The organism is Oceanospirillum sp. (assembly GCF_982874595.1).
On the sequence record NZ_CEYNZH010000027.1, the window covers coordinates 1 to 40,704 of the forward strand.

The 40,704-nt window shown below is 52.3% G+C and carries 25 protein-coding genes; 9 read left to right on the plus strand and 16 right to left on the minus strand.

All coding sequences use genetic code 11. From position 1 onward, the window contains the following. Positions 1–628 (plus strand): DMT family transporter (locus AC4GL5_RS11960; protein ID WP_490383016.1); only part of this gene is annotated, 628 nt, incomplete at its 5' end. A 76-nt stretch (positions 629–704) separates the two neighbouring features. Here AC4GL5_RS11960 and pdxR read toward each other — a convergent pair. Further along, positions 705–2,255 (minus strand): MocR-like pyridoxine biosynthesis transcription factor PdxR, encoded by a 1,551-nt coding sequence (gene pdxR / locus AC4GL5_RS11965; RefSeq protein ID WP_490383017.1) that lies wholly within the window; start codon positions 2,253–2,255, stop codon positions 705–707. 125 nt (positions 2,256–2,380) lie between these two features. Here pdxR and AC4GL5_RS11970 point away from each other — a divergent pair, with 125 nt between their 5' ends. Beyond that, complete coding sequence (locus AC4GL5_RS11970; RefSeq protein WP_490383018.1) at positions 2,381–3,085, plus strand: pyridoxamine 5'-phosphate oxidase family protein; 705 nt, start codon at positions 2,381–2,383, stop codon at positions 3,083–3,085. 39 nt (positions 3,086–3,124) lie between these two features. Here AC4GL5_RS11970 and AC4GL5_RS11975 read toward each other — a convergent pair whose 3' ends face one another. Further along, a complete protein-coding gene (locus AC4GL5_RS11975) occupies positions 3,125–4,045 on the minus strand; it encodes a hypothetical protein (RefSeq protein WP_490383019.1) in 921 nt (306 codons plus the stop codon). Positions 4,046–4,307: 262 nt separating this feature from the next. On the opposite strand from AC4GL5_RS11975, the gene AC4GL5_RS11980 reads away from it, so the two are divergent. Further along, positions 4,308–6,125, plus strand: coding sequence for a VRR-NUC domain-containing protein (locus AC4GL5_RS11980; protein WP_490383020.1), 1,818 nt, complete (start codon positions 4,308–4,310; stop codon positions 6,123–6,125). Here AC4GL5_RS11980 and AC4GL5_RS11985 read toward each other — a convergent pair. The 5 genes from AC4GL5_RS11985 to AC4GL5_RS12005 form a co-directional block, all read right to left on the minus strand. Beyond that, on the minus strand, positions 6,101–6,949 hold the full coding sequence (locus AC4GL5_RS11985) for a CLCA_X family protein (protein ID WP_490383021.1): 849 nt from the start codon (positions 6,947–6,949) through the stop codon (positions 6,101–6,103). The two genes, AC4GL5_RS11980 and AC4GL5_RS11985, sit on opposite strands and share 25 nt — an antisense overlap. 154 nt (positions 6,950–7,103) lie before the next feature. Then, positions 7,104–8,825 (minus strand): BCCT family transporter, encoded by a 1,722-nt coding sequence (locus AC4GL5_RS11990; protein WP_490383022.1) that lies wholly within the window; start codon positions 8,823–8,825, stop codon positions 7,104–7,106. A 109-nt stretch (positions 8,826–8,934) separates the two neighbouring features. Further along, positions 8,935–10,707, minus strand: coding sequence for an ATP-binding cassette domain-containing protein (locus AC4GL5_RS11995; protein ID WP_490383023.1), 1,773 nt, complete (start codon positions 10,705–10,707; stop codon positions 8,935–8,937). Between the two features lie 398 nt (positions 10,708–11,105). Further along, positions 11,106–12,056, minus strand: a complete 951-nt coding sequence (locus AC4GL5_RS12000) for a 5'-nucleotidase (protein ID WP_490383024.1) — start codon at positions 12,054–12,056, stop codon at positions 11,106–11,108. Between the two features lie 11 nt (positions 12,057–12,067). Continuing rightward, entirely contained in the window at positions 12,068–13,405 is a 1,338-nt protein-coding gene (locus tag AC4GL5_RS12005; RefSeq protein WP_490383039.1) for a cobyrinic acid a,c-diamide synthase CobB, read from the minus strand. Between the two features lie 199 nt (positions 13,406–13,604). Between AC4GL5_RS12005 and AC4GL5_RS12010 the strand changes: the two genes are divergently transcribed. Beyond that, positions 13,605–15,041 (plus strand): aminotransferase-like domain-containing protein, encoded by a 1,437-nt coding sequence (locus tag AC4GL5_RS12010; protein ID WP_490383025.1) that lies wholly within the window; start codon positions 13,605–13,607, stop codon positions 15,039–15,041. Here the strand turns inward: AC4GL5_RS12010 and AC4GL5_RS12015 are convergent. The 3 genes from AC4GL5_RS12015 to AC4GL5_RS12025 are packed head-to-tail and all read right to left on the minus strand — an operon-like array spanning position 15,029 to position 22,654. Beyond that, positions 15,029–16,210 (minus strand): response regulator, encoded by a 1,182-nt coding sequence (locus tag AC4GL5_RS12015; protein WP_490383026.1) that lies wholly within the window; start codon positions 16,208–16,210, stop codon positions 15,029–15,031. The genes AC4GL5_RS12010 and AC4GL5_RS12015 overlap by 13 nt on opposite strands. A gap of 52 nt (positions 16,211–16,262) precedes the next feature. Continuing rightward, positions 16,263–17,843 (minus strand): chemotaxis protein CheB, encoded by a 1,581-nt coding sequence (locus tag AC4GL5_RS12020; RefSeq protein WP_490383040.1) that lies wholly within the window; start codon positions 17,841–17,843, stop codon positions 16,263–16,265. Next, the gene (locus AC4GL5_RS12025) at positions 17,837–22,654 is read right to left on the minus strand and encodes a response regulator (RefSeq protein ID WP_490383027.1); all 4,818 of its coding nucleotides are present in this window, start codon (positions 22,652–22,654) and stop codon (positions 17,837–17,839) included. The genes AC4GL5_RS12020 and AC4GL5_RS12025 overlap by 7 nt, the downstream gene beginning before the upstream one ends. 432 nt (positions 22,655–23,086) lie before the next feature. Here AC4GL5_RS12025 and AC4GL5_RS12030 point away from each other — a divergent pair, with 432 nt between their 5' ends. Together AC4GL5_RS12030 and AC4GL5_RS12035 are read left to right on the plus strand one after the other, a co-directional pair. Then, the gene (locus tag AC4GL5_RS12030; RefSeq protein WP_490383028.1) at positions 23,087–23,392 is read left to right on the plus strand and encodes a DUF6482 family protein; all 306 of its coding nucleotides are present in this window, start codon (positions 23,087–23,089) and stop codon (positions 23,390–23,392) included. Positions 23,393–23,597: 205 nt separating this feature from the next. Beyond that, positions 23,598–26,162, plus strand: coding sequence for an ATP-dependent DNA helicase (locus AC4GL5_RS12035; protein WP_490383029.1), 2,565 nt, complete (start codon positions 23,598–23,600; stop codon positions 26,160–26,162). Positions 26,163–26,652: 490 nt separating this feature from the next. On the opposite strand, the gene AC4GL5_RS12040 is transcribed toward AC4GL5_RS12035, so the two are convergent. The 3 genes from AC4GL5_RS12040 to hsdR all read right to left on the minus strand — a co-directional run bounded on the left by AC4GL5_RS12040 (position 26,653) and on the right by hsdR (position 33,384). Next, positions 26,653–28,137: a restriction endonuclease subunit S gene (locus tag AC4GL5_RS12040; protein WP_490383030.1), complete on the minus strand. Its 1,485-nt coding sequence runs from the start codon at positions 28,135–28,137 to the stop codon at positions 26,653–26,655. Next, positions 28,137–29,708 (minus strand): class I SAM-dependent DNA methyltransferase, encoded by a 1,572-nt coding sequence (locus tag AC4GL5_RS12045; protein ID WP_490383031.1) that lies wholly within the window; start codon positions 29,706–29,708, stop codon positions 28,137–28,139. The genes AC4GL5_RS12040 and AC4GL5_RS12045 overlap by 1 nt, the downstream gene beginning before the upstream one ends. A gap of 160 nt (positions 29,709–29,868) precedes the next feature. Next, positions 29,869–33,384: a type I restriction-modification system endonuclease gene (hsdR, locus tag AC4GL5_RS12050; protein ID WP_490383032.1), complete on the minus strand. Its 3,516-nt coding sequence runs from the start codon at positions 33,382–33,384 to the stop codon at positions 29,869–29,871. Positions 33,385–33,771: 387 nt separating this feature from the next. Here hsdR and AC4GL5_RS12055 point away from each other — a divergent pair, with 387 nt between their 5' ends. Beyond that, positions 33,772–34,251, plus strand: a complete 480-nt coding sequence (locus tag AC4GL5_RS12055; protein ID WP_490383033.1) for an REP-associated tyrosine transposase — start codon at positions 33,772–33,774, stop codon at positions 34,249–34,251. Between the two features lie 167 nt (positions 34,252–34,418). Here AC4GL5_RS12055 and AC4GL5_RS12060 read toward each other — a convergent pair whose 3' ends face one another. After that, a complete protein-coding gene (locus tag AC4GL5_RS12060; protein ID WP_490383034.1) occupies positions 34,419–35,456 on the minus strand; it encodes a DUF697 domain-containing protein in 1,038 nt (345 codons plus the stop codon). Continuing rightward, positions 35,453–36,901 carry a YcjX family protein gene (locus AC4GL5_RS12065; RefSeq protein ID WP_490383035.1) on the minus strand — a complete coding sequence of 483 codons (1,449 nt, stop codon included), beginning with the start codon at positions 36,899–36,901 and terminating at the stop codon, positions 35,453–35,455. Before AC4GL5_RS12065 ends, AC4GL5_RS12060 begins: the two co-directional genes overlap by 4 nt. 303 nt (positions 36,902–37,204) lie before the next feature. Between AC4GL5_RS12065 and AC4GL5_RS12070 the strand changes: the two genes are divergently transcribed. Both AC4GL5_RS12070 and ggt read left to right on the plus strand, forming a co-directional pair. Next, complete coding sequence (locus tag AC4GL5_RS12070; RefSeq protein ID WP_490383036.1) at positions 37,205–38,314, plus strand: polysaccharide deacetylase family protein; 1,110 nt, start codon at positions 37,205–37,207, stop codon at positions 38,312–38,314. A 51-nt stretch (positions 38,315–38,365) separates the two neighbouring features. Beyond that, positions 38,366–40,165 carry a gamma-glutamyltransferase gene (gene ggt, locus AC4GL5_RS12075; RefSeq protein WP_490383037.1) on the plus strand — a complete coding sequence of 600 codons (1,800 nt, stop codon included), beginning with the start codon at positions 38,366–38,368 and terminating at the stop codon, positions 40,163–40,165. Positions 40,166–40,245: 80 nt separating this feature from the next. Here the strand turns inward: ggt and AC4GL5_RS12080 are convergent. Continuing rightward, the coding region (locus AC4GL5_RS12080) for a hypothetical protein (protein WP_490383038.1) at positions 40,246–40,704 on the minus strand (459 nt) is incomplete at its 5' end.

A 40,704-nucleotide genomic window follows, 5' to 3' on the forward strand; every position in this document is an offset into this window, starting at 1 on the left:
GGTTTTTCTCTATACCTCTCCGATCTTTGCCGCGATTGGCTTGCACTGGAAGGTCGCTGGCGAGCGAATGTCTGCACTGCAGTGGCTGGGTATTTTTATGGCGTTTATCGGGATTGTGATCTCGTTTCTCGGTGGGGGTAATGCTCAGGAGATCAATGAGGATGTTCTTTGGGGCGATTTTCTGGCTCTGTGCGGTGGTGCTGCCTGGGGACTGACAACGGTGGTTGTCCGTTCGACGGGATTGTCGAACCTGCCAGCTAAAGAAACCCTGCTCTACCAGCTTGTCGGTGCTTTTATAATTCTGGTGGCTTGGGCGATCTACGCAGATCAGGCGTATTTTAACCCGACAAATGCAGTATTTCTGAGTCTTGCCTTTAATGGCGTTATTGTCGCTTTTCTGAGCTTTTTGCTCTGGTTCTGGCTGCTGACTCAATACAAGGCGTCACAGCTTGGCACTCTTTCTTTTCTGACGCCTATATTTGGCGTCCTTATGGGAGCCTGGCTACTTGGGGAACCCATTGAAAGCAACTTCCTGATTGGTGCTGTACTGATTATCACAGGAATCCTCCTGGTTAATGCTTCGGGATTGCTGACAAAGTTTTTCCGGAAAAGCATTTGCCAGCCCTGAATAACCGAAGATGAGTCAGCATTAGGATAAGCCGGAAAGCCCTGTTACCCATGCAGGGCTTTCCGGCTTTTGAGTATCAGATGTTAATCGGGCAAAAAACCGATAATGTTTCGGCAAGGGTTTTAACTATGAACTGCTGAGTCTTCTCATCTGGTCCAGTAAACCCCAGAACAAAGCCCTGATTTTTTGTCAGGTATTCAGTCGTCTCGCCGCTTGTCTGGCTTTGTGTGGCGTAGTGATCCGATAGCGGATGCATACGAATATTATACGGTCGCATTGCCGCGGAAATTTGTTGATCCGGCCCCTTTATGCCTCCCTTGCCCTGCAACAGGGTAGCGTTTGATGTTACGAATTGGTTTATAAGCCAGGGTTTCAGGAAGATCAGCAGGTGCATACCTCCCTGAGGCTGTTGCCAGTGAAACCACGGGCTCAGGTGTTGCTCACAAAGGTAGAGCAGATAATCCCGCTTTTGCCGATAATGGCGGCGCATTCGATTGATATGCCGGGCAAATTCACCATTTTTCATAAACTCAGCAACGACCGGCTGCATCGGTAGTGCTGCTGAGCCACCCAGTTCATGCCGTGTCTGCTGCAATAGCGGGTAAAGCTGTTTTGGTGCAACAATAAAGCCCAATCTTAAGCCCCGAAACAACACTTTGGAAAAGCTACCCACAAATAAAACCCGACCGCTTCGGTCAGCCTGCATCAGTGGGATACCACTTTTGCCGTTATAGTGAAATTCATTGTCGTAATCATCTTCGATCAGCCAGCCCTGCTCCGCCTGCAGATAGCTCAGCCACTGCTGTCGGCGCGTATTACTCATGGCGCCTCCCATCGGGTATTGACGGTTCGGGGTCAGTACGGATGCAGTGCTTATTTGTCCGGATAGACCCCCGTCATCGGGCGTGGGGCAGCCTTCTCCGTCAATCTCAAGTTGGCAAAGACGCTGGCCGGGCTTTTTCCAGCCATGGATCAGCTCACGGATTGGAGGATAAGTAGGGTTTTCACAGAGCCAGTGCACCTCTTCCGAGGTCTTTTCCAGTGTATGGTGAATGAGGGTCAGAGCATCCCGACTGCCCGCGGTGACCAAAATCTGTTCCGGTTGGCAACTCAGCCCCCGCAACTGATACAGGTAATCCGCAATCGCTTGTTTTAAAGCCGGCAAGCCTGTCGGACAGTTATCTCCCAGCACCATGGGATCCGGTGTTTGCCAACTGGCGCGCATACTTTTAAGCCAGGCTTGCTGAGGAAATGCCAGAGGGTCAATCCCTGAATTAAAGTTGAGCTGCTCAGGGCGGGGATTCGATTCTGGCGTAACATGGCGCGCCTCGTTTTTTTGGTTCTGTTGAAGCAGAAACGATGCATCATCTGATACAAAGATCCCACTTTTGGTTTTACTGATCAGAATCCCTTCTGCAATCAAACGATCATAACTGTTAACGACTGTGCTGCGGGAAACACCCAGGCTTTCGGCCAGCACACGACTACCCGGAAGGCGGTCTGCAGGCCGAAGGCGACCTTTTCGGATATGTTCAAGAATTTGCAGATATAACTGTTTGTAGCGTGGGCCGTCATCGTTATTCAGCAGAAACTGAAGACTGCTGATGGTATTTCGTTTTTGACGCATAGGGGCATTCCCTAAAAAGAAAAACAGTTCTGGACTGATAAAAAATATAAAAACTGGATATTTTTTATCATACCTGTGGGCCTTAAAGTTTGTACAGGCGTTGCAACAGCACAGGAGAAAATGTCATGCCAAGTAATCAAGCCACACAAACAGCAGGTTCCTCACCATTAAGTCCTACAGACCTGACACGGGTTAGACGCGGCCCTAACAATGCTCAGGATGATCGGGAAGCGATGCTGACCTTTGTCGATCAGTCTTTGCTTTGCTATGTAGGGTTTCAGGTTGGTGGGCAGGTGCGTGTGATCCCGACCTGCCACTGGCGTGAAGGTGATTACCTGTACTGGCATGGTCACAGCAAGGCCGCCAATATTGTTGGCAGTGATCAGGGTGAACAGAAGGTCTGTATTACTCTGGCCAGTCTGGACGGTCTGGTAATGGCTCGTTCAGCATTTCACCACTCGGTGAACTACCGCTCTGTCATGGTGTATGGCGTGCCGGAATCGGTTACCGATCCTGATGAGAAGCTGCGCCATTTCGAACTTTTTGTTGAAAAAATAAGTCCGGGGCGCTGGGCACAGCTCAGACCTGTGACGGAACAGGAGGCTAAGGCAACAGGGATCATGCGTGTAAAGCTGGATGAAGCTTCGATGAAGGTGCGGGTTGGCGGTGTTGCCGATGAAGAGAGTGATCTGGATTGGCCGGTGTGGGCTGGTGTATTGCCTATCGAGCAACGTTGGGCACAAGCTGAGCAGGATGCCGGTCAGTTGGCCAACCCCAAGCTATCGGAACCCCTAAAGACACCGGAATTACCGGACTGTGATATCTGCTGATTGTTGCTGGGGTTCCTCATAATGTTATGAAAGGCCGCATCAGCGGCCTTTTATTTTCTTGAGTTCTTTCTGCAGCTGAGTGCCCTGCTTTTTTGCATCCTGATAGAGGCCCATTACCCGCAGGTACTCCTGTTCTGCTGCATCCAGTTTGCGGCTCAGTTCCGAGATCTCCTTGGCCTGCTCATCTGACAGCGTCAATGCCTGATTCAGGCTTTGCTGTTCTTTCTGCAGTTCATCCTGATGACGTCTGGCTTTCTGTTCTGCTGCATTTAACTGGGATTTAAGTAAGCTGAGTTCCTGTTCATAGTCGGTGATTTGTTGATTTAACTGACTGATTGCACGCGCCTGCTCTGCTGTCTGATCGTGACTCAGGACATTATCTTCTTTTTCACGACTCAACTGCTGCTCAAGTTCTGCACGGGATTGTTCGGTATCTGCCAGTTGTTTTCTCAACCGGATGACTTCCTCCTCCTGACTCTTAATAAAACGGGCTTCCTCTTCTAAACGCTGCTCCGCTTCCAATAGTTTTGCGTGGGATTTCTCTTCTTTATGGTCCGGGCTGGCGGTATCTTTGGCAGCCAGCTTCTGCTCAAGCTTTACTATCATCGCAAGACGTTCATCAGCCATTTGCTGCAGCTGTGTTTTCTCATGGGAAAATGCTTGCTGAAGCTGATCAAGAGCCTCTTGTTTATCCTGATAGAAGGACTGCCATATGAGTTGTTGGCTCTGGCGAAAAATGTCCTGTAAAGCTGCTGGTGGCGGTGGAACCAAAGAGGATGGAGTGGTTGTCTCATCGGTAGCCTGGGTAAAATTACGCAAGGCCTCCAGGCATTGGGTGTAGGGTAAATCTGTCGCCTGATGCAGTTCAGCGGCGGTTATTGAGCTCAATAACCAGCCATCATCCAGCCAGCGTTGAATCTGTTGAGCACAGATATCTTGTAGGGTAGCATCCTGATTCATAGTTCAGCCTTACAGCTTTTTGGTAAGTGGTTTGCTGTTTCTGACTTTTACAGCGTGGTCTTCAATGACCGTAAAAAGTCCCTTGTCAGTTAAAAGCATCTATTGAGGTCGTCTTCTATGCTGACGTGATTATATAACCTGCTAATCCTCTGTATTACAACTAATAATCCGGGGCGTTATCGCACATTGACCAAACGATTCGATGACCTTTATCGCTCAGGTGGTTTGTCCCCTATTTTCAACCTCAGGTTACTCCTCTAAGATGACGACTGATCGTTCCGGCTTATTTATTCCTGCCCCTGCCTCTCTGGATAATCCCTTATATTATCTGCTCAATGCCCGACAGGTGATCGATTGGTGCCTGCTGCATTATCGCGACCTTCTGCTCGAAGAGGAGATCCGACTGCTGGAGACATTTTTGGATCTGCCGGACCCGGCTCAGGGGTTACTGATTCGCCTGATTATGCGTAAGGGTGACCTGTTCCGGGATGATAGTCTGAACTATCCCGAGGTCGGCCATGGTCGTGAGCTGACGATAGCTTTAGAGCAGTTACAAGCGACGACGCTGATTCACCTTAATCCTTCAGTATCTCTTCCCGAACTGACACACCTGTGCCGCAAACCTGAGGCTCTTAGTCTACTGAAAGCCTGTCATGGCCGTTATCCGCTATTGGAACGTGCCCCCGCAGCCAAACACAGCAAATTGCAGCTTATCGGATTTGCGGAGCATCTGTCCGACCGACTGCCTGAAGAGAATAGCCGGCAACCCTTGCAGCTATGGTGGCCACAGGCCCCTTTCCGACTGATTGAGCTGCACTGCAGCTCCTTGTTTGAGCGACTCCGGCTGATGTTCTTTGGCAATCTTTACCAAAGCTGGTCAGAGTTTGTGCTGGCTGAGCTGGGCATCCAAACCTATGAAACCGTGGATTTAAGCCCTGAATCCCGGGCATTTACTCAGCGTGAGATGGTGGATATCTATCTCACGCTTTATCGGGTTCAGCAGGATATTGAGCGTATTAAGGGCTGTCATGAGTCATCAGGTTGGGATGTGGCGTTAACTGATCTGGAAGATCAGTTAGAGCAGCTGGTAACCGAGTATCCGGAGTACCTTTCAGATACAGCGACTCAACGATCAGACTGGTTAGTGCGTCGCTACCAGAAAACCTGCTTCCAGCTTGGCCATTTTGCCGAACGAAGCGGCCTTTCTGATCTCGCCTTAAGCTGCTACCGCAGAAGCCAGGGGGATGATGCTGTGATTCGTCGATTGCGGCTGATGGAAAAGCAAAGTGATTGTGATGCGGATTTTCAGCTTTTGTATGAGGACGCTATGTCAGCGCTCAACAGCTCTCAAAAGCCTGAGCAGCAGTTACTGATCCACCGTATTCTGAAACGTGTCGGGCGTAAGCTCGACCAAGCAGCTTCCGGCACAATAAAGCCAGCGAAGCCGGTAAAACTGAATGAAATAACGTTGACACTATCACCGGATAGCCATCGTCCGGTAGAACCTGTTCTGGTGGACTATCTGGCTGAACAGGGAGAAATCGCTTTTCATGTCGAAAGCCGTTTAATTAACGGCCTTTTCAGCCTGTTGTTTTGGCCGGCCTTGTTTAAGCCAACCCCTGGTGCTTTTTTTAACCCCTTTCAGTCCGGCCCGGCAGACCTGTACCGGGATGATTTTTATACGAAACGGCAAGCGTTAATGGATGAGATATTCACGCGTCTCAGGGATTCAAACGGGTATAAAAGCGAGATACTTAAGCGCTATCAACAAAAAAAGGGCATCAGTTGTAGCCTGGTACACTGGCCCGCTTTGAATGAAGAGCTGTTACAGCTGAGCCTTGAGTTTATCCCCGCACAGCACCTTGATGTTCTGTTTCGGCATCTTTTGCTGGATTTACGGCATCATCGCAAGGGGCTTCCGGATCTGGTGGTCTTCAACCCTGAGACATCCTCATACCGGTTTGTGGAAGTCAAAGCACCTAATGATCGTCTGCAGGACCACCAGCGTTTGTGGTTAGAGAACATGCAGAGAGAGGGAATTCCTGCAGAGGTGGTTTATGTTCGCTGGCGGGATTCCTGAGCAATAATGGCCCTGCCCAGCCGATGAAAATAATCGTGAAAGGCCTGGTTGATTCTGGTTCGCTCTTCTCCGGCAGGATAGAGCCCGTGTTGAGCCTCAAATGAAGCTTTAGTGCCCTTGACCAGAAAGTTATTTTTAATGGATGAGTCCTGTACAAAAGCCTCAAAGGCCCGGGCGCAAAGCTCTTCGGGTTGGCTGTAATAGTTTAACCCTGCCGCTTTATCTGCCAGCAAAGAGCACCGGAACAGTTCACTGGGCTGTTCACCACTGCTATCGAGCATCACGGCCGAAAAACAATCGCTCAGCTTGCGGTTTAGCGTGTGAGGAATAAGATCCTGCTCCCCCGCTCCCTGATTCAGCCAGAGCGATGAAGCAAACTGAATCCCTGACGCAGTCATAAAGGCTTTATCGGCCAGATAATGATCGAGAGCATGAAACCACTCATGGGCGATACTGCCCGGCCCAGCATTTTTAGCCAGGGCAAAAGCTCGTTGATTTGGAGCGTAATGAGCAGCAACACCGGGTCTGCCCCCTGTGCCGTAATGTAGCGCAAGGGTACCCCGCATTGAGATCACGCTTTCCGGAACACCCAGAATCAGCATCAGATCACAGAGCGCATCATAAAAACGTCCGGCAGCTGCCTGCTTCTCTTTCTGGGTGACCCAGCGACCAATTTCTATCGAGCGAAAATCGAAACGACGGCGCATCTGTATAAAATCACAGTGCTCTCCGTCAGGCCTGTGATCGGGCCCGGTGCGGTAAAAGCGCTTAGCTTTTTCCTCTGGAGAGGCGGTATGTGCTGGGCTGGAGAGAGATTCAGGCATATTCAGGTTCTAAAGGACTGGTGTCTGGCATTGATGGAATAAGTTGCATCTGTTTTTTTGTACAGTGGTGGGATTTTAGCCTAAAAAAAGCCCTTCGGCACCTGTAAGCGCAGATGCACGAAGGACTTTCCCACTCCGTCAGGAGAGTTCCGGGTTAACGCCTTAACAGAGCGTCTTCACCTTCCTGTACGTGTTTTTGGCGCTCAATTTCCCTGAGGCGTTCTTCCTCTTTTTCCTGAGCTTCTTTCAGAGCCTTTTCCTCTGCTTTCTGTTCCGCTTCTTCTGTGACCGTTTCGATATCATCGGTAACCGCCCATGGCTCTGCCGGAGATGGGCTCAGCTCACCATGGCGAGGCGCGAAGCGCTCATTAGAGAGGGCTTTAAGCAGGCCGATTACCATACAGATCACAACCACAGAGAAAGGCATCGCCGCGGTAATTACCGCTGATTGCAGTGTATCCAGTCCCCCGGCAAGCAGAAGGACAGCGGTCAGCAGTGCCAGAAAAATACCCCATAAAATACGGTGTATCGACGGAGGATCTGCATCACCACCGGACAGAATCGTATTGATCACCAAAGTGCCGGCATTGGCTGAGGTGATCAGATAGGTTCCGATCAGTACGATCAGAAGCGTTGAGATCACAGGGCTAAACAGACCCAGATCCATACCTTCTACGGTGACAAAAAGCGCTGTAGAAACATCATTTTGAACCGCTGCAATCACACCGCCTGAGCCAAATAACTCCTGATAGAGTGCGGTGCCGCCAAACAGGCCGATCCAGACGATGGTGATAATGGTCGGCACCAGCAGTACCCCCATGACAAACTCACCAAAGCTGCGGCCACGGGAGATACGGGCGATAAACATTCCCACGAAAGGTGACCAGGCCAGCCACCATCCCCAGAAGAAAACGGTCCAATCAGACTGCCAGCTGTCACCGTGGGTTACGTTGGTATGGAAGGTCATGCGGATCAGAGACTGAATATAGTCACCGGTCGCCTCAATGGTTACCCCAATCAGATACTGGGTTGGTCCCAGCAGCAGCATAAAGAGCACGGCAGCTATACTGAGCCAGAAGTTCATTTCAGAAAGCAGACGAACACCTTTGGATACACCGGATACAACCGATGCAGTGGCGATAAACATAATCACGCCAATGACGGTGAGCTGAAGTGTTGCCGAGTTCTCAAGGTCGAACACCTGATGCAGCCCCGCGTTCATCTGCTGAACACCCAGCCCCAGAGTTGTTGCGATACCAAAAACCGTACCAAACACGGCCAGCAGGTCGACCAGATCCCCCAGAGGGCCCCTCACCCGCTCGCCCAGAATAGGATAAAGCACGGATCGTACGGTGAGTGGCAGATCATGACGATAGGAAAAATAAGCCATGGTTAAAGCGACAAAAGAGAAAATTGCCCAGCCATTAACCCCCCAGTGGAAAAATGACAGTCGCATCGCCACCACCGCTGCATCAGCCTCAGATGTACCCGGCAGAACAAAGGGGTTATCACTGAGCTGCATAATGGGCTGAGCAACCGACCAGAACAGAATACCGACACCGGTTCCTGCGGCAAAAAGCATGCTGATCCAGGCGAAGAAGGTGAATTCAGGGCGCTCCCAGTCACGGCCAAGGCGAACCTTTTTATACCGACCTGTGCCCAGCCAAACCATAAAGATCAGCAGAAACGCCACCAGCAAGACGTAGTACCACTCCAGGAAAGGGTCCAGCCAGAAACGCGCGGCGGCGATCCCGGCAGCGCTGGCTTCTGTGAACAGGGTCCCCATGACTAAAGTGATCAGTACCATAAGAATGGATATCTGAGTCATTCGGGGGTTCATACCTTTGAACAAGCCGTTCTGGGCCTGATTGTACATCTCTAATCCTTAATTTTGGTTCAGGGGACTCAATCTAAGTCTGATAACACTGTGCCGAGTTTTAACTCGGCACAATTTGTTTTTAACCCTAAACAAAATAGTGTGATATTCAAGGACTAATCCGATTTTCTTCCTCAGGATTCAGCCAGTACTGAGTTTCTGTTCCGCAGGAAAGAGCAAAGATTTCATCATGAGAAATCAGTGCGAAGCCGCCGGAATAGTTTTTCAGGGCATCCGCCAGAATTTGCTTACTGATCAGATCCAGATGGTTATCGGGCTCATCCAGAAGCAGAAAGGCCTGTTCAGCACGCCTGGAATTTTCAAGGGATATCAGCAGCAGAGTCAGGCGCATCTTCTCACCACCACTGAGTGTCGCTGTTTTCTGAAAGACGTTGTCCCGCCGAAAGCCGACCCCGGCCAGCAAGGTTCGGGCGTCAGACTCCGATAAGCCCGTCTGTACCTCCTGAACCTGATCCAGCAGCGAACGGTCACCCTCCTGCTGATTAAAGTGCTGATCAAGGTAGATAAAAGCGGAAGGCTGGTGACTGAACGTTGTGTTGTCTGAATGCTCAGGTGAATCCGCCCCCTCTGCACTTACGCCAGCCAATAGCTTAAACAGCGTCGACTTACCACTGCCATTACAGCCTCTGAGATAGAGGCGGTCGGTGCTATTCAGCTGCAGAGTGATTGGCTGACTATGCCCCCTGGGTAACCGGTAATTGATTAAGGTAGCCAGTGTTCTGCGGGACAACCCCTTTGGGGAAGGAACTTTCGACGACTGTTTTTGCCGGAGTGTGTCATCCTGACAGGAGTCCGACTCCGGCCCATTCAGATCAAACCGGATCTCATCCCTATCTGAGAGTCGCTGCTGCAACTGTTCTCGCTGCCCGGCCCACTGTTTATCCCGGTTTTCCTGGCGACGATTCAGACTTTTCAGGTGGTTGCCCGCTTTCTCCTTTTTAGCATCTAACAGTAATTTGCTCTGGCTGCCGCTTTTTCGCAGGCGATTGCCCTGGGCAGCCTTTTGCTGTGCTTTCTCCAGACTCTTTTGATGCTCCGATCTTTGCTTGCGGGCTGCTTTCTCCAGATCACTTTTCTCCTGAAGGAGCGCAGCCCTTTGCCGCGCTTTTTCCTGCTGATAAAAACTCAGATTCCCGCCATATTCTGTGATGCCATCTGTGCCCAGTTCCCAGATACGATCAACTCGGTTCAGTAATGTAAAGTCATGGCTGATCAGCAGAACAGCTCCTTTGAAGGCCACCAGTTGCTCACTCAACCATTGGCGACCCTCCTGATCCAGATGATTACTGGGTTCATCAAGTATCAGCAGTTGGAACACGTTGGCCCGACTGAACAGACTGCCCAGCCTGAGCCGGGTTTGTTGGCCTCCTGACAGCCGCTGAACCGGCCGGAACGGATCATCAGGCAAACTCAGCGCCTTCAGCTGCTGGTCCAAGCGTTCGCGGACCAGCCAGTCTTCGGACAGCATTTCAAACCAGTGGGGCGCGCAGCTGCCTTGCTCTATCTGCTCAAGGGCGTTCAGCTTTTCTGCAATACCTAGATAATCTGCAATAGAGCGTGTGTTTGAGGCGCTTTCGTTGGGTTTGTCCTGAGGGTGCAGCGGATCCAGCTGAGAGAAATAACCGATCTGATCAGGGGATAAACCGCCATAATCAAGTTGGCCGCTGACGGGTTGCAGATCCCCCACTAATAAGCGCGCCAGAATACTTTTGCCGCAGCCATTCCTGCCGACAAGACCGGTAATGCCAGCCGGTAATGACAGGTTCAGCGCAGGAAAAAGGTGGTCGCCGTTGGGAAGCTGATAAGTCAGCTGATGAGCAATCAGGTTACTTTTTTGAGTGGTGAGTTTTGTATCAGGCATAAAAGGCCCTCTGTATCGACCCTGGGTTTAAGGCTTCAGGGTTAAGGAACAGATGGCTACAGGAGAATAACGCTGAACAATGCCAGCAGACAGCACAAAGCTTGGGCCATCAGACGCGGGCGTATAAAAAGTGCAATGGCACGGTTTATAAGTCAGCAGTAAAAAATGATCGGGAAATTACGGTATCAGCCAAAGCAGACACACTAATCCTGTAGCACCGGAAAAAACGCTAAACAGGCTTAGTTGTTCATGATGGCAAATACTCCGTTGGAGGACGGTCAGACGTCTGTCGTTGCAAAAAACTCAGGATAAGCAGGACGCTATTGGATCAAAAACAGATCGCTTTAGCAAATGTTAGCTTTAGCCGTTGTTACCGATGCAGTTTTTCCCATGGGAAATTAACGGTCCCTGTCGGTACCGGGGGTATTCCCCGACGCATTGGCCACACCAAAGGGCACATGCACCATGGCAAGGTTTTGGGCATTTAAGTGACTGGTCTGATCATCAAAAAACAGGTGGGGGCGGAAGATATCGAGAATGCGGCTTTTGCCCATTCCTCCCAGAAAAAAGGTCTCGTTTGGCGAAACACCCCAGCTTTCCAGTGTGGTGATCACTCTTTCGTGGGTGGGGGCACTTCGGGCCGTGATAATGGCCGTTCGCAAAACCCGGTCGTAGTCAGAATGTTTACTCAGTTCAGCCTCTTCCAGTGCCTGCAACGCTGAAAGTTTACGGAACAGGTCGGCCAAAGGTCCCGGATTATGCCCCCGGTTCTGGTTTTCCTGTTCGTACTCCTGAAACTTCTCCAAGCCGTTGGCTTTAAAAACTGCCTCAGATTCGTCATCTGCCAACACGCCGTCAAAATCAAATGCGATGCGCAACTCCGCGTCTGCACTAGCATCTTTGACCTTTGAGGGCAGTACCAGCCCGGCGGGATACCCTGCAAGAACCGCGGCTCTGACATCGGCTTCATTGCCGGAGAGAAACAAAGAGGCATTAAATGCCGGAATATAAGAAAAGGGCGAGGCTCCACTGACAAAAGCGGCCCTTGAGATACCCAAGCCGTAGTGTTCTATTGAACGGAATACCCGCTTGCCCGTGGCAGGAGAGTTTCGGGATAGCAGAACAACCTCCACCGGCTGCTCAGTGGGAAAACGCTGATTAAAATTCAGAAAGCGTCGGATAAAGGGAAAGGCAACGCCCCGTTTCAGTATCTTGTTCAGGTTTTGTTCCTGAAACGCTTTATAGGCGATAGCCCCCTGATCACGGAACACCTGATCTGATTCGCTTAAATCAAATAGCGCGCTGGAAGAAACCGCGATTACCAGCTTGTCTTCAATGGGAAATGGCATCTGAATTCCTGTCAGGGGTTCTGTGAAAACAGAGCGGCTACCGCTTCAGGGTTTGACCCGAAGAAGAGGTGCAGATAGGTAGCCGTCAGTCCTTTGTCCCGGTAGATCGGCTCTCCCGGAGCCGGGTGACGCTGACGGCGGCCATAAGCGAGCGGCTCAGGCGTATTCAGGCTCAGAGATTTGTGATGCGCATGGCCGCGAACCTCGCCTTCCGGCAGAGGGGCTGTCTGCATTCCCTGACAACCGCGTTTACCCCGCATCGCCCCATCACCGGCAACAAGCCCCAGCATCGGATAGGTCTTTTCATCCAGATCCGTCAGAGTATCCAGGCAGTAGAGAAAACCACCGCACTCCGCCAGAATCGGTTTGCCGGACTGATGGAACGCCCTGATCTGAGCGATCAGTTGGACGTTTTGTGATAAGGCTTGCGTATGCAGTTCCGGATACCCACCGGGTAGCCAAAGGCCATCCGCCTGGGGTAGCTCCGAGTCTTTCAGGGGTGAGAAAAAGCAGTAATCAGCCCCCAGTTGCTCCAGCAACCGAAGGTTGGAGTCATAAATGAAGCTGAACGCGGCATCTTTAGCGACAGCAATGGTTTTGCCCTTTAAGGGTTTTTCAGACAGCGTTGCCCACTGTGTTGTTGTTTCAACCGGGAAGAAAGTAACGGCTTCAGGCAGCTGCAGAATGGCTTGGCCTTCAAGTAGCGCTGCACCATAGTTGATTCGGGATTCCAGTTCTTCAGTGATCTCATCCGCCTGTACCAGTCCAAGATGGCGCTCAGGCAGCGACATCTGTTCATCCTGTGCCAGTGTCGCAAGGATAGGAAAACTGTCCGGCAGAGCCTCTTCAATCAGCTCGCGATGGCGCTCACTGGCGCAGCCATTAGCGATAAGACCGGCAAACTGTAACGCGGGTCGGTAGCCGGCAAGCCCCACAGCCATTGCTCCTGCCGTTTGGGCCATACCCTTCACATCCATCACCAGGGCCATAGGGATAGCAAAGCGTTCCGCCAGATCCGCGCTGGATGGGGTACCATCAAACAGCCCCATCACCCCTTCAACAAGAATCAGATCCGCTTCCTGCGCTGCATTAAACAACATCTGCTGGCAGTAGGCCTCCCCCGCCATCCACATATCCAGTTGTTCAACCGGCTCACCGGAAGCCTGTCCAAGAATCTGAGGGTCCAGATAATCCGGGCCTGTCTTAAAAACCCGCACAACCTTACCCTGATGCCGAAAGGCCCGTGCGATGGCCGCTGTGATCGTTGTTTTACCACACCCGGAATGAGGGGCAGCAATAAAAAGAGCGGGACATTGAACCCCGTTATCGGGCTGGCAATAAGATGGCATGTCACCTGAGTCCTGATAAAGAAAAGCCTGAAAAATGAGACGGTTAGTCATAACGACTCAGTGTGAGCGGATGTGTGATCAGGATCAAGTGGTTCAGATGATCACAGTGATTAAAAATAGGCTTCTTATCGGTACAATACAGACCATAAGGGACTGACTGAATCCACTCGCCCCATTCTGTTACCACAAGGTGTTGCCAATGCCCCGTTATCGGTATGAGTATCTTGAGCTTGAGCTGAAACAGCAGATACGTTCCGGCTACCTGAAAAGCGGGGACCGTTTGCCCTCAATTCGTAAGCTTTGCCATCATTACGGGTTATCAAAAGCGACGGTATTACATGCTTTGCATCGTCTGGAGGCAGACCGCTGGGTACAGGCTCAGCCTAAATCGGGTTACTTTGTTTGCCAACCGGAACAGGAGCGCCCGAGACCTGTCAGGGTTAACACGCCCAAAGCACCGGCTCCGGTCTCCGTTCCCGCGATTTTTCAGGATATTATGAGTCGCAGTGCGGCTTTCGATATTCTGCCGGCAGCGGATCAGGATGCCCCTTCCGGTCAGCTGATTGTTTTAAACCGCCTGATCAGCCGCCAGATGCGCAACAAACCAGAGCAGAAATCAGGTTACTACGATGAGCCCGCGGGGAAATTCGTTCTGCGTTCTGCCTTGTCGGATATGTTTCGCCATCGCCACCTGATGATCGATGCTGAAGAGATCTGCATCACTTCCGGCTGTCAGCACAGCTTGTTTATCGCTCTGATGTCCACCTGTCAGCCGGGGGATACGGTGGCAGTGGAGTCTCCGGCTTTTTATGGTGTACTGCAGATTATGGAGCAGTTGGGGCTGAATATTATCGAGATTTCGTCGGATTCAGCTCATGGGCTGGACGTGTCCGAGCTGGCCGAAAAACTCGCTCATTGGCCGGTTAAAGCCTGTGTGGTAACCCCTAATTTTGGTACACCTGCCGGGGCATGTCTGGCGGAGGATGCCCGATACAATCTGATTGCGCTGGCAAAAAAGCATGACTTCTGGCTGATTGAGGATGATATTTATGGCGACCTGGGGTTCTCCTCATCCCCGACCCACCCCTTAAAGACGCTGGATAAAGATGATGATCCGCGTGTGATTCTCTGCGGTTCCTTTTCCAAAAGTTTGTCCCGTGATCTGCGCCTTGGCTGGATTATTGCCGGACCACTGCACAATAAAGCGGTTCAGATGAAGCTGATCACCCAGCTGGCCAGTCCGCAGGCGATGCAGGAGGGCCTGGCGCAGTTTATCTCGGAGGGGTATTACCGACGGCATCTGAATCAGTATCGCTTAAAGCTCAGGGAGCAAAGAGATGAACTCATTAATTGGTTGGCGGATAACTGGGGCAATAAGATTCTTTTCAGCCACCCGGAAGGTGGGCTGTGCATCTGGGTACAGTTACCTCAGTTTGCTGATAGCCTGAAAGCCTATCAGGCGCTTAGGGGGCAAGGCATTTTGTTAACGCCGGGACCTCTGTTCTCATCCCACGGTCTTTATAATAACTATCTGCGGCTCAGCTTTACCCAGCCGATGACACCTGAGCGCCGAAGCGCTATTCAGGTGCTGTTTCAGACGATTCTGGAATCGGGCGGGGCGGATCAATCGGGTTGATACTCTCCCAGTGCTTTGGCTCTGAACTGTTCCAGCTGTTGCTCTTTTTTTATCAGCTCTTCATCGCTATCGGCAAAACGGGCGGCAATGGCGACAAATTCCTGCTGAATCGCTTCAAAATGTTTCACCAGTTTCGGATCAAAATGGCTGCCACTGCCCTCTTTAATAATTTCCACCGCTTTTTCATGGGGCATAGGTTCTTTGTATACCCGCCGGCAGATCAGGGCATCATACACATCGGCCAAAGCCATGATGCGGGCAGATAGAGGAATTGCTTCACCCGAGAGACCTTCCGGGTAGCCGCTGCCATCCCATTTCTCCTGATGGCTGTAAGCGATCTCTTTGGCGGTGTGCAAAAAGTCCACCTTGATACCCAGCTGAGCTTCTGCGTGTTCGATGGCGTTTCGCCCCAGCAGGGTATGGCTTTTCATAATTTCAAACTCGTTCCCTTCAAAAGGGCCCGGTTTAAGCAAAATACGGTCAGGAATACCCACCTTGCCGATATCATGCAGTGGCGCTGACTTGAACAGAATGTCGATATACTGATCAGTCAACAGGTCTTGGTACTCCCCTTCATCCCGCAGTTTTTCTGCCAGAGCCCGAACATAAAACTGAGTACGGCGTATATGGTTGCCGGTATCGGAGTCCCGGGTTTCTGCCAGGGACGCCAAAACCATAATGGTGACATCCTGAACCTGGGTCACTTCCTGAGTTCTGCGCCGGACCTCCTGCTCCAGAAAACGATTTTTATCCTGCAGAAAGTCAGCCTGAGCTTTAAGCTGCAGATGATTTTTAACCCGGGCCAGTAAAATAGCCGGATTTACCGGTTTGGTGAGGTAGTCAGCTGCGCCCAGGGTTAAACCATGGGCTTCGTCTTCGGTTTCGGTTTTGGCTGTCAGAAAAATGACGGGGATATGAGCCGTTTGCTCATTGGCCTTAAGCTGTCGGCAAACCTCATAACCATCAATCTCCGGCATCATGATATCGAGCAGAATCAGGTCAGGCTGGGGCTGATGCCCCGCGATTTCCAGTGCTTTAGCACCCCGGTTAGAGACTTTAACCCGGTAATGCTCTTTTAGCAGGCCAGCCATTAGCGTGAGGTTGTCCGGTGTATCGTCAACAACCAACAGCGTAGGTTTTTCTATCCAGTGTCCGCCTTGTATTGTCATAGGAAGGATCCCCCAAACGTAATGATCATTGGTGATTCAGGTCAGAACGCTTTTAACGGCGTTTAAAAATCCGGTGGTAGTAATCCTGAGTTGAAAATAGCTTCAGCCCGTCAGGGCTAAGGGATTCGGTCATGCCGATGACAAACCCAGCACCGGCATTCATCTGTTGGTATAGGTGGTTTATAAGGCGATCCTGTTCCTCTCTCTTAAGATAGATCATGAGATTTCTGCAGGAGATAAAATCGAAAGCCTCATCAAAGTTCTGGGCAAAGATATCCCCCTGAATAAAGCGCACCTCCTCCCGAATGCTCTTATCCAGGACAAAACAGTCTCCGTGACTGACAAAATAGCGCTCGACCAGTTCAGAGGGCATCTCAGACAGTTTCTTGGCACTGTATTCACCTTTTTCAGCAATGCGGATCGCATCACGGTTCAGGTCAACCGCAAGAATCTCAACGGGAATGGTCAGTTCAAGCTGTCGACAAAGAATCGCCAGTGAGTAGGCCTCCTCTCCGGTGGCGCAACCCGCGACAAGAAAGCGCAACCGGTTCGGTATGCCGTTTTGAGCAATCTGCGCCCTTTTCTGCTCAATAATCGGAGTCAGCGTAAGGCTTAACCCCCTGAAAACATCCGCATCCCGGAAAAAAGATGAGACAGAAACCAGCAAATACTGCTCCAGTAACTCCAGCTCTCCCGGGTGCCGCTGCAGATACTCTGGGTAAGATGAATCATAACGGGTACCGATTTGCGACTTGCGCTTATCGATACGTCTGAGAAGAGTTTCCTGTTTATAACCGGCAAAGGAGATACCCGTATGATCTTCAATCAGATGGGTAATCTGTTGCAGTTCCTCCTCTTCGGTCCCGGTTGAAGCTTGATCCTGTTGGGGTTCCAACCTTGCGCCAGCGTGAGCCGACACAACCGGTGTTCGCTCAGATGTCGCTCCTATGGGCTTAGAATCCGCTTCAGTGAGCTTAGATGTCGATCTTATTGGCTTAGAAAAAGTTTCTGGGTGCTCAGCATATGGCTCGTTACCGGTGGTTAATAACTGCTGCAAATTGAGGCTAATGTCAGCAATCGTACCGATATAATCGGCTTTAACCGCTTCTGATGCTGTCTGGGGCATAGAGTCGTAGGCCGCTTCTTCCGGTGACTGTATCCAAACCTGTCCCTGATTCTGCTTAACAACCCGACAGCCCTGCGCACCATCTGAACCTGCTCCGGAAAGAATCAAAGCCAGCACCCGGCTACCGTAGTGCTCGGCCAATGACCGAAGCAATTGGTTCACCGAGGGACTGGAATAACTGTCCTCGGCAGGCGGCATCAGTTTCAGCTGTGCTTTATCGCTATCGGAAACGGCTCCGTCCTGCTCGGCAGGCAGCAGATAAACCCGGCCACCCACCAGCTCAGTGCCATCATCAGGAATCTCTGCCGGCCAGCTCCCCTCTTTGTTTAGCAGACTGAGTACCAGTCGGGCGTGTTCATCCCGCGCCATATGCTGGGCGATAACAATGGCCGTTTCATCGGACACCGGCAGGCGGGCAAACAGCGATAAGAGACCGTCAAGCCCTCCGGCAGAGGCCCCTATACCGATGACCCATCTGAGATCTGATCGTTTTTTCCTGCTCAGAATGCTTTCTCCTGCAGCAGCTCAAGTGCACGGTCAAAATCGAAGGCCTCGATGGCGCGCACCAGAGGTTTTAGTTTTTTGTTGTCCTCTGTGCTGAGTTGTTTCTGCAGCTGTTCAAGATATTCCAGCGCTTCAGCGTCACTGTCCTGCAGCAGTCGCATCAACTGGTCGAACTCTGTTGCTGCCTTGTCTCTCAGGCCATTTTCCGGCGCTTCAGCCGGAGCTAGCCCTTCTTCAATGATAAAGGTCTGTTGTTCCAAGCCCCCGATCACTTTGGTGACCTCCTCCTCAAGGGCGGGTAAGAGCGCCTGAAACTCATCGGTTTCTACGGCGTCTTTCTCGGCAAGGGCTTCCAGTGCTGCGGCAAGCTGGCAGATCTGCTCGGCCCCGATGGTTGCCGCAGTTCCTTTCAGTGTGTGCAGATAGCGGATTGTCGCAGTGGGGTCCTCGTCAGAACCAGCTTCCGTGATGTTGGCCCGGAAATCTTTCTGACTTTCATAGAACATCGCCAGCATCCGTTGGTAAAGCTCTACGTCCTGCATCATGCCGTTGAGGCCCAGCTGTACATTGATGCCCGCCAGATCCCCAATTCCCATCAGGCTGGCCGCAGGGGAATCGGTGGACGATGGCTGTTCTTGTTTCATCGTCTCTGCTTCCGGCTGATGATCAGCGTTCGGTGCCTGCTTGCCTGGCTGGGATGCTCCCCCTGTCCATTTGGCGATCAGGCGATACATCAGATCAACATTGATCGGTTTGCCCAGGTGGTCGTTCATGCCCGCTTCCAGCACTTTTTCCCGATCCCCTGCCATCGCGTTAGCGGTCATCGCGATAATAGGCAAATGGGCCAGTTCCGGCATCTGGCGAATACGGCGGGTGGCTTCATAGCCATCCATAACCGGCATCTGACAATCCATCAGAATCAGATCAAACTGATGGTCTGAGGCCAGACGGCTTACGGCTTCCTGCCCATTATTGGCCAGTTCGGTCTCAATACCGCCCTGATGCAGCAGCTCAAGTGCCAGTTCCTGATTCATCGGGTTGTCTTCCACCAGGAGGACACGCTTGCCCGTCAGGTCGATCTCTGCCGCAACGGGTACCGGATCACTGCCGGATTCCACCAGAACGCCTTTGTCCAGCGCATAGCCTACGGCTTCTAACAGGTTGGAGGCGGTTACCGGTTTGGTCATAACGGCAGCAAACTTAACCTGATTTTCTTTGGCTGCGGCCAAAGCCTCTTCCCGGCTGTATCCGGTAATCATGATGGCTGGCGGGCAGGTGATCGCCTTTTCATCATGGAGGGCTTTCAGAGTCTGAACGCCATCCCGCTCCGGCATTTTCCAGTCGATCAGCAGCAGGTCAAAGTTCTCACCCTGTCGCAGGCGATCTTCTGCTTCAAGGCCGCAGGTGGAGGTCACCGGGTTCATACCGAAACTTTGCAGAATTCGAGACATGATCTCGCAGGCCGAGGGGTTGTCATCAACGACCAGCACCCGCAGCGCCTTCAGTTCATCGGCCCGATACATCCGACGGGGTTTTGGATTGCTCTGCAGTTTAAAGCGGGCTGTGAAACAGAAGCGGGTTCCTTTGCCGTATTCGCTTTCTACCCAGATCTCGCCATCCATCAGTTCAACCAGCTTTTTAGAGATCACCAGACCCAGACCGGTACCGCCGTATTTGCGGGTGGTGGAGGCATCTGCCTGACTGAAGCTCTTAAACAGCTTGCCCAGCTGCTCTTCGGTCATACCAATACCGGTATCTTTTACTTCAAAGCGAAGCTCCACTTCATCGCCCCTGAGTGCCTGTTCGGCGATGCTGATGACCACTTCGCCTTCTTCGGTGAACTTAACGGCATTATTAGCCAGATTGGTCAGAATCTGGCCCAACTTGAGGGGATCACCAATCAGGGATGACGGCAGATCCGACGGGGTGTTGAACAGCAGTTCCAGACCCTTCTCTTCGGTTTTGATCGCCAGCAGATTAGCCAGATGCTCCATCACATCATCCAGATGGAACTCTGTGGCTTCCAGAGTCATTTTACCGGCTTCAATTTTGGAGAAATCGAGAATCTCGTTGATGATACCCAGCAGGTTTTCGCCCGCGCGGTGAACTTTCTCAACGTAGTTGCGTTGCTGGTTATCCAGTTTGGTCTGCAATGCCAGATGAGACATGCCAATAATGGCATTCATCGGTGTGCGTATCTCATGGCTCATATTGGCCAGAAAATCGCTTTTAGCCTGAGTGGCCTCTTCCGCAAGCTCTTTGGCTTTTAGCATTTCAACTTCGGCGGCTTTGCGGTCGGTAATATCCCTGATGGTAACAATAAGGGCCGGCTTGCTTTTAAGTGTGATCGGCACCAGTGTGATTTCACAGGGAATCTCCTGCCCTTTTTGGGTCAGATGCAGCCAGTCAAACCGGAAAGGCTCATCCTGAGACAGGGCCTGTTGGGTATATTCCATCGCTTTAACCTCAGACTCGACACCATCCGGCTGGTATCGGGGGGACAGGTCCACCGGGCCGCATTTAAGCAACTCTTCTACATCGGTAAAGCCAAAGATATCCGCAGCCCGCTTATTAGCATGAATAAAGCCGCTTTCAGGGGTAAGTACCAGCAGCCCATCGCTGGAGTTATCAAAGTAGGCGTTAACCTTCTCTTCGGACTCTTTACGCTCGGTAATATCTTCCAGCAACCAGACGGTTCCCTGGGAAAAATCGCTCATATCGCGCATTCTTCCACTCAGATGACACCAGAACAGGGTGCCGTCCCCTTTGACCATCTGGACTTCTTCCTGATGCACCTTACCTTTGGCCAGTTCCTCATAGGCAAATTCACCAATGCGGTTAAAGGTCTCATCGGAGGGATACCATTGACGGGTTGTCTGTCCTACCAGCGCTTCAATGGGGCGCTCAAAAATCTCGGCCATTTTACTGTTGGCCCGTTGAACCACACGATCTTTCAGCAGGACAATCCCCATGGTGGCGGATTCCAGAATCGCATTCTGCTCAGATGAGGCCCGCTGCAGAGCCCGTTCTGCAGCCTTACGCTCGGTTATATCTCTGTAAACCACCACCGCACCGGTCAGGCGGTTATTGGTAAATACCGGGCTGGCGGAATACTCCACCGGTAAGGCCTGACGGTCTTTTTGCCAGAGCACTTCGCTGTCGCTGGAGCGGGCTTCTCCATCCTGAGTCGTTCTGAAAATGGCGGTCTCGCTTGCTGGCTGAGGATGACCCTCCGCATCGGAATATTGCAGCAGCTGACTGAAAGATTGGCCCAGAAATTCGGCCTCGTCGTAGCCAAGACTTTCATAAGCCGCCGGGTTGGCAAAAGTGATGTTGCCCTGAGTATCCAGACCGACAATACCGCTTTTTACCGCTTCAAGAATCTGACGGCTGCGTTCTTCCGCGGCTTTAATTTCCCGCTGCTGAGCTTCCATCTCCACGGTTTGCTCTTCCAGCTGGGCGGCCTGACGCTCCATCTTGTCGGCCTGATGCTGGCTTTCTTCCAGCAGCTGTTGGGTTTTCTGGCTACGCTCCAGAATCTCCAGATTCATCGCCAGAATCGGCATCAGCCCTTCAAGAAACGATTGCTCGACGGTGCCGAAACGGACAAAACTGGCCAGTTCGATAACCGCCAGCAGGCGACCATTATGAGTGACCGGATAAACGGCGATATTGGCGGGTTTACTCTCCCCCAGACCCGAACGGATAGTCAGGTAGTCTTCCGGCGGATTGGTAATGATGATGCTTTCCTGCTCCAGTGCGCACTGGCCTACGAGACCTTCCCCCGGCTTAAGTCGGGTATTGAGCTGTTTACGCTCTTTAAAGGCGTAACCCCCAATCAGTTGCAGCTCTTGTGTCGCGTTATCAAACAGATAAAAGACCCCCTGGCCCAGATGTACCAGAGGCGCCAGCCGTTTCAGAAAGAGTTGCGACAGCTCTCTCACGTCTCCCAGCTGTTGCAGCTGAGTGCTGATCTCAGAGATATGGGTTTTAATCCAGCGTTGATTCTCGATCTCATGCAGTTCTGCTTTAAGGTATTCAGCATGACCCAGCAGCGCCGCGATCTCATCGGGAAACTGCGTTTTGTCCGGCAAAGATTTTTTGCCCCGTTGCAGAAGTGACTCCATCGCCCGACCCACAACCCGCAGAGGCTTACGAACCCCACGGATGGTGATACGGGAAAACAGGTAGCCGATCAGCATCATCACCATAAAAAGACTGGCGATAACAACCTGAGCAAACTGGTGAGAGGCTTCAGAGTGTGTGGTCAGTTTTTCGCTGATCGCTGACTGTTGGGACTTCAGCTGGTTCAATAGTTCATCCAGTTGAAGCAGGTACATTTTGATGCCCAGAGGCTTACTGAACAGGTCCCGGGCTTCTGCGATCCGGTTCTGATCTGCCAAAGCCAGAAATTGCCCCATCTGCTGGCGATACAGGCCAAACTGCTGATTAAAACTGTTAAAGGTTGACTGAATCTCAGATTGAATCTCAGGCTCAATCTGAATTAACAGCTTATCGATGCGGGCAATTTCCTGGGTCAGCTCCTGCACCAGCCGTCTTCTGTCGGTGTTGTCCAGAGGTTGGGTCAGTTGCACAATCTGCAGCTCTGCCCGAAGCACTTCCGTGTTCAGTTTTTCAAAATCTGCCAGAATCCCGGATTCTTTGACTGACGCAGCGCGATTGACGTTGTTCTGTGTGGTTAGCCAGAAAGCAACGCCTGCATAGGCCACAGACAGAGCAAAGATAGCGGTGAAAATCCATGTCATCATGGATTTGAGAGATAAGCGGGACCAGTATGCCTTTAATAGCTTCATGGGCTAAGTCCTCAGGTCTGATGTCACTGAATTGTTATCGTTATATGGATAAAAGATACATCAAAAAAATATTTTTAAAAAATTATATTTGCCGCAGCTGAATTACCCCGACTACTTTTTAGGTGTCGCCATGCAAAAAAAGCCGCTGTGTAATAAGCGTAGCAGTCCATCCTTAAAACCCTGTACCTTATAAGAGCCCCGGATCAGAATCCGGGTATAATGTCAGCCTGACGGAACTTTCTGCGGACTTATCCTGTCTGAGTGATCGGAAAATGAAAAATATCCGTAGAAGCTGTCGATAAAAGTGGACCAAAGAAGGTCTGGCAGCGTTAAAACGTAAAATCCATAAAAAAAGTAGCCCTTAACAGAAACGTAAACCAAAGAGACGTACTATGAAGGCTATCAGGCTGCAGATAATGAAGAAGGAGTCTGATGATGAAATTGAAAGAACTGAAAAAACTGATCCGTAGTGGTGCACAACTGGACGCAGAAATTGTGACTCACGCCACTCATAGCCAGTATGGCATTCGAATCCGAACCGAAGATGAAACCTATCGTCTGGTAAATTGGCGCAACAGACCGATGATTTTCAGAAGTCTGGATCAGGCCCGACAAGCCCTTGCGCAAGCGGGTGTTAAACAAGCCACTTTGATTCAGCATGTGGCTCATGATGAAGTGATTGGCCGGGTGGCGACCTATGACGAGCCCCACCTTGCGCAAATCCCGATGTCGGCTTAGCCGCCAGACATTATCCTCTGATAGAATCCCTCCTCCCGGAGGGATTTTTGTTTGTCGCCCCCTTTTGATTGGCAACCCCTTCCTGTTTCAGCCGTCAGGCTTCCATGTATAGCCTGCTGGCTTTCCCCGGTGAATAACAAGGCCCGATACCCTGAATGCAACCCTTGTCCGACAAACGCGGCTATCTGATAACCCGGTTGATGCTATGAAAGTCGCGGTTCGTTCCCTTTGCGAGTTTGCCGCCCGAAGTGGCAGCCTTGAATTTCGGTATACACCCTCGCCCACCGCCGAGGAAGGTATTCGCGGCCACCAGAAACTGCAGAAACGGCGTATAAAACAATGCGGGCCTGATGTTACCTATGAACCGGAACATCTGCTGGAAGGCACACTCAAGGGAATAACGCTGAAAGGTCGTGCCGATGGTTATTTATCTGCCGCAGAATCAGTAGCGTCAGAGGGTTACCCTCTGCTGGAAGAGATTAAAACCCATCGCGGAGAGCTTGACCGAATTGGTGACGGGCAGCGTCAGCTGCATCTGGCCCAGCTTAAGGTTTACGGTGCCCTGCTCTGCCTACGGGACGACCTGCCTGCGGTTCGCTTGCGTCTGGTCTATTACGATATCGACCGGGACCAGGAATCGCCCGATGAAAGCCTTGGGCAGGCTAACGCTCTGATCGACTTTGCTGAAGACCTTTGCGCCCGGTATGCCCTCTGGCACCAGCAGGAAGCACAACATCGTCGCCAGCGTGATCTTGCCCTACAGCAATTGCAGTTTCCCTACCCTGAGTTTCGACCGTTTCAGCGGGCATTAAGCGAAGCGGTCTATAAAGGCATCTTTACCCGACGTCAGTTATTGCTGGAGGCCCCTACCGGGTTGGGCAAAACCCTCGGTGTGAGTTTTCCGGCCCTTAAAGCGATGGCGAAATGTGGGTTGGATCGACTTTTTTTACTCTCATCCCGCACCACCGGACGCCAGCTGTTTATGGATGCCTTAAAGCAGCTGATTGCCGGTCAATCCGACACTAGCCTACCTGCTGCTGCCCTGCCTGATGGGCTTTTGTCTGACCCTGCTTTGCACAAGCAACGCCTACCCGTGCGCATTCTGGAACTCAGCGCCAAAGAGAAATCCTGTGAGCACCCGGACAAAGCCTGTCATGGGGATTCCTGCCCGCTGGCTGAGGGCTTTTTTGACCGGCTGCCCCAAGCCAGACAAGCTGCAGCGCAAAGCTACTGGCTGGACCAGCGCCAAATCCGTCGTATCGCCCTTGAGCATGAGATTTGCCCCTATTATCTGGCACAGGAGATGACACGCTGGTCGGATCTGGTGGTGGGGGATGTTAACCACTATTTTGACCGTCAGGCGGTGCTTTTCAGCCTGACACAACAGAACGACTGGCAGGTTGTGCCCTTGGTCGATGAAGCCCACAACCTGATCGACCGGGCCCGTAGCATGTATTCGGCTCAGCTGGATCGTTTTCTCTTCAGTCATGCTTTAAAGGGCGGTAAGGTTGCTCAAGCAGCCCCTGAGGCACTTAAAAAGCCGCTGCAGGCGGTACAACAGGGCTGGCGCAAGCTGATTGCTGAAGAAGCGTCTGATCAGCTGGATCAGGACGGTAATCTGATCTCAGGGAAACCTGTCTCGATAAACCTCGATCAGGTACCGGAGCAGCTGAACGGCTACCTGCATCAGTTGGTCACCGCCATTACCGACTATCTGGCCGATTCTATGAAAGAACACCAGCCCTCTCACCGACAGGTCGCGTTATTAGCCCACGACCCTGCGCACGGTGCGCTTCCGGCAAGCCCCGAACAACCGCTGCAACAGCTTATGTTCGACACCCTCAGTTTTCTCAAGCTGGCCGAGCTGTTTGACCGACACTCCCTCTGTACGCTCCAGCTGGCCAGGGGCAATCCCAAATACCGGGAGCCTAAAATCAAAGCCAGCCTTAAACTGCAGAACCTGATACCCGCTGACTTTCTGCGGGAGCGCTTTAACATCGCCTATGCCTGCGTGTTGTTCTCGGCAACGCTGAGCCCTGCTGAATATTATCGGGATCTGCTGGGTATGGCCGGCCATCAGACCGCTACTGACGATACCGACAACACGGTAGCAAGCGCGAAGAACAGTAATAACGATCACCCGTTAAGAGAGGCGCTCTGGCTTTCGTTACCGGGCCCTTTTCACCGTGATCAGCTCGACCTGAGGCGGGTGCCCATCAGTACACGGTTTCGGGACAGAAATCGTTCAGTACCGCCTATTTGTCAGCGGATCGCAGCACAATACCGACAAAAGCCGGGTAACTATCTTATTTACCTCAGCAGTTTCAGTTATCTGCAGCAGCTCCATAATGGCCTGACTGAGTATTGCCCGGAGATACCGCTACAGGTGCAATCAGCAGGCATGAAAGAAGCAGAGCGACAGCACTTTATTAATCGCTTCCGTAATGAACAGGGCTTAGTGGGACTGGCAGTCTTAGGCGGAGCTTTCTCGGAAGGGATCGACCTGCCCGGTGATGCCCTGATCGGCGTATTTGTTGCCACCCTGGGATTGCCACCCTACGATGACTTTCATGAAACCCTGTCGCAACGGCTGGAACAACGTTTTGGTGATGGTTACCGTTATACCTACCTCTACCCCGGCTTACGCAAGGTGATACAGGCTGCAGGACGGCTCATACGGTCACCGAAAGATACTGGCGTGATTGAACTGATCGACGACCGCTTTATGCAGCCGGAGATACAGGCATTGATGCCGGATTGGTGGGATTAAGCCGGATTTAGAACTGATTAGTCTCGTAGGTTGGAAAAGCGCCGTTGGCGCGCCTTCCGACACACGCCCCATTCGATGTGATACACCGACATGCCGTGAGGCGTTTGGGCAACATTGCGTGGTCATTGTTGCTGCACGATCCAACCATGAATCCCCATCACGTAGGTCGGAAAAGCGCCGTGGGCGCGCCTTCCGACACACGCCCCATTCGATGTGTCGCACCGCCATGCCGGTGAGGCGTTTGGCAACATTGTGTGGTCATTGTTGGCGTGCGATCCAACCATGAATCCCCATCACGTAGGTCGGAAAAGCGCCGTGGGCGCGCCTTCCGACACACGCCCCATCCGACACGCCATCCATCCGATGCAATACACCGCCATGTAGGTGAGACGTTCGGGCAACTTCGGTGGTAAATGTCGAAGGCCGTTGTTGAAGGTCAATGCCGGAGCCCATTGTCGGAAGGCGCCTTCGGCTTTTCCGACCTACGGGGTTATGTTTTTTTGGCGCGGGTTTTCTTTTTCGGTTTTTGCGCGGTGCGCTCGGCTTTGATTTTTTCCAGCAATGCCTCAGCGGAGTTTTCACCGGAGATCAGTTCCGGGTTGGCCGCCCGCCAGTCGGCGGTCAGCTCACCGCGGAACGCCTTCGCGAGGATCGACTGCGTCAGGCTGTTTACCCGCTGCAGAGCCGCATCGGCCTGTTGCTGGATTTTGTCCGCATAGGCGAACAGCTCCTCCACACGACGGACGATTTCGGTTTGTTCTTCGGCAGGTGGCAACGGAACCGGTAGTAAACTTAGCGTTGTTTTATTAATGCTTGCCAAATTCACTGATTGCGTGCCATTTCTGATGAAATACTCTTTCCCCTCAGAGTTTCCATAGTAAGAAACAAACTTTGGTTCTAAGCCTTCTGATAGGCGTCTCGCTCTGAAAACATGATTCTGGTGAATACACTTTGGAATTTGATTTTCCCATATCCAGCCACGACCAAGCTTGTCGAGGTCGCCGCCTTCATTAAATAAAATATCACCATATTTAAGCTCTAAAGCCTCTGCTTTTGACTCTGGAACTTCAATATCTTTGATCTCTGTAAGATCCAAAAAACCTCGCTGTACATTCGCAACTCGCAAATAAGGTCTTGTGACCGTCTCACCTTTATTTTTTGAGCCTTTTGCCACTCCACTTACAATTTCGGTGATTTTCGACAAACGAACCCAATGCCACGAATCAGGAATTAAACAAGTGAGCTCATCATCTAAAAATGGCTTCTCAGCAAATTCCTTCGCTTTTTTTGTCGTTATAAAAGCTGTACTGTCAGAAATAATCTCTAATGGGCTAGAAGGTTCATTTTCTACCCGCCACTCCTCCGTCAGCTTGCCACTAACCGCTGCGGCCAGTACCGACTGGCGGAAGCGTTTCAGAATTTCAGGCAGGCGTTCAAGGCGGGCTTTGGTGGACTCCACCTGTGCCAGCAGGCTATCCAGCTTCTCCGTGATCACTTTTTGCTCGGCAAGGGGTGGAACTACCAATGGCGCAGCGACACCATCTTTGGTGCCCAAACGAGGCATATTCACGCCATAACTTACATCATTGACATAACTCAGAAACTGATCGCTCTTTAGCCAATGAAATAAAAAACGGTTACTTATATAGGGCTCTGCATTAATAGGGATGATTTCTGTGGAACAAACACCACTATTATCAGCTACGACGACTTTATTAAGATATGGACGCAACTTTCCATAAAGCACATCACCTATGTTGAAACGGTTTTTTGTGCTTTTAAAAGGTCGCTCAGCTGCATTTAACCGTTTGATGATTACAGAACAATCTTTTTGTATATCCTCCAGTTCTAACACCCAAGTATCAGGCTCAACATCTGATAAAGTGACCTTTTGGGTTTTCCCGTAATCAACAACATCTCCGAGCTTCGCCTCAACCCACCCCTCCGGCAGGACTCCGTCCGTAACACCCGCCATCACTTCGCTCCTTCCAGAGCTGCCAGCAATCCTTCCAGCTCGCCCAGTGCAGCGGTGAGTTCCTCTTTGGCTTCCTGTGCCAGTACCGCCGGTTCCGGCAGGTCGGCGGCATCCACGCTGTCTTTATCTTTCAGCCAGCTGATATCAAGGGAATCCCCTTTGGTGTCGGCGATCCAGTCACGGCTGAAGCAGCGCCAGCGGGAGTGCGCCAGACGGGTGTCGATGCCCTGGTTCTCTTCTGTTTCCTCAATATCCACCTCAATCTCGGTAGCCCCAAAGCTGTATTCACCTTCGGTACGGGCGGTGGTGCCGTTGGCATCTTCTCCGAACACTTTCTCAAAGGGGGCCAGATGCGACTCGGTAAACGGGGTGCGTTTACCAAAGCTGGGCATATTGGTACGCAGGTCATACACCCAGACATTCTCGGTGCAGCTTTCCTGCTGGAATTTGTCTGTGGCGGAACCCTTGGTAAAGAACAGCACGTTGGTTTTAACGCCCTGCGCGTAAAAAATCCCCGTGGGCAGGCGCAAAATGGTGTGCAGGTTGCACTTGTCCATCAGGTCACGGCGCACATCGGTGCCGACACCGGCTTCAAACAGCACGTTATCCGGCAGTACCACGGCAGCCCGGCCACCGGGTTTCAGGTTGCGGTAGATATGCTGCAGAAATGCCAGCTGTTTGTTGCTGGTTTTAAAGGTGAGGTCATCACGGGTGTTGCTGGCTTCGCCGCCTTTGCTGGTGCCAAAGGGCGGGTTGGCAAGAATAAGATCCGCAGGCGGCAGGCTTTTACCCGCTTCACCCAGTGCGTTACCCAGATGCACCACGCCTTCGTCGTCCCCTTCCATACCGTGCAGCAGGCAGTTCATCAGCGACAGGCGGCGGGTGTTGGGTACCAGTTCGATACCGACACAGGCTTTGTTGATCTGAAACGCCCGTGCTTTCGGCTCCAGATCGTAATAGTCGTCAGTCTGGTTGCGCATATACTGGTCGGCAGCGATCAGAAAACCGGCGGTTCCGGCGGCGGGGTCCTGAATCACCTCCCCCGGCTGGGGCTGAATACAGCGGATCATGCTGTTGATCAGGGCGCGGGGGGTAAAGTACTGTCCGGCACCGGATTTGGTCTCTCCGGCGTTTTTTTCCAGCAGGCCTTCGTACAGATCGCCCAGTCCGTCTTCCTGTACACTGAACCAGTCGATCTGATCCAGGGTCGTTACCATCTGAGCCAGATGACGCGGCTCCCGCAGGCGGGTTTGGGCGTCGGCGTAGATGGCGCTGATTAACGGGTCTTCATGTACCCGGTTACCCGCCGCATCTTTACCGGTGGACAGGCTCAGCAGAATCAGTTTGTAGTCATCCAGCAGGTTAATACCGGATTTGCCGTTCAGGTCACTCCAGCGGCAGCCCTGTGGCAGCGGGTGTTTTTCCAGTACACCGGCCTGCTCTTTCTCGTCCACCATTTTGATAAACAGCAGCAGTACCAGCTCGGTGACGTAATCGCTGTAGTTGATGCCGTCGTCACGCAGTACGTCACACAGGTTCCAGAGTTTTTGTACGATATCGTTGTGGGTCATAAATCATTTACCGGTCTGACAAAAAGTTAACGCCCTGCCACCGTAAGGGCAGCAGGGCTGAATTCAATAAAATCAAAAAGATAGACTTTGAAATACCGCGGGCGGGCAATATAACCAGCCCACAGTGCAAGCTCAAGGTTGCCTGCATAATCGGATAGAATTAACCGGCATCCTGCCAGATACTTTCATTTAACGCTTCCAGCACCTGATCCAGTTGGTTATCCAGCACCTTGTTAAAGCGTTTGGCTCCGCCGTCACGGGCAAATTCCCGGTTGATATACTCCTGATCGACAATCACCTCATGGGCCAGCTGTTTAGCCAATCGTCCGAGCCAGCGTTTCTGGTTGGGATTCCAGTCATGGTTGTCATAAATCCGTTGCATGGCGCGGTTTACCCGCTGTTCAAAGGGCACTAAGCCCTCGCCCAGCGCCGCACGGCGAATATGGCCGATAATGCTGGCGGCGATATCCTGATTACTCAGTTGCGCTTCGGCACTTTGCAACAGGGCTTCGCTGTAACCGGCATTATCCAGCTGCAGTTTGACCTCACGCAGCTGTTCCCGTGTCAGGTCGCGGGGCTTGTTGACCACCGCCGACAAGGCGGCATTCCGGTTGACCTGCTCTTTGATAAAGCGGTTAAAGCTGTCGAGATAATCCTCCGGTGCGCTGTAATTGCCCCAGCTTTGCACCCGCTCACGAATTTCATCGTCGTGCTCGGAGATGATCGGGCGATAGCTGCTGCCCAGAATCTGTTTCACCTCATCCAGCTGGCGAATAAGGCCATGGTGACGGTTTAAAAACGCGGCGGCTTGTTCCGGCCCCAGTTGTTGCAGGTGCTGATGCAGTTGCGCAGGCTCTACCTGCCAAAGCTGTTGCAGCTGATCCAGTTTGGCTTTGATCTCGGGTTTGCGCTCTGCTTTGCTTTGGGCTTTACGCAGTACCCGCATCACCTTCTGGCTGAGCTGACTGAGTACCACCTCGGCCTGGCTCTGATCCGGCAAGTCGCCGGGGCTGTTCAGTGCCCGTTCCAGCTGCTCCGGGTCGGTGAGTTCGTCCACCAGCTGTTCCAGAGTGATATTGGGATTTTTCACCAGAGGTTTCATGGTATCCACCTCCTGCAGACTGGCGTACAGGTCTACGGGATCATAGATGCGGAACAGGGTTTTACCGATCTCGTCACAGCGGCGGGTAGCGCGGCCTTTCATCTGCTCATAAAGAATGCGTGACTTCACCCGGCGCATAAACACCAGATTGCAGATGCTGGGCACGTCGATACCTGTGGTGAGCAGATCAACCGTAATGGCAATATTAGGATAACGCTCGTTTTTGAAACGGCTGATCAGCTTGTCTGCCTGATCGCTTTTACCGGTGATTTTTGCCACCGCTTCCTGCCGGTATTCCTCTTCATATTCTTTACTGAAGGCTTCATCCAGCAGCCCTTTAACCATGTCAGCATGGGCATCGGTGGCGCAGAAAATCAGGGTTTTCTCATCACCGAATGGGTCCAGCTCCTGCACCAGCTGTTCGCAGATCACTTTGTTAAAGTTGGGTGTGATAACGGACTTGTTAAAGGCTGAGACATCAAAGTTGAGTTCATCATCCAGCTCAGCGCTTTCAATCTCACCGGTGCGGCTGTTAACCACCTCAACCTGATCACCCTGCTCGAATGTGATGCCTTTTTCACTCAGCAAGGTGGTGTAACGAATGGGAGGCTCATGGTCGATCAGCCAGTCATCGGCCACCGCTTCCCGGTAGCCGTAGGTGTAAATAGGACGGCCGAAAATCTCACTGGTGTGTTTAGCCGGTGTGGCGGTCAGGGCGATTTTAACGGCATCAAAGTAGTCCAGTACCCGTCGGTAGCTGGAGAGATACTGGCGGCTGTCACGGGTAGACAGCTCCCCTTCTGTCATCTCCTGATCCAGGGTGTAACCCCGGTGGGCTTCATCGACAATAATGCAGTCAAACTGGTCGATGGGCGGCGGGTTATCGCTTTCCAGCACCCGTTTGACCATCGCCTGTACCGTGGCGACCTGTACACGGGTTTCCGGCTGGACCACTAAATCGCCTAATTCGGTGACATTATAGATCTGGGACAGGGTTTGACTCTGATCCAGCGGCATATCTTTGAACGCGTCCAAAGCCTGTGTGCCCAGCGAGGTACGATCCACCAGAAACAGAATACGCTTAAAGCGTTCGGCTTTCAGGAAACGATAGATGAGTCCGATGATGGTTCGGGTTTTGCCCGTGCCGGTAGCCATGGCTAACAGAGCCCGGCGCACATCACGGCTTAGGGTATTTTCTACCGCGGTAATCGCTTTTTGCTGGTAATCCCGCAGTTTCAGATAGCCGTAGGGTTCAGCCTGCAATTTTTTCAGGGCGCTTTCACGACTGCGATTGAGCTGGTCCAGCAAACCTTCGGGGCTGTGAAACTCTGGCAAAGCCCGCTTAATATGAGAGCCGTCCCGCACATCACGAAACCAGATACCGGATTTCTCTTTTAACTGGGGTAGATAGGGTCTGCCGTTGGCCGAATAAACAAAGGGAATCTGATAATGACCGCTGGTTTCATCCGGCCAGGCGATAGTGCGGCCCGCCAATTCCCAGGCGGGTATCATGTTGGTTTCAGGGGCAAAACCCCGGCTGTAACGCTCGGCCTGCCCGATCTTACCGGCGACATCGATGGTTTCTTTTTTAGCTTCTACCACGCCGATCGGTGTTAATCCGGTAAAAAGCACGTAATCGGCACGGTCACGACCTTTGCCATCACTGCCTTTGCAGGGCCATTCGGCAATCGCTTTGTTAACGCCTTTTTCCGGGCGCGCCCCTTTTGGGTAACTCAGGGTGTCGCTGTCGGCTTGCCAACCCGCACGTTCAAGATGCTGGTCGATCAGAATACGGGTCAGCGATTCATTCAGTTCGATGTTCTGGCTGGCGGCCCGGCTGTTGCGGGACAGTGTCTGGCGCTGGGTCTGACGGGATTTTTCATCCTGTTGTGCTAACTGTTCCTGAAGGGCCTGAATCCGTTGCTCGTAAGCTTTCTGCTGCTGTTCCAGTTCTTGCTCATGGGCTTTAGCCTGCTGAGCGAGCTTGCGTGATTCTTCATCCATGGCAAGCGCCAGAGATTCGTATTCTTCTTTCTCTTTGGCGACCAATTCATTCAGCTTTTGACTGGAGTTCAGGTCAAGATTGGCTTGCTGCAGCTCATTTTTTAGTTGGGCGATATCCTGCTGTAAGGTCTGCAGCTGTTCACTGGGGTCTTTGGGGGGAACAAAAGGACCTGCTTTGAAGTTTTTTGCCGCTTTGCCGGAGGATTCGTGAAACCAGATCGCCAGATTCCGGGCTACAACCAATCCACGAATCGCTTCTTTATGCTGGGTTTTAAACTGATGTGTGGCTTTGTTGCCTTCGATACGCAGAATGTGAAACATCTCACGTACCGTCGCATCCAGCTGCAGTTCACGGCTGATTCTGTTCAGGAGTTCAATCTGGGTGGTTTTATCGTCAAAACGTATATCAGCCAACAGCGCCAGATGCTGGGCCATCGCCTCGCCCAGCTGACGCAGCTTGATCAGAGTCGTGTTGGGATCACTGACAAATACACGCTCAGCAGCTTCCGCCAGTTCCAGAAAAAGAGGATCGTGTTGTTCAAGAAAACCGAAATTAGCGGAAGTGGTCATGGTGCAGAAAAATCCTTATTCTGTTTTTTTCTTTACAGACAGCAGGTTAGTTACTTTACGACAGCGAGGTGAGAAAATCATCCGACAGGATACATGATTGGCCCAAAGTTTTACGGGATTATGTGGAAGGTTAATTTTGTAAGACGATTGCAGGAAGAGCAATGTTGGCTGCCATTGCCATTGTCGGAAGGCGCGCCCACGGCGCTTTTCCGACCTACATTCCGGACAATAATCACTCTAGGTCGTAAAACGCATATCAACGTAGGTCGGAAAAGCCGGAGGCGCCTTCCGACGCTTACACCAATGTCATCCCCCAGCCGGCATGTTAAGGCGGTATTCAGGGATTAGATCATGCGTTTTGCAGGATTTTGCGAACAAGGAGGTGTTATGCAATATCGGCGTTGTTATGTTGAAGGAGGTTGTTATTTTTTCACGGTTAACCTGCTGCAACGGGATAAAACCCTGCTGGTGGATCATATCGATCTGCTGCGCTCATCGGTTCGCTGGGTTAAGGATAGGTACCCCTTTCATATTGATGCCTGGGTGGTGATGCCGGATCACATGCATGCGGTATGGACGCTGCCTGCAGGTGATTCTGATTACTCTTCCCGCTGGTGTGAGATAAAGAAACGTTTTTCAAAAGGTCTGCTTAATCAGGAACCCCGCTCTGATGTGCGCTTGCGTAAAGGTGAACGAGGTATCTGGCAACGTCGCTTTTGGGAGCACACTATTCGTGATGACGATGATTTGAAGCATCATATCGACTATGTTCACCAGAACCCGCTCAAACATGGACTTGTGACTGATCTTAAACACTGGCCGTATTCCAGTTATCACCGATGGTTACGGCAACAACACAATCTGTAATTAACGTAGGTCGGAAAAGCGCCGTGGGCGCGCCTTCCGACACGTGATCCATCCATCATGGAATCTTTCGATACAAATACCTAAGCCAATGTGGAAGGCCAATGTCGGAAGACGCCTTCGGCTTTTCCGACCTGCGCGATGTATTCAATATCAGCATTCAATCAGGGTTAACGGTCTATCCCATAAGGCCGGCAGGCCAGTTGTATCATTCGGCCGAGTTTGTAGGTTCTTCGGGCGGTGATCAGGGATTGAGAAACGCCGCCGAGGATGCGGTTCATCAGTTCGTCGCTGCCTTCACTGAGCAGTTTCTCCTGCGCCAGTGTTTCTACCCCGGCAACCACCATCACGGTGACCAGCGCCTGTCTGAACAAGCGAACGGCGCTCAGGCTGGTGGTTTCCAGACCGTAAACGGCGGCTATCTCGCGGGTCATGGTGCGGGAGCGCCAGAGCACCACTAAGGTGTCTAACCCGGCATGGGGAATCACCATAACAGCGGTGCCTGTGGTCAGGGTGTAATGGCGGATGATCTTTTGGGCTTGCTGGTCCAGCTCCCGCAAAACCATCAGCTGATACAGCTGCCAGTACTCTTCAGCGGTGGTGCGTTCTACTGCGGCGTCTTTAAAGCGTTGGATCAGCTGAGGCGCAGCTTTGCTCTGCCGTTCCAGCCAGGGCGTTAAGGCGGCTTTCAGTGCGGTGAGATCCTTGTTTTTAAGCGCTTGCTGAACCCCATCCTGTTCACTTTTCAGCCGTTTGATCTCTGCTGCGGAGCGTCGCTCCTGTCTCCAGACGTTTATCGCGCCCAGCACCACAACCGCCAGCACACCACTACCCAGTGTCCCTAACAGCCAGTGGCTCTGCCAAAGTGAGACCAGTTCGTTGGTGAGCATCAGCAGAAGCAGAACGCCCGCAAGGGCGATCACGCTTTTAGCAATTCCATTGCCTTCCTTGCTCCGGGATATGGCTGATGGTAACCCTGTGTCTGCCCCCTTCCCTTGCAGTATCTCTTCTTCATGGGTGTTGATCGCATCTGCAGGCTGATCTTTAAGTGTCTCAGTGGCGGCTTCCGGTGCATAACCGGGGTTACGCGGGGCTTCCTGTTGTGTAGCCTTCTCTTTGGTGTGCCTGTCTTCAAAAGAACGGCTGTTAGCTGTCGGGTCACCCGTTTCGGGTGTTGCAGGCTCGATATAACCGGGTTTCTGGGTCATGACAGGTCATCCTTCAGCAGATCATTAAGCACGCGGCCCAGCTGATACGCGGGCAGCAACTGATTAACATTGGCGATGCGGGCTGGCGGTGACCAGCGTTTAAGCTGCAGCTGTTCCGGTAAGGTGTGCCAGTCGATGGGCAGCGCTTCCGGGACACGACCGGAGTAATAAGGCTGCTGGCGGCCATCGCTCTCCCGCCCCAGCAGATACTCCTGACCGTTGTCATCCACCAGACTGCGGGTGGCTTCCAGCGCCGCGATGGCGCGATAGCGAACATCCGCCCGTGCCCGGACGTCGTTACCGGGGTCGATCTCGTTCAGCAGTGCGCCAAGCAGTTTCTCCAGCCGGATACGTTCGGACAGAACCAGCTGATCCGCTTTGGTGACGGCAAAGACGACACGGCCAATTTTACGGTTCAGCCACTGGAGCACGCCCTTCTGACTGCCGTAACGGAAGAATCGCAATGCGGCCTGCATCGCTTGCTGCAGTTCGTTCAGGGCCGCCTCCCCTTGCTCCAGAGCGGTCAACAGATCCACCAGAATGACCTGACTGTCCAGATGGCGGAAATGACGCCCCAGATGGCTTTCGATCTCCTGTTTGTAGGCGTCGAACAGGCGGCTCATGCTTTTCTGCAGTTTGGGTAGCTGCAGGTGATCCGGTACCGGAAAGAAACCCAGCATGGAATAGTTCTGCATCTGCCCCGGCACCAGTACACGGCTGGGTTGATTCAGCACGTAGCCTTCAGCGCGGGCGGCAATCAGGTAATCTTTCCAGGCATCGGTCAGCTTGCGTTGCAGGGCGTCGCTCACCTGCTGCTGTTCTGCGGCTTCGGCGATCAGTTGACGGAAGGGTTCGCTGAGTTTTTGCCGGTGAGGCTGCTGGGCCAGTTCCCATGCGGAGTCTGACCACTGACTGAAGGATTGTTCCGGCAGAGCCAGATCTGCCAGCCATTCACCGGGGTAATCCATGATTTCCAGATGCAGGGTATCTGCCGAGATCAGATTCTGCAGGGCTTGCTGCTTCTGCGGGCGCTTGATCTCAAGATCCAGCCAGGTGAGGTCATGGGTGGGTTCGGGCCAGCGGCCCTGCCCCATCAGGCTGTCGCGGTGACGAAAGAAATCGAACTGACTTCGGCGAGCCAGTTTGTCCTCTTTTAACAGTGCGGGTTTGAGCAGCCCGGCATCAAACAGGTCTAAACCGGTGAGCGGGTGTCGGCTGACACCCTCCGGCAGGGGCTCATCCACCCGAAGCAGGCTGTGGGTCAGCTGGGTGATAAGAACGGTTTTACCGGCACGGGAAAAGCCGGTTACGCCCATGCGGTGATGTTTCTGCAGGGTTAGATTCTCGGCCTGACGGATCAGTTTTTGGCCGACCTTTTTACCAAGCTGTTTGCCGATTTTACTGCCGAGCTGTTTACCGGCGCTTTTCAGATAGCGTTTAACCACAAAAGGACTCCTTAACCTGCCGCTTTCCTGTAGGGATGAGCGGCCGGCATCTTACTGCCGTAAAACTGACTCAACCTTCTCTCTAATTGCGGGCTAATCGCACATTTACAACCGAAGCTGTCATAAAATGTCGTGTTGGGGCGTGTAAGTAACACCGCTTACTCAAATACCACAGTCTGTATTTGATCCGATTACAGATTCCCTCATAATTTCCGTTTATTACTGCCTATGTATTAAAACATCACGTTTGCTATAAAAACGAAAGACTAAAAAACGAACGATAGAAAAACGAAAGAGAGGGTTATGCGTTTATCACTGTTGGGTTCGGCTGTTTTGGGTTTGTCCTTAATCGGTAGTCAGGTTCAGGCCAAGGAGGTTGCTGAGCGGCATCATGCTTCGGTTCTGATGTATCACCATATCAGCGCTGACACACCCCGCTCTACCAGTACGGATGCTGAGACCTTTATCCGGCATCTTGATCTGTTAAACGAGCTGGGATTTCAGGTCTGGTCACTGCCTCGGGTTGCTGAGTACCTGAAAGCTAACAAGCCGATGCCGGACAAGGTGGCGGTACTGACGTTTGATGATGCTTATATCAGTGTCTATAAAACCGCCATGCCGATTATGGTGGCCCGGAACTTACCCTTCACGATTTTTGTCAACGCGACGCCAATCAATCAGGGTAATCGGCAGTATATGACCTGGGAGCAGCTGCGTGAGGCCAGAGAGAAAGGCGCAACCCTGGGCAATCATTCTTTGCACCATGAGCATATGATCCGTAAGCAGGCGGGCGAAAGTGAAGCCCAGTGGCTGGATCGTATGCGCGCTGAGATTACCGGGAACCAGCAACAGCTGGAGCAATATCTGGGCAGTCTGACTCCTGCTAAGACGGCCCCTAAGCTGTTTGCTTACCCCTACGGCGAGTTTAATCCGGCACTGGAAACTCTGTTGGCGGATCTGGGCTATATCGCTTTTGGGCAGCAATCCGGTGCGGTGAGCGGCTTTACCTCTTTACAGGGGGCTCCTCGTTATGCGGCTAATGGCATCTATTCAAACCCGAAAACGCTTGAGACCAAGCTGATGGCGCTGCCCTTTCCTGTACGGTCTGAAACCCCGCGTTCCGGGGTGTTAGCTGCGGATGATCGTAGTCCGGTGCTGACGCTGACATTGGAGAAGGGTGATTATCGTCTGGATCAGCTACGCTGTTATGGCCCCGGAGGCGAGTTGTTGCAGGTGGCAAAAGAATCTCAGGCTGATGGCGCGGTCCAGCTGCAGGTGTCGACGAAAAAGACGTTACCTGCGGGACGGCATCGTTATAACTGCACCGCTCCCCATCGTTCAGAGCCGCGCTGGTTTTGGTTCTCCCGTCAGTGGATGCTGCCAAAACCGGATGGCAGCTGGTACAAGGGTTAAGGCTGAGCCGATGAGAGCCAGTGTGGTATCAATCAAACAGGGAAAGCAACAATGACGAGTTCTCAGCACTCTTTGACAGAAAAAAATGGCCTGACGCCAATAACAAAAGTCGTTTTATGCGTTGGTGTTGTTGGATTAAGCGCCCTTGCCAGTGGCAGGTTGCAGGCGCAACAGGCGACGGATCAGGTCGCCCCGGAAGCGGCCAGCCAACGGGCAGAGAATCAGGCCCATACGGCCCATGAGTTTATTGTTGCCGCAGCAAACCCCTATGCTGTTGAAGCGGGTTATCAGGTTTTAAAAGAGGGCGGCAGTGCGATTGATGCCATGGTGGCGGTACAAACGGTTTTGGGGCTGACTGAACCCCAATCCTCCGGATTGGGTGGTGGTGCTTTTATGCTCTACTACGATGCGGATCAACAGCAGTTAACCACCTTTGATGGCCGTGAGACCGCTCCGCTGGCCGCTAGACCTGAACTGTTTCAGGATGATCAGGGTAAACCGGTTAAGTTCTTTGATGCCGTGGTGGGTGGTCGTTCTGTGGGAACGCCGGGCACGGTTAAGCTGATGGCAGAGACGCATCAACGCTTCGGTCAATTGCCCTGGTCACGTCTGTTGCAGCCCGCAAAGCAGTTGGCCGAGCAGGGTTTTATTGTCTCCCCCCGCCTAGCCGGTGCTATTGCCAATGATCAGCAGCGCCTGAGTCGTTATCCGGATACCCGCGCTTACTTCTTTACGCCGGATGGGCAACCTCTGCCGGAAGGTTATCGTTTGACCAATAAAGCCTATGCCGAAACGCTGGGACTTCTGGCTAAGCAGGGAGCTGATGCATTTTACCATGGGAAAATTGGCAAGGATTTGGTGAGAAAGGTTCAGGCAATTCAAGATAATCCCGGCCTGCTGACGGAAACAGACCTGAGTATCTATCAGATCAAAGAGCGGCCTGCGGTTTGTGCGCCCTACCGTCACTATGATGTCTGTGGCATGGGGCCACCCAGCTCCGGCGCTCTTACGGTAGGTCAGATACTGGGCATGGTGGAAGCGTTTGATCTGAAATCTTTGGGGCCGGATAACCCGAAAAGCTGGCAGATTATCGGTGATGCTTCCCGCCTGGCCTTTGCAGATCGCGGCCGCTATATGGCCGATACCGATTTTGTGCCCATGCCACAAGGCCTGCTTGATCAGAAGTACTTGAAACAGCGAGCGGCGCTGATTCAGCCGGGAAAAGCTCTGGCGTCGGTGGATGCCGGTGAGCCGGAATGGCATCAGCCGATTGCTCTTGCCGATGATATCTCGCTGGAACTGCCCTCCACCAGCCATCTGGTGATTGTGGATCGTGACGGCAATATTGTTTCGATGACCACGACGATTGAAAACGGTTTTGGCTCACGGGTGATGTCCGGTGGCTTTCTGCTCAATAATGAGCTGACGGATTTCTCCTTTGCCAGCCATAAAGCGGGCTACCCGATTGCCAACCGGCTGGAACCGGGCAAACGCCCTCGCTCTTCTATGGCCCCAACTCTGGTGATGAAGGATGGTAAACCGTATCTGGCATTGGGTTCTCCCGGAGGCTCACGGATTATCGGCTATGTGGCCTCAGCGCTGATTGCCCATCTGGATTGGGGGATGCCGCTTCAACAGGCGATCAGCAAACCCCATCTGATCAATCGCTTTGGAACCTATGATCTTGAAGCGGGAACAACCGCAGAAGCGCTTAAAGCACCCTTGGAGGCGATGGGCTATAAGGTCTCGGTCAGAGATCTGAATTCCGGTCTGCATGGGGTTCTGTTTAAGGATGGCAAACTGATCGGGGCGGCTGACCCCAGACGGGAAGGTGTGGTTTTGGGGGATTAACGCCAGTACTGACTCAGAGACTTATCTTTCTTCTAACGGGTCTTTTCAGAGAGCGCTTTGTTGTAAGGGCTTTTGGTGGGTTAACGGGGACGATTCGGGTCAAAAATGGCTTTAATCGTCCCTTTTTTGTGCAGCTGAACCAGCGCCTCTTTTACGAGCGGGCTATAGGAATGCATGTCGGAACGTTTGGAAATAAAAAGATCAGCCCGGGCAGAACCCAGTACCAGCAAGGTTTTAGTAGCCGAGGGGTCAACCGATCGCGCTCTCAGGCTGTGGTACAGAGTCTGATCAAGGCAGATCAGAGCATCCAGCCGGCCCTTAAGCAGCATATCAACACCCTTCTCCATTGAACTCAGCGCCACCTTACTCAGCTTTTCATTGTTATCGAACACCGGACCGTACTTGGAGCCACGAACATAGCCAATTTTTTTTCCGATCAGGTCATTGAGTTGAGTGATTTCCGGGGCATTTTTGCGGCCGGTAACCTGTATGTCAAACCTTGAGATTTCACCCAGAGAGTCACCGTAACTAAGGGATTC

What these genes read in the sequence shown, in the direction of transcription:
- AC4GL5_RS11990 (WP_490383022.1), bottom strand. Translation starts at nt 8,825, where the DNA reads ATGTACAATCAGGCCCAGAACGGCTTGTTCAAAGGTATGAACCCCCGA.
- pdxR (WP_490383017.1), bottom strand. Translation starts at nt 2,255, where the DNA reads ATGCGTCAAAAACGAAATACCATCAGCAGTCTTCAGTTTCTGCTGAAT.
- ggt (WP_490383037.1), top strand. Translation starts at nt 38,366, where the DNA reads ATGACGAGTTCTCAGCACTCTTTGACAGAAAAAAATGGCCTGACGCCA.
- AC4GL5_RS12040 (WP_490383030.1), bottom strand. Translation starts at nt 28,137, where the DNA reads ATGGCGGGTGTTACGGACGGAGTCCTGCCGGAGGGGTGGGTTGAGGCG.
- AC4GL5_RS11970 (WP_490383018.1), top strand. Translation starts at nt 2,381, where the DNA reads ATGCCAAGTAATCAAGCCACACAAACAGCAGGTTCCTCACCATTAAGT.
- AC4GL5_RS12000 (WP_490383024.1), bottom strand. Translation starts at nt 12,056, where the DNA reads ATGCCATTTCCCATTGAAGACAAGCTGGTAATCGCGGTTTCTTCCAGC.
- AC4GL5_RS12035 (WP_490383029.1), top strand. Translation starts at nt 23,598, where the DNA reads ATGAAAGTCGCGGTTCGTTCCCTTTGCGAGTTTGCCGCCCGAAGTGGC.
- AC4GL5_RS12045 (WP_490383031.1), bottom strand. Translation starts at nt 29,708, where the DNA reads ATGACCCACAACGATATCGTACAAAAACTCTGGAACCTGTGTGACGTA.
- AC4GL5_RS12025 (WP_490383027.1), bottom strand. Translation starts at nt 22,654, where the DNA reads ATGAAGCTATTAAAGGCATACTGGTCCCGCTTATCTCTCAAATCCATG.
- AC4GL5_RS11980 (WP_490383020.1), top strand. Translation starts at nt 4,308, where the DNA reads ATGACGACTGATCGTTCCGGCTTATTTATTCCTGCCCCTGCCTCTCTG.
- AC4GL5_RS11975 (WP_490383019.1), bottom strand. Translation starts at nt 4,045, where the DNA reads ATGAATCAGGATGCTACCCTACAAGATATCTGTGCTCAACAGATTCAA.
- AC4GL5_RS12010 (WP_490383025.1), top strand. Translation starts at nt 13,605, where the DNA reads ATGCCCCGTTATCGGTATGAGTATCTTGAGCTTGAGCTGAAACAGCAG.
- AC4GL5_RS12015 (WP_490383026.1), bottom strand. Translation starts at nt 16,210, where the DNA reads ATGACAATACAAGGCGGACACTGGATAGAAAAACCTACGCTGTTGGTT.
- AC4GL5_RS12060 (WP_490383034.1), bottom strand. Translation starts at nt 35,456, where the DNA reads ATGACCCAGAAACCCGGTTATATCGAGCCTGCAACACCCGAAACGGGT.
- AC4GL5_RS12030 (WP_490383028.1), top strand. Translation starts at nt 23,087, where the DNA reads ATGATGAAATTGAAAGAACTGAAAAAACTGATCCGTAGTGGTGCACAA.
- AC4GL5_RS12070 (WP_490383036.1), top strand. Translation starts at nt 37,205, where the DNA reads ATGCGTTTATCACTGTTGGGTTCGGCTGTTTTGGGTTTGTCCTTAATC.
- AC4GL5_RS12055 (WP_490383033.1), top strand. Translation starts at nt 33,772, where the DNA reads ATGCAATATCGGCGTTGTTATGTTGAAGGAGGTTGTTATTTTTTCACG.
- hsdR (WP_490383032.1), bottom strand. Translation starts at nt 33,384, where the DNA reads ATGACCACTTCCGCTAATTTCGGTTTTCTTGAACAACACGATCCTCTT.
- AC4GL5_RS11995 (WP_490383023.1), bottom strand. Translation starts at nt 10,707, where the DNA reads ATGCCTGATACAAAACTCACCACTCAAAAAAGTAACCTGATTGCTCAT.
- AC4GL5_RS12005 (WP_490383039.1), bottom strand. Translation starts at nt 13,405, where the DNA reads ATGCCATCTTATTGCCAGCCCGATAACGGGGTTCAATGTCCCGCTCTT.
- AC4GL5_RS11985 (WP_490383021.1), bottom strand. Translation starts at nt 6,949, where the DNA reads ATGCCTGAATCTCTCTCCAGCCCAGCACATACCGCCTCTCCAGAGGAA.